General features: G+C 68.5%; 52 protein-coding genes and 2 tRNA genes (1 of these 54 running past the window's edge). 39 read left to right on the plus strand and 15 right to left on the minus strand.

All coding sequences use genetic code 11. From position 1 onward, the window contains the following. A partial coding sequence (locus tag H9634_RS01705) for a helicase-related protein (RefSeq protein WP_191725087.1) occupies window positions 1-2,087 on the minus strand: 2,087 nt, incomplete at its 3' end. Window positions 2,088-2,344: 257 nt separating this feature from the next. Here H9634_RS01705 and H9634_RS01710 point away from each other — a divergent pair. From H9634_RS01710 to H9634_RS01740, 7 genes are read left to right on the plus strand one after another with little or no spacing between them, the layout of a single operon-like run. Then, window positions 2,345-4,471 (plus strand): hydantoinase/oxoprolinase family protein, encoded by a 2,127-nt coding sequence (locus tag H9634_RS01710; RefSeq protein ID WP_191725088.1) that lies wholly within the window; start codon window positions 2,345-2,347, stop codon window positions 4,469-4,471. A gap of 30 nt (window positions 4,472-4,501) precedes the next feature. Beyond that, complete coding sequence (locus tag H9634_RS01715) at window positions 4,502-6,514, plus strand: hydantoinase B/oxoprolinase family protein (protein ID WP_225210454.1); 2,013 nt, start codon at window positions 4,502-4,504, stop codon at window positions 6,512-6,514. Window positions 6,515-6,516: 2 nt separating this feature from the next. Continuing rightward, the gene (locus tag H9634_RS01720) at window positions 6,517-7,473 is read left to right on the plus strand and encodes a carbamate kinase (RefSeq protein ID WP_191725089.1); all 957 of its coding nucleotides are present in this window, start codon (window positions 6,517-6,519) and stop codon (window positions 7,471-7,473) included. A 34-nt stretch (window positions 7,474-7,507) separates the two neighbouring features. Continuing rightward, window positions 7,508-8,173 (plus strand): nucleotidyltransferase family protein, encoded by a 666-nt coding sequence (locus H9634_RS01725; RefSeq protein ID WP_191725090.1) that lies wholly within the window; start codon window positions 7,508-7,510, stop codon window positions 8,171-8,173. Then, window positions 8,170-9,081: an AAA family ATPase gene (locus tag H9634_RS01730; RefSeq protein WP_191725091.1), complete on the plus strand. Its 912-nt coding sequence runs from the start codon at window positions 8,170-8,172 to the stop codon at window positions 9,079-9,081. The genes H9634_RS01725 and H9634_RS01730 overlap by 4 nt, the downstream gene beginning before the upstream one ends. Continuing rightward, window positions 9,078-10,139 carry a VWA domain-containing protein gene (locus H9634_RS01735; protein ID WP_191725092.1) on the plus strand — a complete coding sequence of 354 codons (1,062 nt, stop codon included), beginning with the start codon at window positions 9,078-9,080 and terminating at the stop codon, window positions 10,137-10,139. Before H9634_RS01730 ends, H9634_RS01735 begins: the two co-directional genes overlap by 4 nt. Before the next feature lie 5 nt (window positions 10,140-10,144). Continuing rightward, entirely contained in the window at window positions 10,145-11,320 is a 1,176-nt protein-coding gene (locus H9634_RS01740; protein WP_191725093.1) for an XdhC family protein, read from the plus strand. 38 nt (window positions 11,321-11,358) lie between these two features. Here the strand turns inward: H9634_RS01740 and H9634_RS01745 are convergent, their stop codons facing one another. Both H9634_RS01745 and H9634_RS01750 read right to left on the minus strand, forming a co-directional pair. Continuing rightward, window positions 11,359-14,379, minus strand: a complete 3,021-nt coding sequence (locus H9634_RS01745) for a bifunctional FdrA/YlbE family protein (protein ID WP_191725094.1) — start codon at window positions 14,377-14,379, stop codon at window positions 11,359-11,361. Then, entirely contained in the window at window positions 14,363-15,349 is a 987-nt protein-coding gene (locus tag H9634_RS01750; protein ID WP_318244967.1) for a DUF2877 domain-containing protein, read from the minus strand. The genes H9634_RS01745 and H9634_RS01750 overlap by 17 nt, the downstream gene beginning before the upstream one ends. Before the next feature lie 74 nt (window positions 15,350-15,423). On the opposite strand from H9634_RS01750, the gene H9634_RS01755 reads away from it, so the two are divergent. The 11 genes from H9634_RS01755 to H9634_RS01805 all read left to right on the plus strand — a co-directional run bounded on the left by H9634_RS01755 (window position 15,424) and on the right by H9634_RS01805 (window position 29,980). Continuing rightward, window positions 15,424-17,124: a PucR family transcriptional regulator gene (locus tag H9634_RS01755; RefSeq protein ID WP_191725095.1), complete on the plus strand. Its 1,701-nt coding sequence runs from the start codon at window positions 15,424-15,426 to the stop codon at window positions 17,122-17,124. 184 nt (window positions 17,125-17,308) lie between these two features. Further along, complete coding sequence (locus H9634_RS01760) at window positions 17,309-18,814, plus strand: uracil-xanthine permease family protein (RefSeq protein WP_191725096.1); 1,506 nt, start codon at window positions 17,309-17,311, stop codon at window positions 18,812-18,814. After that, on the plus strand, window positions 18,811-19,707 hold the full coding sequence (locus H9634_RS01765) for an FAD binding domain-containing protein (RefSeq protein WP_191725097.1): 897 nt from the start codon (window positions 18,811-18,813) through the stop codon (window positions 19,705-19,707). The genes H9634_RS01760 and H9634_RS01765 overlap by 4 nt, the downstream gene beginning before the upstream one ends. A gap of 104 nt (window positions 19,708-19,811) precedes the next feature. Continuing rightward, window positions 19,812-20,417, plus strand: coding sequence for a (2Fe-2S)-binding protein (locus H9634_RS01770; RefSeq protein WP_318244968.1), 606 nt, complete (start codon window positions 19,812-19,814; stop codon window positions 20,415-20,417). Continuing rightward, window positions 20,414-22,864, plus strand: a complete 2,451-nt coding sequence (gene cutA / locus H9634_RS01775; RefSeq protein ID WP_191725098.1) for an aerobic carbon-monoxide dehydrogenase large subunit — start codon at window positions 20,414-20,416, stop codon at window positions 22,862-22,864. Before H9634_RS01770 ends, cutA begins: the two co-directional genes overlap by 4 nt. Beyond that, window positions 22,861-23,565 (plus strand): SRPBCC family protein, encoded by a 705-nt coding sequence (locus H9634_RS01780; protein WP_191725099.1) that lies wholly within the window; start codon window positions 22,861-22,863, stop codon window positions 23,563-23,565. Before cutA ends, H9634_RS01780 begins: the two co-directional genes overlap by 4 nt. 140 nt (window positions 23,566-23,705) lie before the next feature. Further along, window positions 23,706-23,996: a hypothetical protein gene (locus tag H9634_RS01785; protein ID WP_191725100.1), complete on the plus strand. Its 291-nt coding sequence runs from the start codon at window positions 23,706-23,708 to the stop codon at window positions 23,994-23,996. 570 nt (window positions 23,997-24,566) lie between these two features. Further along, a complete protein-coding gene (locus H9634_RS01790) occupies window positions 24,567-25,373 on the plus strand; it encodes a fumarylacetoacetate hydrolase family protein (RefSeq protein WP_191725101.1) in 807 nt (268 codons plus the stop codon). Window positions 25,374-25,533: 160 nt separating this feature from the next. Continuing rightward, a complete protein-coding gene (gene gltX, locus H9634_RS01795; protein WP_225210503.1) occupies window positions 25,534-26,982 on the plus strand; it encodes a glutamate--tRNA ligase in 1,449 nt (482 codons plus the stop codon). 1 nt (window position 26,983) lies between these two features. Continuing rightward, complete coding sequence (locus H9634_RS01800; RefSeq protein WP_191725103.1) at window positions 26,984-28,288, plus strand: alpha/beta fold hydrolase; 1,305 nt, start codon at window positions 26,984-26,986, stop codon at window positions 28,286-28,288. Between the two features lie 177 nt (window positions 28,289-28,465). Further along, entirely contained in the window at window positions 28,466-29,980 is a 1,515-nt protein-coding gene (locus H9634_RS01805) for a GntP family permease (protein ID WP_191725104.1), read from the plus strand. A gap of 145 nt (window positions 29,981-30,125) precedes the next feature. Here H9634_RS01805 and H9634_RS01810 read toward each other — a convergent pair whose 3' ends face one another. Continuing rightward, a complete protein-coding gene (locus H9634_RS01810; protein ID WP_191725105.1) occupies window positions 30,126-30,860 on the minus strand; it encodes an SDR family oxidoreductase in 735 nt (244 codons plus the stop codon). A 100-nt stretch (window positions 30,861-30,960) separates the two neighbouring features. Between H9634_RS01810 and H9634_RS01815 the strand changes: the two genes are divergently transcribed. The 3 genes from H9634_RS01815 (at window position 30,961) to H9634_RS01825 (ending at window position 32,580) form a co-directional block, all read left to right on the plus strand. Then, window positions 30,961-31,032 (plus strand) — tRNA-Gln (locus H9634_RS01815). A 1-nt stretch (window position 31,033) separates the two neighbouring features. Then, window positions 31,034-31,106: transfer RNA gene (locus H9634_RS01820), tRNA-Glu, on the plus strand. A 97-nt stretch (window positions 31,107-31,203) separates the two neighbouring features. Then, entirely contained in the window at window positions 31,204-32,580 is a 1,377-nt protein-coding gene (locus H9634_RS01825) for an MFS transporter (RefSeq protein ID WP_191725106.1), read from the plus strand. On the opposite strand, the gene H9634_RS01830 is transcribed toward H9634_RS01825, so the two are convergent. The 3 genes from H9634_RS01830 to H9634_RS01840 all read right to left on the minus strand — a co-directional run bounded on the left by H9634_RS01830 (window position 32,567) and on the right by H9634_RS01840 (window position 35,012). Then, window positions 32,567-33,196: a DUF4282 domain-containing protein gene (locus H9634_RS01830; RefSeq protein ID WP_191725107.1), complete on the minus strand. Its 630-nt coding sequence runs from the start codon at window positions 33,194-33,196 to the stop codon at window positions 32,567-32,569. The two genes, H9634_RS01825 and H9634_RS01830, sit on opposite strands and share 14 nt — an antisense overlap. 118 nt (window positions 33,197-33,314) lie before the next feature. Further along, window positions 33,315-33,887 carry an RDD family protein gene (locus H9634_RS01835; protein ID WP_191725108.1) on the minus strand — a complete coding sequence of 191 codons (573 nt, stop codon included), beginning with the start codon at window positions 33,885-33,887 and terminating at the stop codon, window positions 33,315-33,317. A 405-nt stretch (window positions 33,888-34,292) separates the two neighbouring features. After that, entirely contained in the window at window positions 34,293-35,012 is a 720-nt protein-coding gene (locus H9634_RS01840) for an IclR family transcriptional regulator (protein WP_102161721.1), read from the minus strand. Between the two features lie 126 nt (window positions 35,013-35,138). Between H9634_RS01840 and leuC the strand changes: the two genes are divergently transcribed. From leuC to H9634_RS01875, 7 genes are all read left to right on the plus strand, one after another. Next, window positions 35,139-36,569 (plus strand): 3-isopropylmalate dehydratase large subunit, encoded by a 1,431-nt coding sequence (leuC, locus tag H9634_RS01845; RefSeq protein ID WP_175292908.1) that lies wholly within the window; start codon window positions 35,139-35,141, stop codon window positions 36,567-36,569. Between the two features lie 10 nt (window positions 36,570-36,579). Beyond that, window positions 36,580-37,179, plus strand: coding sequence for a 3-isopropylmalate dehydratase small subunit (gene leuD / locus H9634_RS01850; RefSeq protein ID WP_191725109.1), 600 nt, complete (start codon window positions 36,580-36,582; stop codon window positions 37,177-37,179). A gap of 173 nt (window positions 37,180-37,352) precedes the next feature. Then, window positions 37,353-38,672, plus strand: a complete 1,320-nt coding sequence (gene murA / locus H9634_RS01855; protein ID WP_175292906.1) for a UDP-N-acetylglucosamine 1-carboxyvinyltransferase — start codon at window positions 37,353-37,355, stop codon at window positions 38,670-38,672. Further along, window positions 38,669-39,520 carry a lysophospholipid acyltransferase family protein gene (locus H9634_RS01860; protein WP_191725110.1) on the plus strand — a complete coding sequence of 284 codons (852 nt, stop codon included), beginning with the start codon at window positions 38,669-38,671 and terminating at the stop codon, window positions 39,518-39,520. Before murA ends, H9634_RS01860 begins: the two co-directional genes overlap by 4 nt. After that, a complete protein-coding gene (locus H9634_RS01865; protein WP_191725111.1) occupies window positions 39,517-40,557 on the plus strand; it encodes an NAD(P)H-dependent glycerol-3-phosphate dehydrogenase in 1,041 nt (346 codons plus the stop codon). The genes H9634_RS01860 and H9634_RS01865 overlap by 4 nt, the downstream gene beginning before the upstream one ends. Before the next feature lie 47 nt (window positions 40,558-40,604). Beyond that, entirely contained in the window at window positions 40,605-41,144 is a 540-nt protein-coding gene (locus H9634_RS01870; protein ID WP_191725112.1) for a YbhB/YbcL family Raf kinase inhibitor-like protein, read from the plus strand. Between the two features lie 27 nt (window positions 41,145-41,171). Further along, window positions 41,172-42,326 (plus strand): D-alanine--D-alanine ligase family protein, encoded by a 1,155-nt coding sequence (locus H9634_RS01875; protein ID WP_191725113.1) that lies wholly within the window; start codon window positions 41,172-41,174, stop codon window positions 42,324-42,326. 6 nt (window positions 42,327-42,332) lie between these two features. Here the strand turns inward: H9634_RS01875 and H9634_RS01880 are convergent, their stop codons facing one another. After that, the gene (locus H9634_RS01880; protein WP_191725114.1) at window positions 42,333-42,881 is read right to left on the minus strand and encodes a DUF3515 domain-containing protein; all 549 of its coding nucleotides are present in this window, start codon (window positions 42,879-42,881) and stop codon (window positions 42,333-42,335) included. A 46-nt stretch (window positions 42,882-42,927) separates the two neighbouring features. Between H9634_RS01880 and thiL the strand changes: the two genes are divergently transcribed. Genes thiL through rsmD form a run of 4 tightly spaced genes read left to right on the plus strand, consistent with a single transcriptional unit; the run spans window position 42,928 to window position 48,435 of the window. After that, window positions 42,928-43,938 (plus strand): thiamine-phosphate kinase, encoded by a 1,011-nt coding sequence (gene thiL, locus H9634_RS01885; RefSeq protein WP_191725115.1) that lies wholly within the window; start codon window positions 42,928-42,930, stop codon window positions 43,936-43,938. A 39-nt stretch (window positions 43,939-43,977) separates the two neighbouring features. Beyond that, complete coding sequence (locus H9634_RS01890) at window positions 43,978-45,669, plus strand: DAK2 domain-containing protein (RefSeq protein ID WP_191725116.1); 1,692 nt, start codon at window positions 43,978-43,980, stop codon at window positions 45,667-45,669. Window positions 45,670-45,688: 19 nt separating this feature from the next. Beyond that, complete coding sequence (locus tag H9634_RS01895) at window positions 45,689-47,875, plus strand: ATP-dependent DNA helicase RecG (protein ID WP_191725117.1); 2,187 nt, start codon at window positions 45,689-45,691, stop codon at window positions 47,873-47,875. A 2-nt stretch (window positions 47,876-47,877) separates the two neighbouring features. Continuing rightward, window positions 47,878-48,435 (plus strand): 16S rRNA (guanine(966)-N(2))-methyltransferase RsmD, encoded by a 558-nt coding sequence (rsmD, locus tag H9634_RS01900; RefSeq protein WP_191725118.1) that lies wholly within the window; start codon window positions 47,878-47,880, stop codon window positions 48,433-48,435. Between the two features lie 26 nt (window positions 48,436-48,461). Here rsmD and H9634_RS01905 read toward each other — a convergent pair whose 3' ends face one another. From H9634_RS01905 to ehuB, 5 genes are all read right to left on the minus strand, one after another. Further along, complete coding sequence (locus H9634_RS01905; protein ID WP_225210455.1) at window positions 48,462-49,283, minus strand: amino acid ABC transporter ATP-binding protein; 822 nt, start codon at window positions 49,281-49,283, stop codon at window positions 48,462-48,464. Beyond that, a complete protein-coding gene (ehuD, locus tag H9634_RS01910; RefSeq protein WP_191725119.1) occupies window positions 49,270-49,926 on the minus strand; it encodes an ectoine/hydroxyectoine ABC transporter permease subunit EhuD in 657 nt (218 codons plus the stop codon). Before ehuD ends, H9634_RS01905 begins: the two co-directional genes overlap by 14 nt. Continuing rightward, window positions 49,926-50,411 (minus strand): amino acid ABC transporter permease, encoded by a 486-nt coding sequence (locus tag H9634_RS01915; RefSeq protein WP_318244969.1) that lies wholly within the window; start codon window positions 50,409-50,411, stop codon window positions 49,926-49,928. Before H9634_RS01915 ends, ehuD begins: the two co-directional genes overlap by 1 nt. Continuing rightward, window positions 50,408-50,656 carry an ABC transporter permease subunit gene (locus H9634_RS14400; protein ID WP_225210456.1) on the minus strand — a complete coding sequence of 83 codons (249 nt, stop codon included), beginning with the start codon at window positions 50,654-50,656 and terminating at the stop codon, window positions 50,408-50,410. The genes H9634_RS01915 and H9634_RS14400 overlap by 4 nt, the downstream gene beginning before the upstream one ends. A gap of 120 nt (window positions 50,657-50,776) precedes the next feature. Continuing rightward, entirely contained in the window at window positions 50,777-51,637 is an 861-nt protein-coding gene (ehuB, locus tag H9634_RS01920) for an ectoine/hydroxyectoine ABC transporter substrate-binding protein EhuB (protein WP_191725192.1), read from the minus strand. A gap of 245 nt (window positions 51,638-51,882) precedes the next feature. Here ehuB and coaD point away from each other — a divergent pair, with 245 nt between their 5' ends. The 6 genes from coaD (at window position 51,883) to mutM (ending at window position 55,213) form a co-directional block, all read left to right on the plus strand. Continuing rightward, window positions 51,883-52,380: a pantetheine-phosphate adenylyltransferase gene (coaD, locus tag H9634_RS01925; RefSeq protein ID WP_191725120.1), complete on the plus strand. Its 498-nt coding sequence runs from the start codon at window positions 51,883-51,885 to the stop codon at window positions 52,378-52,380. A 149-nt stretch (window positions 52,381-52,529) separates the two neighbouring features. Further along, window positions 52,530-53,051, plus strand: coding sequence for a YceD family protein (locus H9634_RS01930; RefSeq protein WP_191725121.1), 522 nt, complete (start codon window positions 52,530-52,532; stop codon window positions 53,049-53,051). Window positions 53,052-53,053: 2 nt separating this feature from the next. Beyond that, window positions 53,054-53,257, plus strand: a complete 204-nt coding sequence (rpmF, locus tag H9634_RS01935; protein WP_102162557.1) for a 50S ribosomal protein L32 — start codon at window positions 53,054-53,056, stop codon at window positions 53,255-53,257. Between the two features lie 30 nt (window positions 53,258-53,287). Then, window positions 53,288-53,998 (plus strand): ribonuclease III, encoded by a 711-nt coding sequence (gene rnc / locus H9634_RS01940; RefSeq protein WP_191725122.1) that lies wholly within the window; start codon window positions 53,288-53,290, stop codon window positions 53,996-53,998. A gap of 54 nt (window positions 53,999-54,052) precedes the next feature. After that, a complete protein-coding gene (locus H9634_RS01945; protein ID WP_191725123.1) occupies window positions 54,053-54,295 on the plus strand; it encodes a hypothetical protein in 243 nt (80 codons plus the stop codon). Between the two features lie 9 nt (window positions 54,296-54,304). After that, a complete protein-coding gene (mutM, locus tag H9634_RS01950) occupies window positions 54,305-55,213 on the plus strand; it encodes a bifunctional DNA-formamidopyrimidine glycosylase/DNA-(apurinic or apyrimidinic site) lyase (RefSeq protein WP_191725124.1) in 909 nt (302 codons plus the stop codon). Window positions 55,214-55,284: 71 nt separating this feature from the next. On the opposite strand, the gene H9634_RS01955 is transcribed toward mutM, so the two are convergent. Both H9634_RS01955 and H9634_RS01960 read right to left on the minus strand, forming a co-directional pair. After that, the gene (locus tag H9634_RS01955; RefSeq protein WP_170273404.1) at window positions 55,285-55,539 is read right to left on the minus strand and encodes a Txe/YoeB family addiction module toxin; all 255 of its coding nucleotides are present in this window, start codon (window positions 55,537-55,539) and stop codon (window positions 55,285-55,287) included. Beyond that, on the minus strand, window positions 55,540-55,809 hold the full coding sequence (locus H9634_RS01960) for a type II toxin-antitoxin system Phd/YefM family antitoxin (RefSeq protein ID WP_191725125.1): 270 nt from the start codon (window positions 55,807-55,809) through the stop codon (window positions 55,540-55,542). Between the two features lie 361 nt (window positions 55,810-56,170). Between H9634_RS01960 and smc the strand changes: the two genes are divergently transcribed. Beyond that, a protein-coding gene (gene smc / locus H9634_RS01965; RefSeq protein ID WP_191725126.1) for a chromosome segregation protein SMC crosses the window boundary here: on the plus strand, window positions 56,171-57,671 show its 5' portion. Its footprint extends 2,093 nt past the window's final position; only the first 1,501 of its 3,594 coding nucleotides appear in the window; it begins with the start codon at window positions 56,171-56,173; its stop codon lies beyond the right edge, outside the window.

Consider the following 57,671-nt stretch of genomic DNA (forward strand, 5'->3'; position numbering starts at 1 on the left):
AGCCCGGATTCGAGCGCGGTGAACCGGACATCGGGCCAGGGCGCGCCGAGTACGGCATGCAGCAGCCCGAGCCGGCCGCGCAGCTGCGCGAACCCGGGATTCTCACCGATCACCTCGCGAAGCCCGCGCTCGCGGATGAACGCGGCCACCGCCTCGGCGCCGGCTGCCGGGTCTGCCTTCACCGGAGTGGCCGACAGCTCGATCGCCCCGAGGCGCTCGATGCGGCGGGCTGAGAGCTTCCGGCCGTCGAAGCGTGTGACCGTCTGGGTGACGTAGAGGTCGGCGGCCAGCAGCTCGGCAGTCTCCCGGTCGAGCGGGGCGGCCGCCCGGATGAGGGCGCGCTGGCCGGCTAGGGACACCTCGGCGACGGCGAGCCATTCGTGGCCGCGGATCTGGGCATCGCGCGGCAGGGTCGCGCCGGTGCCGGAGGCGAGCAGGTATTCGTCCTCGCTGCCGGGCCGCAGCCGGGCGATCCGGTCCGGGTAGGCCAGCGCGATGACCGTGGCCACCGCCTCGTCAAGCGGCACCGGACCCGAGGCGGTGGTGCCGACGGCTGTGTCCTCGCCGGTGTCTTCTCCGGTGGTCTCGGCCAGGATCCGGGTGAGCCGGGCGGTCTCCCGGGTGTAGGTCCGCGGGGCCGCGCGGCGCAGCTGCCTCACGGCGGCAACCGCGTCAGCACCCGGGCAGCGCAGATCCGAGGCCAGGGCGGCGACCACCTCGGCGGCGGCCGCGGTGCCGATGAATGCTGCGCCGTCGAGCAGGCCGCGGGCCATGCGCGGGTCGGCGGGAATCCGGGCGAGCTGCCGGCCGCGGGCTGTCGCGGCTCCGGTGTCGTCGAGCGCGCCGAGCAGCCGCAGCGTCTCAGCAGCCTGGGCGGCCGGGCGATCCGGCAGCGGGTCGGGCAGTTTCAGGCCGCGACCGAACGGCGCGCCCCAGCAGGCCAGGTCGAGGACAGCGGAGGTGAGATCGGCGGTGCGGACCTCCGGCGGGGTGTGGGCTGGCAGCGCGGCACAGTCGGCTTCGCTCAGTGCGCGGACGGCCAGGCCGGGCCCGAGGCGGCCGGCGCGTCCGGCTCGCTGGGTGCAGGCGGCCTTCGAAGCGCGCACGGTGGCAAGGCCAGCGAACCCGCGGCCGGTGTCGAAGTGCGGCACCCGAGCCAGGCACGAGTCGACCACGATCCGCACACCGGGCACCGTCAGCGCTGACTCCGCGACCGAGGTGGAGACGACGACCCGGCGGGAGGTCTCCGTGTCCCTGCGCGGGGTGAGGATCGCGTCCTGCTCCGCAGCAGGGGTGGAGCCGGTGAGCACCCGGACATCGACGGGCACACGGCCGCGCAGCAGCGAAGCCAGGGCTTCGACGTCGCGGATGGCCGGCATGAATACGAGCGCATCGCCGGAGGCCTCGGTGCGGAGAGCGGACTCGACGAGGCCTGCCATGTGGGTGAGGAACTCGCGGGTGATTCCGCGGGCATCGATGGGCCGGCCGGGGCCGGACTGGCAGCGGATCTCAACCGGGTGCAGTGCCGAGGTGACGTCGAGGACCGGGCCGCCGATGAGCTCAGCCCACCGCTCGGCCTCCAAGGTCGCCGACATCGCCACCAGCGTCAGGTCCGCGCGCAGACCTGTGGCATCAACCGCGAGGGCGGCGGCGAGATCGGAGTCGAGGTGGCGTTCGTGGACCTCGTCGAGCACGATCGCGGTGACACCCTCAAGCCCGGGGTCGGTGAGCATCCGGCGCAGCAGCACGCCGGTGGTGACGAACTCGATGCGGGTGGACCGGGAGACCTGCGCATCCTCGCGGACCGTATAGCCGACCGCCTCGCCGAGGCGGGTGCCGCTCAGCCGCGCGAGCCGGCGGGCAGCCGCCCGGGCGGCCATCCGGCGCGGCTGGGTGACGATGATCCGCCCGGCCGGCAGCAGCTGGGACAGTGCCGGCGGCACGACAGTGGTCTTGCCGGTACCCGGCGGTGCGGTGATGACCGCACGCAGACCGGCAGTCGAACCGGCGTGACGTTCGCCCAGCTGAGGGATGAGCGCAGACGCCGGCAGGCCGGAGGCGATGGCGTCGAGGTCGAAGGAGTGCACGCCTTCAACCTAACGGATCGTCCGGTTGCAAAGCCGGGGAGGCCGGCAGTGAGACTGCGGAGGCCGGCAGTGGGGCTGTGGGGCAGCGGGTCCAGGAGACCGATGAAGCCGGGCATCCAGAATCCTGCCAATGACGCAGCTCACTTTTTGTCACTGTCTGCCGAGTGATTCGGGGTAGCCGCCGCGCATGCTTGTTCATAGCAGTGAAGTTCTGCCAGACGCGAAGGCGCGTCGGCACACGAAAAACAGGGGTGAGAATGACTCAAGGCAGCGCACGGATCCGCATCGGGATCGATACCGGCGGCACATTCACCGACGTCGTCGCGTTCAACGAGGACACCGGCACGCTGACGACGACGAAGACCCCGTCGACCCCAGCCAACCCCGCTGACGGGTTCATCAACGGCATCGAGAAGGTCCTCGCCGAACTCGGCGCCACCGGCAGCGACGTCGCCGCTGTCTCCCACGGCACGACGGTGGCGACGAACCAGCTGCTGGAGGGCAAGCTGGAGACGATGGGCTTCATCACCACCGAAGGCTATGAGTTCGTCCTGGAGATCGCCCGTCAGGCCGTGCCCGACGGCTACGGAAACTCCTACTTCTGGGTCAAGCCCGAACGCATCGTCACCGCCGACCGCGTCAAGACCGTCGGCGGCCGTCTCGACTTCGAAGGCACCGAGGTCCGCCCGTTCGACGAGGACGGCGCCAGGGCTGTCGCCGCTTGGTTCCGCGACGCCGGTATCAACGTCCTGGGCGTCAACTTCCTGCACGCCTACGCCAACCCGGCCCACGAGCAGCGGATGCGTGAGATCCTCACCGAAGTCCACCCCGAGGCGATCGTGTCGCTGAGCTCCGAGGTGCTGCGGGAGTACCGCGAATACGAGCGCTCGATGACCACCCTCGTCGATGCCTCTGTCAAGCCGAAGGTCTCCCGCTACGTCGCCAACATCCATGAGCGCCTCGATCAGTTCACCGGCGCCGAGCACGGCGACCGTGAGCCGATCCCGTTCTACATCATGAAGTCCAACGGCGGTGTGCTCTCCGCCGACGAGGTCGTCCACCAGCCGATCACCACCGTGCTCTCCGGGCCGGCCGCAGGCGCACTCGGCGCCGGTCTCATCGCCAGGGAAGCCGGCTTCTCCAAGGTGCTCACCTGCGACGGCGGCGGCACCTCAACCGACGTCACCGTCATCATCGACGGCGAACCAGCACTGACGACCGAGGGATCGGTGGGGGTCTACCCGTCGAAGATCCCGATGATCGACGTCGTGACCGTCGGCGCCGGCGGCGGCTCGATCGCCTGGACGACCGAAGAGGGCCAGCTCAAGGTCGGCCCCCAGTCAGCCGGCGCCGACCCGGGACCGATCTGCTACGGACAGGGCGGCACCGAGCCGACCATCACCGATGCCCACCTGCTGCTCGGACGCATCCCACCCCACCTCCTCGGCGGTGAGATCCCACTCGACGTCGACGCCGCCCGCACCGGCGTCGAAGATCTCGCCGGACGGCTCGGGCTCAGCGTCGAGAAGTGCGCGACCGGCATCCTGGAGATCTCCGCCTGGAACCAGGCGAACGCGCTGCGCCAGATCTCAGTCAAGCGCGGCCTCGACGTGCGCGACTTCATGCTCGCCTCCTTCGGCGGCTCCGGTTCGCTGCTGGCCTGCCGGCTCGTCGACATCCTCGACCTCGCAGGCGTCATCGTCCCGCTCAACCCCGGCAATGTCTCGGCGTTCGGGCTGCTGACCGTCGACGTCAAGAACGACTACGTCCAGACCCATGTCGCCAAGGACGAAGGACTCGACCTCGGCACCATCGACAGCGTCTTCACTGCTCTGCAGGAGCGTGCGGCAGCAGCCCTCGACGCCGAAGGGTTCGCCGCCGAGGACCACCGCTACGACCGTTCAGCAGACTTGCGCTACTTCGGGCAGGCCTTCGAAGTCCGCGTACCAGCACCGGCAGGGGAGATCACCCGCGCCTGGGCAGATGAGGTCACCGACGCCTTCCACGCTGAGCACCGCCGCCTCTACGGCTACGACTTCAAAGGCGATGGCGACCAGTTCGTCGAATGGGTCAACCTGCGTGTCTCCGGCATCGGCCCGATCCAGCGGCCAGAGCTCGCCAAGCTCGGCGCGGCCTCTGCCGCCCAGCCGCTGTCCGACCGGGCGCTGGCCAGCCAGCGTCAGGTGTGCTTCGACGCAGACGACGGCTACGTCACCGCCGACGTCTACTGGCGGCCCGAGCTGCTGGCCGGAGATGAGATCACCGGCCCGGCGATCATCGAGGAGTTCGGCTCGACAGTGCCCGTCCATCCCGGCTTCAGCGTCCGCGTCGACGACGCCGGCAACCTCGTCATCACCCGCAGCCCATCAGCCGAGCAGTCCTGAGCCCGCGCCGAAACCAGAAGGAGACACGACATGACGGCAACCCCCACTGATTCGGGCTCGATGCTCTCGACCACCCCGCTGACCGGTGAGCAGCTCGCAGCCTACATCGCCGCCGAACCGATCAACCCGGCCGGCCGGCCCCGGCCCTACGAGCACGGCGGACGGCTCACCCCTGAGGGAACCGAGGTCGATCCGATCATCGTCGAGATCGTCGAAGGCACCCTCGCCAGCGTCGAAATGGAAGTCGAGACCGCGATCTCGAGGACCTCGCGCTCGCCGATGATCCGCGACGCCCACGACTTCCGCGCCGGCATCCACGACCGGCAGCTGCGCAAGCTCACCGGCCGGTCCTACTCCGCACTCGTCCACCCGATCGTGCGCGACTTCCCGATCGAGACGATGGAGGAAGGCGACGTCTTCTTCCACAACGACGTCTACGAATCCGAAGGCGGCATCGGCCACCTGCCCGACCTGTGCGTCACTGTCCCGGTCTTCCACAACGGGGAGGTGGTGTGCTTCGTGCAGGCCTTCGGCCATCACGACGACATCGGCGGCGCCTGCCCCGGCTCGATGCCCTCGGGTGCGACGAGCGTGCACGAAGAGGGACTGGCCGTCCCGCCGATCAAGCTGTGGTCGCGCGGCGAACCCAACCGGGCCGCACTGCGCATCATGACCCGCAACTCGCGCATGCCCGACTCGCTGGCCGCCGACCTCGACGCCGAATGCTCCGCCTGCCTCATGGGTGCGCGCCGGCTCGCCGAGCTCTTCGCCCGCTACGGCCGCGACACCATCGAAGCGGCCTTCGACACCATCCTCGACAACACCACCGAGCTGTACCGCCGCGAGATCCTCTCGAAGATCCCCGACGGCCAGTACGTATGGGAGGACTACGCCGAACACGACGGCGTCGAGGACCCGAAGCTGCACACCCAGCGCATCACCCTGACGAAGACCGCCACCGGGGGACCGGGTGACGGGCCCAGGCTCATCATCGACTTCACCGGCACCGCCGCCCAGGCGAGAGGGCCGATCAACCACTGCGGCGACTACGTCGGCGGGAACTTCCTCAAGAAATGGCTCGCCCCGATCCTGCGCAACCTCGCCGACTCCCCGGAGCGGATGGGCGAACTCGACGTCAACGAGGGCATCGTCCCGCTCATCGAGATGCGGTTCCCCGAGAAGGGCACCCTGCTGACCCCGATCTACCCGGGCCCGACGAACGCCCGCACCTTCGTCATCCTGCGGCTGCTCGGCGTGCTCGCCGGGGTCGTCGCGAAGGCTGTCGACGGGAAGATGCCGGCAGATCAGGAGACGATCCGCTACACCGGCGTGTACGGCAAGGACCGCGACGGCAACGACTACCTCATGCGCGAGGTGCTCGGCGGCGGCTCGGGCGGCCGCTACTACGCCGACGGTGAGGACACCATCCACGTCGTGCCCGACTCCCGGAACCTGCCCACCGAATTCACCGAATCGCGGTTCCCGTTCCGCGTCGAGCGGCTCGGACTCGCCGTCGACTCCGGCGGCGCTGGACGCTACCGCGGCGGGCTGGGCTACGAGAAGCACATCCACATGCTCAAGGACGCGAACTTCATGTCGATCGCCGACCGGTCGATCCTCGCCTGCTGGGGCGTCAAGGGCGGCAAGGCCGGCCGGCCGTTCCAGGTCACCATCGACCCCGGCGGGCCGAACGAACGCGAGATCGACGCGCTCGCCGATGCCGAACCGGTTCGGGCAGGGGAGACGATCCGCATCTGCACCACCGGAGGCGGCGGCTGGGGCGACCCGCTCGACCGTCCCCTCGACGAGGTCGAACGCGACCTGCGTTGGGGCAAGATCAGCATCGACGGGGCCCGCAGCGACTACGGCGTCATCGCCAGCGTCGACGACGGTGAGGTCACTGTCGACACGGCGGCCTCGACGCAGCTGCGGCAGCAGCTGCGCGAGAAGCGCACCGGCGAGGAGCCGTTCTTCGACCGCGGACCCGGGTACGCGCGCCTGGCCGGCGACGGCAGCGACGCACCTGACGTCGACTGGCTCTGAGCATGCGCGTGCTCATCGCCCTCGGCGGCAATGCGATGACCGCCCCCGACGGCTCATCCTCACCCGATGACCAGCGGGCGGCGATCGCGCAGGCCTGCGGGCACATCGCCGAGCTGCTGGCTGACGGCCACGAGGTCATCATCACCCACGGCAACGGCCCGCAGGTCGGCAACATCCTGCGCAAGAACGAACTCGCCGCCGCAGAGCTGCCGCCGGTGTCGCTTGACTGGTGCGGCGCGCAGACCCAGGGCACGATCGGGTTCACGATCGTCAACCGGCTCGAACAGGAGCTCACCACCCGGGGCATGCACCGGCAGGTCGCCGCCGTCATCACCCGCACCCGGGTCGACGGCGACGACCCGGCGTTCACCGACCCGGTCAAACCGATCGGCACCTACCGCAACGCAGCACACGCCGCCCAGATGCGCGCCCACGGGCAGGTGTGGAAGGACTTCGGCGCCCGCGGCTGGCGGCGCGTCGTGCCCTCCCCGCGGCCGCTGGAGATCCTGGAGACCCCGACGATCGCCACGCTCGTCGACGCCGGCTGGGTGGTCGTCGCCGCCGGCGGAGGCGGCATCCCGGTGGTCGCCGACGGGCCGGGCTGGAACGGCGTCGAAGCCGTCATCGACAAGGACCTCTCCGCCGCCCGGCTGGCCGCCGACCTCGACGTCGACCGGCTCGTCATCGCCACCGACGTCGAACACGCGATCATCGGCTACGGCACCGCGGACGAACAGCCGATCGGTGAGATCACCGCCGAGCAGATGCAGCGGCTCGCCGATGCCGGGCACTTCGCGTCTGGATCGATGGGCCCGAAAGTCGAGGCAGTCGTCGACTTCGCCGCGTCGGGCCGCGGCGTCGGCATCATCACCGCGCTCGCCGCCGTGCCGGTGGCCATCGCCGGAAGAACCGGCACGCGCGTCACGCCCGCCGCCGCCTCGAGAACGGCCAGCTCCTAGACTGGAGACAGGCCGCCTGGCTCAAGGAGGAACCGTGAGGCACGCCCCCAACAGCGACATCGCCGGCATCGTGCTCGCCGCCGGTGCCGGGTCGCGCCTCGGCGCGCCCAAAGGCCTGCTGCGCACCGCCTCCGGGCAGCCGGTCGTGGCCAGGCTGTGCGACCAGCTGACAGCCGCCGGGCTGGCCGAGATCGTCGTCGTCACCGGTGCCGCCGCCGAGGCGGTCGCCGCCGGAGTGCCGGCAGGCGCCCGGGTCGCCCACGCCCCGGACTGGGAAGACGGCCTGTCGGCCTCGCTGCGAGCCGGCCTGCGCGCTGTCGCCGACGCACCTGCCGGCGAGCGGATCCGCGCCGTGGTCATCCTGCTCGCCGACGTCCCCGACATCACCGCAGCCGCCATCGAAGCCGTCATCGCCGCTGCCCGCGTGCAGACCATCGAGACGAGTCTCGTGCGGGCGATGTTCGGACAGCGTCCCGGCCACCCCGTCGTCATCGGATCACAGCACTGGCAGCAGGTCATCGACACGGCCACCGGGGACTCCGGCGCGAAGGCGGTCTTCGCCTCGGGCACGGTGTGCGCAGTCGACTGCAGCCACCTGTGCACCGGCGCCGACATCGACACTCCTGGGCAGCTGCAGGCCGCCGGCCTGCGGCTGCCGGAACTGCTGCCCGACGCACGCGCAGGGGAGGAGGGCCGATGAGTTCACTTGCAGACTCGCAGCAGCTGAGGGACGCGCTCATGGACCACGGCTACCGGGCCGATGACGCGCTGGCGACGACCGCGTGGCTGTCCGGCAGGCTCGACCGGCCGCTGCTGTGCGAGGGCCCACCCGGAGTCGGCAAGACGGCGCTGGCGCACGCGCTGGCCGCAGTCCACGGCGGGCAGCTGTTCCGGCTGCAGTGCTACGAGGGCATCGACGCCGCCCAGGCGCTCTACGACTGGGACTTCCGCTCCCAGATCCTCTACCTGCGCACCCTGGAGGCCGCCCACGCCGCCGAGGCAGCCGAAGCCGGGGAGCTCGAAGCCCAGCTGTACTCCGAGCGCTTCCTCCTCACCCGCCCGATCCTGGCCGCACTCACCGCCTCGGCCGAGGGGCAGCGAGCGGTGCTGCTCATCGACGAGATCGACCGGGCTGATGACGAGTTCGAAGCACTCCTGCTCGAGGTGCTCTCCGAATGGGCGCTGTCGATCCCCGAACTCGGCCGCATCGAGACCGCCCAGCCGCCGCTGGTCGTCATCACCTCCAACCGCACCCGCGAGATCCACGATGCGCTGCGCCGCCGCTGCCTCTACCACTGGTTCGACCTCCCCGACCGGGAGGCCGAACAGCAGATCCTCGCCCTCCATGTGCCCGAGGCGAACGAAGCGCTTGTGGCTGCGACCGGTGACTATGTGCGCGCGGTCAGGCAGATGGCCCTCAACCGGCCGCCGGGCACCGCCGAGGCGATCGACTGGCTGCGCTCGCTCGTCGCACTCCGCGCCGTCGACCTCGACAATGCGACCGCGCAGGCCACCCTCGGCGCACTCATCAAGGACGCCGAGGACGCCGAACAGGTCCGCGCCCACGGGCCGGTCATCGGCGGGGCACCACCGCGGAGGCCGTCATGACGATGACCGCAGTGCTCACCGACTTCGCCCGCAGCCTCGCCCGTCACGGATACCCCGCCGACCCCGGCCGGCTGCACACCGCCGTGGCCGGACTCGGCGCCCTCGGAACGATCGAACGGCAGCATGTCTACACCGTCACCCGCGCCGCCTGGTGCACCACCGCTGAGCAGTGGGCGGACTTCAGCATCCACTTCGAGCGGTTCTTCTCCCGCCACCCGGCTGCCGCGGCCCCGCCGGACACCGACGTCGAGATCGACGTGCCTGAGGCGCTGCCCGGTGACGACGATACCGAAACCGGCCATCCCGAACCACAGGCTGCCGCAGCCTCGAAGGCCGCAGTGCTGCGCGAGACCGACATCGCCGAACTGCTGGAATCTGATGCCGCCGACGCCCGCGCCCAGCTGGCCGGTCTGCGCCTGAGCCCACCGCAGCGGCGCCGGCCGCGCTACCGGCGCGGACGCGCCGACCGCCTGCATGTGCGGCAGGCGCTGCGCGAACTGCTCGCGACCGGAGAGATCACGAGCCTGCCGACGCAGGAGCGCCGCGAGGTGCCCCGCCCGATCGTCATCGTCCTCGACGTCTCGGCCAGCATGCAGCCCTTCCACACCACCCAGCTGGCCTTCGCAGCAGCCGCAGCGGAAGGCGGCCAGCACGTCAGCGTCTTCACCGCCGGGACCGCACTGACCGACGTCACCGCAGGCGTGCGCACCGCCCGGCCCGGCACGCGCAGCGGACAGATCCCCGACCTCGGCGGCGGCACCCGGCTCGGCGAGACCCTCCAGCAGCTGCTCGACCGGCACGCCGGCCGGCTGCGCGGAGCCACGCTCATCGTCATGTCCGACGGATGGGAAGACGGCGACACCGACGCTCTCACCACAGCCGCAGCCCGCGCCAGCCGCCTGTGCGCACGGTTCCTGTGGGTCAACCCGCGAGCCGGGCGCACCGGCTGGCAGCCCGACATCCGCGGCATCCGCGCGATCCGCCCGCACGTCGACGCGCTGCTGCCCGGCACCACCATCTCCGACTACTTCCGGCTCGCTGCCGTCGTCGCAGGGTGAACAGCATGCGCGACATCGCCTCCGAGATCCTCGACCTGCTCACCGGTGACGAGCCCATGGCCGTGTGCACGATCATCCGCACCTGGTCCTCAGCACCCCGCCCGGCCGGGACCGCGATGGCGGTCACCGCCTCGGGACGGGCCATCGGGTCGCTGTCCGGCGGCTGCGTCGAAGGGGCTGTGCACGCCGCCGCCCAGCTCACCATCGACGACGGCCAGCCGCGCCTGGGCCGCTACGGCGTCTCCGATGACGAGGCCTTCACCGTCGGCCTGGCCTGCGGCGGCCAGCTCGACGTGCTCATCCGGCGTGTCGATCCCACCGACACCGCCGACGCCGAGTCGCTGGCGGCAGTGTGCCGGCAGATCCTCGCCGACGAGCCGGCCGCCCTGCTCACCCGGATCCCGCTGGCCACTGACGAGCTCGGCGAGCCGACCGGGATGGAATACGTGCTCGCCCCGCCGGCCGGCCGCTGGCTGGCGATCACCGCACCCGAGGCGGCGGAACCGGCCGTGACAGGCTCGCTTGGCGACGGACAGCTCGACCGCTCCGTCGTCGACAGCGCCGTCGGGCTGCTGGCCGCCGGAACCACCCAGATCCGCGAGTACGGCGAGCACGGCGAACGCCTCGACAGCGACACCGCCGTACTCATCAGCGCCTTCTCCCGCAGACCCAGAATGCTCATCTTCGGGGCCATCGACTACGCCCGCGCACTCGCCGCGGCAGCGAAGCTCGTCGGCTACCACGTCACCGTCTGCGACGCCCGGCCCGTCTTCGCCACACCCGCCCGCTTCCCTGAAGCCGACGAGGTCGTCGTGTCCTGGCCGCACCGCTACCTGCAGGCTGAGATCGATGCCGGCCGGATCGAATCGAGCACCGCGATCGCCGTGCTCACCCACGACCTGAAGTTCGATTTGCCGCTGCTGCAGGTCGCACTCGGCTGCCCAGCCGACTATGTCGGGGCGATGGGCAGCAGACGCACGAACGACCGGCGAATCGCAGCGCTGCGTGAAACTGGGGTGTCCGAGGAGCTCATCGACCGGCTCTACGCCCCGATCGGCCTCGACCTCGGCGCCCGCACCCCGGAGACCACCGCGATCTCGATCCTGGCTGAGATCACCCGGGAGCGGTGGCAGGCCAGCGGCGCGCCGCTGCGCGACACCACCGGCCCGATCCACTCCTGACCGGCCAGCCGGCATCCTCTCGCCACCGGCCCGCCGGCTCAGCCCTTCGCCACCGGTGTTTCCGCCGCCTCGGCGAGTGCCTCCATCGCGGATGTGAACGCCTGCTCAGGCGGATGCACGAGACCGGCACCGACCTGGCCGACACCGGCGACCCTGCCGGCCATGCCGGTGTTGATCTGCGGCAGCACACCGGTCCGGGCGACGGCGGTCGCATCGATGCCGGTCGGCACGCCGCGGAACTCCAGAATCGGGATCTGGTGCGATGGGTGCTCACCGAGGGTGATCTCATACATCTTCTGCGTCGTCTCGATCGCAAACGCCACATCAGCGCCGACAAGCCGCACGATCGCCGGGGCAGCAGCCATCGCGAACCCGCCGATGCCGGCAGTCTCGGTGATCGCCGAGTCGCCGATGTCCGGGTTGGCGTCCTCGGGCCCGAAGGAGCCGAGGAACAGCCCTTCGGGCAGCTGCGCCGGTCCGGTGAACCAGGCATCGCCAGTGCCGGAGAGCTGGATGCCGAACTCGGTGCCGTTGCGGGCCATCGTGACGACGAGGGACGATCCGGGCACGTCCTTGGCTGCGGCGCAGGCGAGCTTGCAGGTGGGCATGACGATGTTGAGGGCGAAGTAGTCGTTGGCGCCGAGGAACCGGACGACCTCGGCGAGATCCTCCTGCGGGCGGTCCTGGGAGAAGAGATGGGGCATGATGTCGCGCAGGAACAGCAGCGTGCCGGTGCGGTTGCGGTTGTGGCCCTCATCGCCGGACTGCAGCATCTGCGAGACATACGCCTTCGCATCGAGCGGGCCGCTGCTGGCCAGCGCCTCGGCCAAGACGGGTCCGAGCACATCGCGCATCCAGCGCAGCCGCGTGAGCACCTCCTCGCCGTTGGCGCCGTAGCGCAGCACCTTGCCCAGCCCCTCATTGAGCGAACAGTAGGCGCGGTTGCCGTGCACCGGGTCGTGCAGCTCCATCATCCACATCGACGGGCTCACGACCCCGGCCATCGGCCCGACTGCCTCCCGGCTGTGACACGGCGCGAACGTGAACCGACCTGAGGCCAGTCCCTCTTCGGCCTCCTCGATCGTGTCGACCAGTCCTTCGAACACGACTGCCCCGGTCAGCGCTCCGCGCATCGGCCCGGAAGCGTCCTCCCAGGCCAGCGGGGGACCGGCATGGAGGAACTCGGTGTCAGCCAGGCCCAGGCATTCGCGGGCGGGGCGGACGGCGACGAGCTCGGCCCCGGCGGCGAGCATCCGCTCGATCGCCGTGCGGTTGGCGTCGGCGCGGCGCGGATCGGCCATGACCGTCTGCACTGCGGCAGCGCTGCCGAGCGGTGGGCGCCAGTCCACCTCGGTGACGGCGACCGCCTGCGCCTGCAGCTCCTGGGCGAACAGCGACAACCCAGCTGTCACGACGACCGGTTCAGCGGCCAGCAGCCCGCGCAGCGGCGCGCCGTCAGCAGCCGTGGTCGACGTGACGACTCGGCCGCCGGTTCGGCCGTCGGTCTGCGTGGCGGTCTGCCCGCCAGTCTGCCCGCCGGTCCCAGGTCCCTGCGCGGCATCCGGCTCTGCAGCGTGCCCGAGGTGGTGGAGGGCTCGGCGGGTCGCGGCAGCATTCGAGGCGAACACCTCGGCGCCGGCTGCGGTGAGCGCCTCGACACTGGCGGAGAGTCCCTGCGGATCCTCCTCGGTGCCGACGAGGGAGACGACGACCGGCAGCCGACGGCCGTACTCCTCCTGCGCGCGTGCGCGCACCCGTTCGATCGCCGCGGCCAGCGGCTCGACCGGCGTTGCATGCGCGCCGTAGCCGAGCACGAGGTCGAGCAGCACAACGCCGGCGCTGGCGCCGGTGCGCTCAAGGGCGTCGAGTCGCAGACTTGGGTCGATCATCGGATGGGCACGCCCTGTGGTCATCTCGTCATCACCGAAGTCGATGACGAACGACCCGCTCTCCGGCACGCTGCCGCCGCTGAGCTGCTCAGCCCCAGCCAGCGGGATGTTCGAGGGCACCGGCCCGAGCGCAGCGGAGGCGATGAGCATCGCCTCATCAGCCAGGGTGCCGCCGCAGAAGTATCCGCGCAGATCCCCGCCCCCGGCCTGCTGATCCGAGGTCTCCGGCAGCCACGACGGCCACTCAGGTGTCACCCCGCCGGCAGCGTGCAGCGCCGCTTCGACCGCGGCCGTCAGGTCCGGCCGGCCTGAGCCGAGCACCGCCCACGTCACCCCGACGCCGAGCTCACCGGCCAGCGCTGCGACCTCATCGACGACACCGGCATCGGCTGGCTTCGAGACGATGATGATGTGCTCGGTGGCCTCGTCAGCCGCCAGCGCCCGCAGCGCCTGCTTCGTCGACCGGCCGCCGACAGCCGCGCTCATATCCCGGCCGCCGGTGCCCAGCACATGACTGACCCCCTCGCCGGCGGCGCTGAGCAGCGTCATGACCTGCTGGGCACCGGTGCCGGAGGCTGCGACGATGCCGAACCGGCCCGGCGGCACCTGATTGGCGAAGCCGAGCGCAGCCTGGGAGACGACGGCTGTGCCGCAGTCGGGTCCCATGACGATGACATCGGCTGAGGCCGCTGCATCCTTGAGCAGCACTTCGGACTCGACAGGCACATTGTCGGAGAACAGCATGACCGAACACCCGGCGGCGATCGCATCGAGTGCCTCCGTCGTCGCGTGCTCACCGGGCACGGAGATGAGAGCGAGGTTCGCCTCGGTTCTCTTCGCCGCCGAGCCCACGGTCAGCGCTGGGCTCTCGCCACCGGCACTGAGCCCGCCGCCGGTGGAGCGCAGCGCAGCCAGCTGCACATCGAGTTCGGCCACCGCGGCCTCCAACACCTCTGCATCAGCACACCGCAGAGCGATGACGAGGTCGTTCGGGCTCACCGCCGGGTCGATGTCGAAGTCGAGGCTGCGCATGAGGTCGAGGTTGAGCTCCGTGCCCATCCCGATGAGCGCGTCGGCGACGCCGTCGAGGTCCTTCACGCGAGCAGAGGCCTGCATGAGGCTGACGGAGTCGAAGTAGACACCGGATCGGATGTCAACGTGAGACAGCACAGTCTTCTCCTTCTGTCGGGTCCGGCGATCCGCCGGCGGAGCGAGATGAGGGTCGGGAAAGCGCACGGCAGGTCGCCACGACACCGGCGCCGAGGTCGTAGCCGGACGTGTGCCCGATCGCACCGAGGTGCTCGGCGAAGGCGGGCAGGTCACCGGCCTGGGCGGCACCGAGTGCCCTCTTCACCGGTGTCGTGCACCAGCCGTCGAGGGATGCCTCCAGCAGTGAGGCGGAGATCGCCGTCGTGGAGGCCAGATGCGGTGTGAGCGCTGCCCGCAGCTGGGCGAGAGCGCCCCACGCCGACTGCCAGCGCAGAGCCAGCGCGATACCGGAGAGCACATCATCACCGGAGGGTGTGAGTCCGGGACCGCGGCCGATGAGCGCCGCGACCCGCTCAGCCAGAGCTTGGTCGACCCGGCCGTAGCGAGACGCAGCGCCCCGGCTGCCGTTCAGCGCGGTGGCGACGATGCCCTCAGCACTGGCTTCAGCATCGGCGATCCCCGGCTGCAGCACGGCACGCACGGCAGCCAGATCGGGTGCCCTCCCACGGTGTGCGACCAGGTGCTTGTCGGGTTGACCGCAGCCGATCCCCAGACAAGGCACCCCGCTGATGCGCTGCGGCCGCCACACGCGCCTGATGCACAGCTCGGCTGCCGGCAGCAGCAGCCGGTCAGGTTCGACCTCGACCCGATCGCCGGTCCTGACACCGGTGGTGAAGACATCGGCTGGAACATGCGTGCGGATGGCCGTCGGCAGATCGTAGGCGCCCATCCCGATGACCGGGATGACGAGCGTGTGCGGCCCGGAAGGCGCTGTGAGGTCGGCAGGCGCTGTAACGTCGGCGGGTGCTGTGAGGCCGACAGATGCCTTGGGGCCGGCGGGTGCTGTGAGGTACAGGCCAGCCGCATGGATGCCGGCGACCGTCCATGCACGCTCAGGGGCGGCCAGCGGCGGCGTCACAGGGGACTTCACCGCTGCACGACAACCGGGTCCGCGGATATGACGTGCATCTCACCAGCGTAGGGCTGACTGCTAGGGTGGGGGACATGGCAAATGCCGATAATCATGAATCTCTGGCTCGGCAGAATCTGCCAGTCAGCGGGGGTGACGTCACCGTCCGCGACGTCCTCGACCTGCCCTCCCTCACCGGTACCCGCGTGCTGGCCGGCGCCGACGGGCTCGAGCGCATCGTCTCGCGCGTCAACGTCATGGAAGTGCCCGACATCCTGCCGTGGGTGCGCGCCCAGGAGCTGGTCATCACCACCGGTTACCCGCTGCAGGATCAGCAGATCGACCTCTGCGATCTCGTGCGCCAGTTCGCCGACCGAGAGCTGGCAGGCGTGGGCGTCAAACCCGGCCGCTATCTCCATGAGATCCCCGGCGAGGTGCTCACCGCAGCGGACTCCGCAGGCCTGCCGATCCTGCTGCTGCCCCACGGGGTCGGCTTCGACGAGATCATCCACGAGGTGCTCGGCACGGTGCTCGCCCGCAGGGAACAGGACCTGCAGCAGGCCGAGCAGATCCTCCACGAACTCGTCACCATCGTCGTCACCGGCGGAGAGCTCGACGAGGTCTGCAGCCGCATCGCCAGTCACGTCGAAGGCACTGTCGCCGTCACGACGATGGACGGCCGGGTGATCGAGGTGGCCGGACAGCTGCCGCTGGCAGAGCTCCAGGAACTCGCCTGCTTCGATGTCGCCGGACGCTTCCATGTCGAGCAGACTCGGGTCGGTGAGGTGCAGAAGGCCAACGGGCTCTACAGTCTGGCGGTGCGGATCCGCGGCGGTGCCCGCGACCTCGGGCGCCTCGTCCTCTTCACCGACCATTCGATGAGCCACAGCCAGCAGCACGTCGTCGACCAGGCCTCAGCAGCCGCCGCCCTCGTGCTCACGAAGATGCACGCGATCTCGGCCGTTGAGAGCAAATACAAGGCTGACTTCGTCCACGATGTGCTGCGCGGCCGGATCGTGGCAGCCGACCGGATCCTGTCGCATGCGACCTCGCTGGGCTGGGACTTGGACCGTGAGCTCGTGGTCGTCGTCGCCGAATACGACGACACCGGCGAGCCCGTCGAGACGATGGAAAAGCAGTCCCTGCAGGAGCGCTTCGCCCGCGCCTGGACCTCGGCGGTCGCCCAGGACGACGCCGAGGCGGTGGTCGTCGGGGCAGGGGATGAGGTCACCGTCATCGCCGGTGTGGCGGCAGAGGAATCCGTCGAACGCACCATCGCCCGCGTCGAACGCTGGGTCGGCGACGTGCACGGCGTCGGCGGCGGCGGCCGGCTGACCTTCTCCACCGGCATCAGCCGCATAGCAGCGGACCTCCACGCCCTGCCGGCCGCCTACCAGGAGGCACGCAAGGCCGTGGAGGTCGGCCGCAGACTCTACGGCGAGCAGGCGATCAGCCACTTCGACGCCCTCGGCGTCTTCCGGCTGCTGTCCCTCATCGACGATGAGGAGGAAGTGCGGGCCTTCATCTCCGACACCCTCGGGGTGCTCGCCGACCGGAGCGCCTCCTCCGCCGACCTGCGCGAGACCCTGCGGGTGCTGCTGGACAAGAACCTCAACGTCGCCGAGACCGCCCGTGAGATGCACTTCCACTACAACTCGCTGCGCTACCGGATCAGCAAGCTCGAGCGCATCCTCGGGCCCTTCATGACCGATGCCCGGCGGCGGCTGGCCATCCATCTGGCCCTGCAAGCGATGTACCTCACGGACCTGACAGCCGGAAAGCGCACACGCCTCTGATCGACGATCCACCGGCGGATGATCGGCAATCCACCGACAGACCCTGATGAGGCGGGCAGAACTACGCAAAAGCGCGCAGAACTGTTTAGCAGAACTTGACGTGACACGTGCCTCATTGTGTCCCTACGGTTGACACATGCCGTTACGGCTATGACAGTACGAACGCCGACCGGTTGGGGGAGCAATGAGTTTCGGATGGACGCTGCACGGTGACGGGAAGAGTCCCGCACCGGGCAAGGCCGTAGCCCCTTATGAGCGCCTGACCTGGCCGCGCACGGTCGGACTCGGCATCCAGCACGTCGTGGCGATGTTCGGCGCGACGTTCGTCTTCCCGGTCATCATGGGCCTGAATCCCCAGCTGGCGGTCATGATGAGCGGTGTCGCCACGATCATCTTCCTGCTCATGGTCAACGGAAAGATCCCCAGCTATCTCGGCACCTCCGCTGCCTTCGTCGGCGGTGTCGCGGCTGTCACCGCCCAAGGCGGCACACCCCAGCAGGTGACCGGCGCGATCATGATCGCCGGTGTCGTCCTGGCTGCCTGCGGCATCTTCATCCATTTCATGGGCGCTGCCGCGCTGACGAAGATCATGCCGCCGGTGGTCACCGGCGCGGTCGTCATGCTCATCGGCTTCAACCTCGCCCCGGTCGTCGCGAATGTGTACTGGCCGCAGGACCAGTGGATCGCCTTCATCGTCATGTTCGTCATCATCGTCATGTCGGTGGCCCTGCGCGGATTCCTCGGCCGTATCGCCGTCTTCCTCGGCCTGGCCTTCGGCTATGCGCTGTCCTGGATCTTCGATCTCGTCTTCGGCCCGATCACGGCCTTCAACGCCGCCACCGGAGAAGTCGACACCCATATGCGCGTCGACTGGTCCGGCGTCGTCGACGCCCCGTGGTTCGGTCTGCCGCCGGCCACCGACAACGCCGCAGGGGTGGTCGGCATGCACCTGCCGGAGTTCAACGCCGCCTTCATCATCCTCATGCTCCCGGCCGTCATCGCGCTCATCGCCGAGAACGTCGGCCACGTCAAGGCCGTGGAGGAGATGACGAAGACCCCGCTGGACAAGTACATGGGCCGGGCGCTGACCGCCGACGGTGTCGCCACCGCGGTGGCCACCTCGGTCGGCGGCTCACCGACGACCACCTACGCTGAGAACATCGGCGTCATGGCCTCGACCCGCGTCTACTCGACAGCGGCCTACTACGTCGCCGCGCTCGTGGCGATCGTCTTCGGCCTGTCACCGAAGTTCGGCGCGGTCATCTCCGCAGCACCCGGCGGTGTGCTCGCCGGCATCACCGTCGTGCTCTACGGCATGATCGGCCTGCTCGGCGCCAAGATCTGGACGGAGAACAAGGTCGACTTCTCCAACCCGCTCAACATGGTCCCGGTGGCCGCCGGCATCATCATCGCCATCGGCGACATCGGACTGAAGGTGACCGAGACGTTCACCCTGGCCGGCATCGCATTGGGTACGATCGTCGTCCTGGTGATGTACCACTTCTGCCGGATCATCGCACCCGCAGAGCTGCGGGAGGCGGCCGACAGCGCAGGAGGCGCACTCATCACCGTCGGTGAACCCGGCTCGCACAGCCTCGAAGAGCTCGGCCTCGAAGACGACCACGGCCAGCGTCGCCGCGGCCGGAGAGCCGACCACGATCCACACAGACCGGAGGGCAGCAGGGAATGAAGCCAGCGGCTTTCGCCTACCACCGCGCAGCATCAGTCGACCACTGCCTCGAACTGCTGACCCAGCACGGGGCTGAGGCGAAGCTGCTGGCAGGCGGCCAGAGCCTCATCCCGGTGCTGAATATGCGCCTGGCCGCCCCCGCCCACCTCATCGACATCTCCCGGCTGAGCGAACTGGGCTCCATCGAGATCACCGATGCCTGCGTGCGCGTCGGCGCTGCCGTCACCCACGCAGAGCTCGAAGCCGATGACAGTGCCTATGCGGCGCTGCCGATCCTGCGTCAGGCGCTGGTCAACGTCGCGCACCCGGCGATCCGCAATCGCGGCACCACTGTCGGCTCGATCGCCCATGCCGACCCGAACGGAGAGATGCCGGCCGTCCTCGCCCTCACCGGCGGCACCGCCCACGCAGTCTCCTCATCCGGGTCCCGGCAGATCGACGCGGCTGAGCTCTGCATCGGCCCGCTGGAGACCTGCCTGGAAGCCGATGAGCTCATCACCCATGTCGACTTCAACCGGTTCCCGCCCGGCACCCGCACCGGGTTCACCGAACTCGCCCGCCGCTCAGGCGACTACGCGCTTTCCGGTGTGGCCATGGCGCTGACCGCCGAGGAGTCGACGATCACCGGGCTGCGCCTGTCCTTCGTCTCCGTCACCGACCTGCCCGAGGTCCTCGACATGAGCGCGCAGGTCACCGGGATGGAGCTGAAAGCCACCACCGACCTGTGCGCGGCCGTGACCGAGGCGGTCGAGACCGCCATCGACCCTGCCGGTGACATCCACGCCACCGCCGACTACCGCCGCCACATCACCAAGGTCATGGCCCGCAGACTGGCCGTCGAACTCAGCTGCCGGCCACCGCAGCCGCCGCCGGCAGACGAACCGGACAGGTGACAGCAGGTGCACCGGGCAGGTGACGGCAGGCGCACCGGGCAGATGAGAGCAGCGACCGTGACGACGAACATGACAGACATCGGCTGAGAGAAGGAGCAGGACACGTGAGCAGTCTGGCACACGCCGAGGGAACCGAGCCGGAACCGCACCGCACCGTGCGGCTGATGGTCAACGGCACTGTACACGAGATCTCCGTCGCCGACCGCCGGCTGCTCTCCGACGCCCTGCGCCACGACATCGGGCTGACCGGCACCCACGTCGGCTGCGAACACGGAGTGTGCGGCGCCTGCACCATCCAGGTCGACGGCAAGCCGATGCGCTCCTGCCTCATGCTTGTCGTCGCCGCCGAAGGCAGCGACATCCGCACCGTCGAAGGCATCGGCAATGACCCCGAGCATCCCTCCGATGTGCAGCAGGCGTTCATCGACTGCCACGGCCTGCAGTGCGGCTTCTGCACCCCCGGGTTCATCACCACCATCGACGCGTTCATCGACGAGAACCCCGACCCCACAGCCGAGGAGGCTCGCGAGGCGATCTCCGGGAACCTGTGCCGCTGCACCGGCTACCAGAACATCGTCGCCTCCGTGCTGCGGGCAGCCGAACTACGCAGGGCCGGATCCGCACCCGAGGCGGCCGCCGCCTCGGGCACGGGCGACGGGGCACCCGGCACGCACGGGGCACCCGGCACGGACGGGGGAGGACAGCGATGACGACACGGATGTTCGGGCAGAAGATCGCCCGCAAGGAGGACCCGCGGCTGGTGACCGGCAACGGCTCCTATGTCGATGACCTGTCCTCGCCCCACACGCTGGCCGCGGCGTTCGTGCGCAGCCCGCACGCCCATGCCACGATCCTCGACATCGACGTCTCCGGCGCGCTTGACGTCGACGGCGTCTACGCCGTGTGGACGCACGAGGATCTGCCCGGCGCGGCCGGTGAACGGCTGCCGATGCTGCTGCCGCACCCCTCGCTCATCGCGCCGAAGACCGGGTACGCGCTCGCCAAGGACGACGTCAACCACGTCGGAGAGCCGATCGCCATGGTCATCGCTGAGAATCGCTACATCGCCGAAGACGCCGCCAGTGCCGTGCACGTCGACTACGAGTACCTGCCGGCCGTCGTCGGGGTCGCGACCTCCCGGAGGGCCGAGCATGCCGTGCATGCCGATGTCGCCGACAACATCGCCGCCCACAGCATCGATGAGATCGGCGCGGTCGACGAGGCGATGGCCGGTGCCCCGCATGTGCTCGAGATCGACCTCGACATCGAGCGCAGCGCCTGCATGCCGATGGAGGGCAAGGGCGTGCTCGCCCGCTGGAACCGTCACGACGAGAGCATGATCGTGTACTCCTCGACGCAGACCTCGACCGGACTGCGGGCGGCACTGGCTGCGAAGCTGGAGATGCCGCTGACGAAGATGGAGGTCATCACTCCTGATGTGGGCGGAGGATTCGGCGTCAAGATCAACCACCCCTGGCCCGAGGAGGTCTGCGTGGCCGCCGCGGCCCGGGCACTGGACCGGGAGATCGCCTGGACCGAGGACCGCCGCGAGCACTTCATCTCCTCCGCCCATGAGCGCCAGCAGCTCCAGCAGGTGCGCATCGGCTTCGACGACGAGGGCAAGATCCACGCCCTCGACGTGAAGTTCTGGCACGACAACGGCGCCTATCTGCCCTACGGGGTGATCCCGCCGCTCAACACCGCCACCCACGTGCTCGGGCCGTACGTCATCCGCAACTACCGCTGCGAATGGTGGTCGCTGTACACCAACACCGTCATCGTCACCCCCTACCGCGGGGCTGGGCGCCCACAGGGCGTGTACATGATGGAACGGGCGATGGACGCGGTGGCCGATGCGCTCGGCCGCGACCGCACCGAGGTGCGCGAGACCAACTTCGTACGCGAGTTCCCGCACCCGATCGGCCTCGTCCTCCAGGACGGACGCGAGGGCATCTACGACTCCGGTGACTTCCCGGCCTCGATGGCCAAGCTCAAGGAGCTCATCGGCTGGGACGACTTCGCCGCCTACCGCGCGAAAGCCGCCGCCGAGGGCCGCAGGGTCGGCATCGGCGTGGCCTGCTATGTCGAAGGCACCGGCGCCGGACCCTATGAGGGCGGGCACATCGAAGTCGAGACCTCCGGGCGGGTCAACGTGTGGACCGGCCTGACGACCCAGGGGCAGGCGCACGCGACCGTATTCGCCCAGATCGTCGCCGATGAGCTCGGTGTGCCGATCGACCGGGTCAACGTCATCACCGGTGACACCCGCAAGACCCCCTACTCGGTGGGCACGTGGGGTTCGCGCGGGGCGGTCATGAGCGGCAACGCCGTGCACCTGACGGCCAAGAAGCTCAAGCAGAAGGCGCTGACGATCGCCGGGCGCTCACTCGAAGTCGATCCAGCCGACCTGGAGATCGTCGACGGGATCGTGCAGGTCAAAGGCGATCCCTCAGCCTCGATCCCGCTCGAGGTCATCTCAGTGATGTCCAACCCGCTGCGCTACGCCTTCGACGACGCCGCCAAGGCCGCCACCCAGTTCGGGATGCCCAGCGATGAGTCGAAGCCGCCGATGCTACCCGGTGAGTCACCGGGACTGGAGGAACGGGACTTCTTCTCCCCGCAGCGGACCACCTTCGCCTCCGGCATGCACGCCGCGATCGTCGAAACCGACCCGGAAACCGCCGACATCACGGTGTTGCGCTACTGTGTCGTCCACGACTGCGGCAAGATGATCAACCCGCTCGTCGTCGAAGGACAGGTGCTCGGCGGCGTCGCACAGGGCATCGCCGGGGCCCTGTACGAGAAGATGGCCTATGACGAGACCGGCCAGCTGCTCAACGCCTCCTTCATGGACTTCCTCATGCCGTTCGCCACCGAGATCCCGCACGTCGAAACCGACCACCTGGAGACCCCGAGCCCGCTCAACCCGCTCGGCATCAAGGGCGCCGGTGAGGCCGGAACGATCCCCGGCACCTCGGTCATCGCCTCGGCGATCGAAGACGCCGAGGGCTTCCCCATCACCCGCATGCCGATCTCCCCATCGGAGCTGTGGGAGCTGCGCGAAAAGCACGCCGGCGGCCACTGGCCCTCCCTGCAGCACCCGGCACGCGTGCCGGAGACCGACGACGCACAAGCAGAAGAAAAGGTGACCCGATGAAGATCTCCTCCACCGCGACGATGAACGCCGACCCGCAGACTGCCTGGGATGCCTTCCACAATGAGAAGATCCTCGCAGCCACCATCCCCGGCGTGCAGTCCTTCACCGACGCCGGCGACGGGAAGTACGCGGTCGTCGTCACGATGGGGGTCGCCGCGATCAAGGGCACCTACAACGGCACCGTCGTCTTCTCCGAAGAGCGTGAGCCCGAATCCTTCGTGCTCACCGTCAACGGGGCCGGGGGACCGGGCACCATCGGCGCCGAGGTCGCGGTGCAGCTCAGCGCCGCCGAAGGCGGGGGCAGCACCGTGAACTGGGAGGCCGATGCGATCCTCGGCGGGCCGATCGGCGGAGTCGGGCAGCGGATGCTCAGCGGAGTCGCCAAGCGGATCGCCACGAAGTTCTTCGCCGACATCGACAGGGCGATAGCCGACGGCGTGCCCGAAGCAGACGAGCAGGCGGCACCCGGTGCACAGGTCGGCGCCCCGGCAGCAGCCAACTCCCGCTCACTGTCGGACACAGGCCTTGTGGCAGCACCGGGGTCCGAGGGCTCGGCACTCAACGGCGCCGCCGGGTACGCCCCGGCGGCAGCCGGTGCGGGCAGCCAGGGGACCGGCGGCTTCCTCACCGGCATGGCCGCCGGTGCCGGCATCGCACTCCTCGGTGTTGTCGTCGGCGCGATCATCAACGGCCGGCGCTGATCATCGCGGGTGAGACGGCCCACAGCAGCGCCACGGGACGGAACCCAGGACGCATGGGGACATGTTAGACTTCTCACTCGAGGGCGCTAGCCCCTCAATCCCCAGGCTCGACTTGAGCCGTTCAATGAATGGAAGATAATATGAAATCCCTTTTCTTTGCGGCAGTCGGCACCGTAGCTCTTACCCTCTTCGCTGGTCCTGCAACGGCAGCGCAACCCCCGAATATGCAGGAGCGTGCGGTCATCTCAGAAGAGATCGGCCTTTCCGTCGACTGGGACGTATCTGCCGGCGCGGGTGCGTTCGAAGCGATCGTCACAGACGCTTCCACTGGGGAGGAGGTCGCGGATATTTCAAAGTTCGTCAATAGTGAAGACGTTATTGTGTCGACTGATGGAACGGTGACGGTTGATGCTCAGAATGCATCGACGTAGAACAATGCTCAGGCGGCTCAGTGTTCAAAGACGGTCACTATTCGAGGAAAATATGGCAATATCACTAACCGTGCTTGCCGAAGCGGTAACTCGGTTAAGGTCTCCGGTAGCGTGAAGGACACGAAGGCCGATAGCTACTGCGTGAAAGCTGGCGCCAAGTTCGCTAAAACTACCTGGACGACACCTCGGCGCGCATGCCCGAAGGGGAATGTCAAATCATTCGATTCAGGGTATAAGTCTGGCACTCGGGTGAGTATGTATGAAATCGGGCAGCGAGTGTAACGTCGGCTCAGATGACTGCTTTCGATAGTTGCTAGCTCGGCGTCGGCCGCAGTCCGTGTCTAGCTACCGGATTTGACTTGCTGCTATCGGTGGAGGGCCCGGGAATCTTGATTCCCAGGCCCTCTGCGATGTGCTGGCATTGAGTCTTGAAGCTATATCTAAGCTGAATCGTTCCGAGCTTCGGGTAGTGACCTTAGACAAGCGACACCCCGCCCAAGAGATCCTCCCTTACGTCAAATCCGGCGCGCTGTCACCAACCCCGTGGCTGAGTACACCTAGACTGTAGCCATGCGCATTGTCAGATTCGTCCACAACGATGAGCCCACCTACGGCGTCGTCGAAGGTGAGCTCGGCGAGATCGTCGACGGCCGCGCCGACACCTCGGGCCTGGAGATCGCCGTCCTCGACTCGGACCCCTTCTTCAGCCCCGCCCAATCGACCGGCGACCGCCTGACCTACGACGATGTCCGCTTGCTGGCACCGATCATCCCGCGCTCGAAGATCGTGTGCGTCGGCCGGAACTTCGCCGACCACGCCGCTGAACTCGGCAACGACGTGCCGGTCTCCCCGCTGACCTTCTTCAAGCCCAACACCGCCGTCATCGGCCCCGGCGACCCGATCCGCATCCCGGCGATCAGCGAACACGTCAGCTATGAAGCCGAACTCGGCGTCGTCATCGGCCGGGTCGCCAAACAGGTCAGCGCCGAACAGGCCTACGACACCGTGCTCGGCTACCTCGCCGGCAATGACGTCACCCTGCGCGACATCCAGGACACCGACAAGCAGTGGTCACGCGCCAAGGGATTCGACACCTCCTGCCCGCTCGGCCCGTGGATCGAAACCGACTTCGACCCCGAAGCCGTCGCCATTCGCTCGTGGGTCGACGGCGAGCAGCGCCAGGACGGCACGACCGAGGACTTCATCTTCGACATTCCGACCCTCATCGAGCACATCACCGAGACGATCACGCTGCTGCCCGGCGACGTTATCCTCACCGGCACCCCGGCAGGAGTCGGCAAGATCGAAGCCGGCCAGCACGTCTCGGTGGCCATCGAAGGCCTCGGCCTGCTCGAGAACCCCGTCATGGACGCCTGAGCCACACCCAGGCGACCACCGCCTCGGGTCCGGACACCACCGCCTCGGGACCGGTTCCACCCCCACCAGCCACCAGCACACGCATCGACGAAGAACGAAGGAAACTGTGAGCGTCAAAGTCCGCTTCTGCCCATCGCCCACCGGCACCCCGCACGTCGGGATGGTCCGCACCGCCCTGTTCAACTGGGCGTATGCCCGCCACACCGGCGGCACATTCGTCTTCCGCATCGAAGACACCGACGCCAGCCGCGACTCCGAGGAGTCCTACGGCCAGGTGCTCGAAGCGATGCGCTGGCTGGGGCTCGACTGGGATGAGGGCATCGACGTCGGCGGACCCGACGGCCCCTACCGGCAGTCCCAGCGCGGCGAGATCTACCAGGGCATCATCACCCGCCTCGTCGACGCCGGCCACCTGTACGAGTCCTTCTCCACCAATGAGGAGGTCGAAGCTCGCCACCGGGCCGCCGGCCGCGACCCGAAGCTCGGCTACGACGGCTACGATCGCGACCTGAGCGAAGAGCAGAAGGCCGCCTTCCGCGCCGAGGGCCGCGAACCGGTGCTGCGCGTCCGCATGCCCGATGAGGACATCACCTTCACCGACCTGGTGCGCGGCGAGATCACCTTCAAAGCCGGCTCCGTGCCTGACTTCGTCGTCGTGCGTGCTAATGGCCAACCGCTCTACACCTTCGTCAACCCGGTCGACGATGCGCTCATGGGCATCACCCATGTGCTGCGCGGCGAGGACCTGCTGTCCTCGACTCCGCGCCAGATCGTGCTATACGAAGCGCTCAAGGACATCGGCGTCGCTGAGCAGACGCCGGAGTTCGGCCACCTGCCCTACGTCATGGGGCAGGGGAACAAGAAGCTGTCGAAGCGCGACCCGGAGTCCAACCTGTTCCTCCACCGCGACAACGGCTTCATCCGCGAGGGCCTCATCAACTACCTCGGCCTGCTCGGCTGGTCGATCGGACCGGACCGCGACGTCTTCACCGTCGAGGAGCTCATCGACGCCTTCGACATCCACGACGTGCTGCCCAACCCGGCCCGCTTCGACGTCAAGAAGGCCACCGCCATCAACGGCGACCACATCCGCATGCTCGACGCCGCTGACTTCCGCTCCCGTCTTGTGCCCTACCTGCAGCGCGCCGGCATCGTCGGTGAGCAGCTCAGCGCCCGGGAGGACGAGATCCTCACCGCCGCCGCCCCGCTCGTGCAGACCCGCATGAACCTGCTCGGCGAGGCACCCGACCTGCTCGGCTTCCTCTTCACTGACGATGCCGACCTGGAGCTGACCGCTGAGGGACTCAAGACGCTCAAGGACACCGCTCCCGAGGTGCTCGCTGCCTCCCTGCGGGTGCTCGAACCGCTGGACGACTGGTCGACTGCGGCGATCCAGGACGCCCTGCAGAGCGCGCTGGTTGATGAGATGGGCATCAAGCCGCGGCTGGCCTTCGGGCCGCTGCGCGTGGCGGTGTCCGGTCGGCGGGTCTCCCCGCCGCTGTTCGAGTCAATGGAGATCCTGGGCAAGGACTCCTCGCTCACCCGCCTGCGGGCCCTGGCTGATCACCTCGCCGCTGACGCGGCCGGCGCTCAGGCACAGGACTCCTGAGATGACGGACTCCGCAGCTGTGGTTCCGGGTCTGCGCCTGCCTGGGCTCAGCGTCGAAGAGCTCACCCTCACCGTGCCCGTCGACCGCGGGTACGGCAAGCCGCTCGGCACCTCGGGAACGGGGCAGCAGCCGGCAACGCTGGAGGTCTTCGCCCGGATCCTGGGCAGGAAGGATTCGACCAAGCCGTACCTGCTGTACCTGCAGGGCGGTCCTGGGCACGAGGCGTTCCGCGCCACCCAGTCGAGTCCCGGCTGGATCGAACGGGCGCTCAAGGACTTCCGCATCGTCATGCTCGACCAGCGCGGCACCGGCCGTTCGACCCCGGTCGGCTGGGTCGACGGACGGATCACCGGGCTGCCGGCCGGTCTCGATGCAGCCGATCCCGAGGCGGTGGCCGGGTACCTGACGCACCTGCGCGCCGACTCGATCATCGCCGATGCCGAAGACGTGCGGCGGGCGCTCGGGGTCGAGCAGTGGAGTGTGCTCGGGCAGTCCTTCGGCGGGTTCTGCACGCTGCGGTATCTGAGCGAGCATCCGGAGGTCATCCGCGAGGCGCTGTTCACCGGGGGGCTGCCGGCCGTCGGCGGGCACCCGCGGGAGGTCTACGCCGCCACCTGGCAGCAGATGATCGCAAAGTCGCGGGCCTTCACTGCCCGGTATCCGCGCGCGGCTGTGAAGCTGCAGGAGCTGAGCTCCCGGGCTGCATCCGGTCTGGAGCTGCCCGATGGCACGTTCGCCACCGTCGATCACGTGCGGCTGCTCGGCCACTTCCTCGGTGCCTCGGGCGGGGCCGAGCGGCTGGCCTACCTGCTCGAAGGCGACATCGACACCGCCGCCTTCCGCTACGACTTCGCCGCGGCAATGCCGTTCTCCGGGCGCAATCCGCTGTATGCGGTGGTGCACGAGAGCTGCTGGGCTGACGGGGTCGTCACCGACTGGGCCGCTGAAGCGGCGATGCCGGAGGCGGTGCGCACCGACCCGACGCTGCTGGCCGGTGAGCACATGACTCCTGCCGTGTTCTCCACCGGCCCGCTTGCGGTGTGGAAGGACATCGCCGAACGGGTGGCCGCCTGCCGGTGGCCGAAGCTGTGGGATGCCGAGCAGCTGCGTCGAGCTGAGGTGCCGGCGGCTGCCGCGGTGTACTTCGAGGACGCCTATGTTCCCCAGCAGTACTCCCTGGCGACCGCCTCACTGCTGCCGCGGATGCGGCCATGGGTGACGAACGAGTATGAGCACAACGGGCTCTCGGCATCCTCAGGCGCGGTGCTCGACCGGCTTCTCAAGCTCACCCGCGACGAAATCTGAGACCCCGATGCCCTGTCCGGTATCCGGACGCGCAGGTGTGACATGGCTGACAGAGCATAGGTTTGTGCCGCACTTGTGATTCCGTGTTCACCTCGCTGGCACCACTGGGCGAGCAGGCCGAACCCGGCGGCACGTCGAATCTGATCGTGATCGAAGCTTCGGTCGAAAGGAACCTCAATGACGCTTGGTGTGCTCGGCATCATCCTGTCTCTCATCTTCCTCATCGTCGCCGCCTACCGCGGCATGTCGGTCATCATCGCCGCCCCGCTGGCCGCGCTCGTGGCTCTCATCTTCGCCGGCATGCCGCTGCTGCCCGGCTACACCGAGATCTTCATGACCGGGGCGGCGGGCTTCATCATCAACTACTTCCCGCTGTTCCTCGCCGGAGCCGTGTTCGGCCAGCTCATGCGGGTCTCCGGGTTCGCTGAGGGGATCGCCCACACGATCGTGCGGATCCTCGGGCCCAAGCGGGCGATCCTGGGCACGGTGCTCATCTGCTCGATTCTGGCCTACGGCGGCGTCAGCGTCTTCGTCGTCGTGTTCGTCATGTTCCCGCTGGCCCTCGAGCTCTTCCGGGCAGCCGACATCCCGCGCCGGCTCATCCCCGCGACCATCAGCCTCGGCGCCTTCACCTTCGTCATGACCGCGCTGCCGGGCTCACCGCAGATCCAGAACGTCATCCCCGGCAAGTTCCTCGGCACCAACACCTTCGCCGCACCGGTCATCGGCATCATCTCCGGTGCGCTCATGTTCACCCTCGGCATGCTCTACCTCGAATGGCGCAAGAAGAAGATGATCGCTGCAGGCGAGAACTTCGCCACCATCACCGATATGGAGCAGCGGCAGGCGAAGAAGGGCTCCACGCGCAGCGTCCGCGTCGATGCTGCCGGTGAGCAGTACGCCTCCGACGGGATCGTCGACCCGGACACCGCCACCGATGAGCGCAGCGGCTCGACCGCTCCCAGCCTGCGCACCGCCACCGGTGAGCCGACCGAGCACCAGATCCGCCTGCTGCCGTTCCTGCCGATCGTCGCGGTGTTCGTCGTCAACATCCTCGCCACCTATGTCGTGCTGCCGGCGATGGACTGGAGCATGCTCGGCGAGGAGCTCTACGGCGGCATCTCCCTGCAGGACCGGATCAGCACCTGGGCAGTGCTGCTCGCCCTGCTCGCAGCGATCCTCGTCGTCCTGCTGCTCAACATCGGCCGCCTCGGCGAACTGTTCCAGGCCTTCGCCCAGGGTGCCCGCGACTCGCTCATGCCGATCTTCAACACCGCTTCTGAGGTCGGCTACGGCACCGTCATCGGCAGCGTCGCCGCCTTCGCCGTCGTCCGCGAGGCCGTCACCGGGCTGTCGTCGAATGCGCTGCTCAACTCCGCTGTCGCTGTCTCCGCCCTGGCCGGCATCACCGGTTCAGCATCCGGCGGCATGACGATCGCGCTCAACACGCTCGGCGATGACCTCATCCTGCAGGCGGAGAACCAGGGCCTGGCAATGGAGACGATGCACCGCATCATCGCGATGGGCTCCGGCGGTCTCGACACGATGCCGCACAACGGGGCGATCATCTCGCTGCTCATCATCTGCAACCTCACCCACCGCGACTCCTACAAGGACATCTTCGTCATCACCCTGGCGATCACGTCAGCGGTGACGCTGCTGATGATCGCGATCCTGTCGATCTTCGCCTGATGTGAGAAACCTCATGCGGGGGCAGCTGCCGGTCTCCGGTGGCTGCCCGCGCAGTGATGTGTGCTCAGTGTGCTCAGTGCTCGGGGCTGTGGGTTCAGGACTGTGGGTTCAGTGTGCTCAGGACTGTGTGCTCAGGTCTGCCGGCTCACAGCGAGCGGACCATCCCGCCGTCGACGGCGATGACGCTGCCGGTGATGTAGCTGGCGACAGGGGAGAGCAGGAACGCTGCGACCTGCCCGAACTCATGCGGCTGCCCGAGCCGGCGCAGCGGCACATGCTCCAGCTGCTCAGCATCGGGTGCCTCACCCATCCGCGGGGTGAGGATCTGACCGGGGGCCACACCGAAGATCCGGATGCCGCGCGGGCCGATCTCATCGGCCATGTTCTTGATCGCCATCGCAATTCCGGGCCGCAGCGCATTCGAGATCGCGATCGAGGGGATCGGATTCCACACCGACGACGACAGCACCATCCCGACCGCACCCCCGGGCTCCAGACGCTCGCAGGCGAAGCGCGCCAAACGCAGGGAGCCGAGGAACACCGATTCGATCGCCTCGCGCCACTGCTCTTCGCTGGTGTCGAAGTAATGCCCGACAGCCGGCCCGCCGACGGAGATGAATACACCGGCAACCGGCGCCGCGCCGAACGCCTCGGCCGCGGCGGTGAAGAGCCGCGCACCAGCGTCAGCGGCCGCATTGTCGAGGGCCAGTCCGGCCGCTCGGTCACCGAGCCGGGAGAGCGCGGCGTCGATCTTCTCCTGGCTGCGCGAGGAGATCAGCACGTTCGCACCCTCGGCGACAAGCGCCTCGGCGGTGGCGAATCCGAGCCCTGATGAGCCGCCTGTGACGATGAATGTGCGGCCTGAGATCTGGAGGTCCATGAGCCTCATTGTGCCGCCCCTCACGCGATTTTGCACTCGGGGATCGGAGTGTGTAGAGTAATCTTTCGTTGCCAGGGAGGCGCAAGCCTCCGAAGTGCATTGGGGTATGGTGTAATTGGCAGCACGAGTGATTCTGGTTCACTTAGTCTAGGTTCGAGTCCTGGTACCCCAGCGCCCCCGTCGTCTAGTGGCCTAGGACGCCGCCCTCTCAAGGCGGAAACGGCGGTTCGAACCCGCTCGGGGGTACGGTTGAATCCCGGTGTCTGACATGATCAGGCGCCGGGATTCGTCATTTCCGACCGGCACCGCCCCCGGCTGTGCCCTGGCATGATCGACGGAGACCATGACTCGAGACGACAGCCCCCGCCCGCCGCGTGAGGCCCGTGCCGCGCTGACCGGCGGCGTGGTCGGCAACTATGTCGATCAGTTGCACATCTTCCTGCCTCTCACCGCTCTCGCCCCGGCCCTGCCGCATCTGGTCGGCCGCGAGGCGATCGCCGGGGCGGCCACCCTCACGATCGTCGCGACGCTGCTCGGCCGGCCCTTCGGCGCGGTCGTCTTCGGAAGGCTGGCCGACCGGTTCGGCCGCACCGCCATCACCCAGGTCGCGATCGCCGGCACCGCGATCTGCACCCTGGCCATCGCTTGCCTGCCGACCCACGAGACGATCGGCATCGCTGCGATCGGCCTCGTCCTGCTGCTGCGCTTCCTCGGCGGCATGTTCCTCGCCGGCGAGTACACCTCGGCGATCCCGCTGGCAATGGAATGGTCGAAACCGCGCCGCCGCGGCCTGTTCTCCGGGCTCATCATGGCGATGGCCCCGTGGGCGCAGGCCTCGATCGCACTGGCCACTCTCGGTCTGCTCGCCGTTCTCGGCCCCGAGGCCTATGCCGTGTTCGGCTGGCGGCTGGCCTTCGCCGCCGGCGGCATCGCCTCCCTGCTCGTGCTCGCCTACTACCATCGCAATGTCGCCGATGCGAAGGCCTCCAGGCTGCTGCCGGCCGATGCTGCCGCGCCCGAGGCGGGGAGGAGTGAGGCGGCCGGCTCCAGTGGCCGTCCGGCTGAGCTGGGTTCGCTGCGGGCGGTCGTCCTCGGCCGCTGGGCACGGCCGTTCTGGGCGGTGTTCCTGCTCATGACCGGGCTGTGGCTGATGACGAATATGGTCGTCATCCGGATGGCCGCCTACCTCGGTGAGGGCGGCAGTGCCGCCCACTTGACGGCGGAGACCGTGCCGGTCGTCATGGCCGCAGCCGCGATCGCTCAGGCGCTGGTGATGTCGGTGACCGGGCACATCTCCACCCTCGTCGGCAGGCGCCGGTTCTTCGTGCTCGCCGGCATCATCGCCGCAGTCGGCGGGCCGGTCCTCTACGTGCTCATCACGCAGGCCTCGACGATCGTCGCCACCGCCGCACTCGTGTGCCTCATCCAGGCGCTCACCGTCACCGCCTACGGGCCGATCGGTGCGCACCTCTCAGAGATCTTCCCGGCCGAGGTCCGCTCGACCGGCTACGGCACCGCATACAGCGCCTCGATCGTGCTCCCGGCGCTCTTCCCATTCTGGCTGCCGGCACTCGCCGGACTGCTCGGCGGGCAGACTGCTGCCGTAGTCACGGTGCTCGTGCTCGGCGGGATCTTCGTCTCCTTCGGCGGTGTCCTGAGCACCCGCTCTCGGACCGCCGAGGCTCAGCTCAGCGCTGGGGCTCCGCTCAGCGCTGACTGAGCGAGAGTGTGTCTTCGGCGATCTTCCGGGTGTTCTCGGAGGTCTTGATCGAGGCGACGATGAACTCCAGGATCATGCGCCCGTAGACGAGCTGCATGAGGGCCGGAATCCAGCCGAAGAGGATCGCGAGGATGAGCGGCAGCGGGTTGAACGACGACTCGCCGAAGAGACTCACGCCCATGGCGATACCGAAGAAGATGCCGATGACGATGATGGCGATCCACGTGAACGCGCACGCGAGGATATGCAGCACGTAGATGATCCCCGCCCAAGTGATGCTGACGAAGTGATCGAACTTCACGTCGAACAGGGCTTTGAAGAAGCCGCTGGTCGACCGCCCGCTGACGGAACTTCCGCTTTCTGGTGCGCCGCCCCAGGCGGGGCCGGACTGCGCGCCGGTCGGCTGACCGCCAGTCGGCTGCGCGCCGGTCGGCTGGGCGCTGTAGGGCTGGGCGTAAGGGTTGGCAGCACCCGGCTGAGACTGGCCGGCTGCGGGGGCATGCGGAGCCTGATATCCGGTCGGCTGCCGCGGATCCTGGGACTGCTGCGGGCCCTGGGGCTGCTGGTGGTCCTGGGGCTGCTGTGGGTCCTGCGGGTGGGACGGAGGCTGGGTCATGGTGTTCCTCTCAGTGGTTGATGCTGCTGACAGTGCTGACAGTCGGGAGAGCGCGGCGGTGATCTGGAAGCCTGCACCGTCGGTCTGCCATCGGGCAACTGCCGGTGCCAGGCTCAGCTCAGCGGTCGGCTGTGCTGATGACGACGGTCGATGCCGCCTTATCGTGTAGGCCCTGACGGCGTTTCGTGTCGATGAACAGCGTCAGGTAGCACAGCAGCGTGCCGAACCCGCCGACGAACGGGACGTAGGCGCAGAGTCCCGGGATGAGCCAGCGCAGGAAGCTGCGGCCGAATCCCGGCCGAGTGCCCTCGGCTGCCCTGACGACGCGGATGCGCATGAGCATCTTTCCCACTGTCGCACCCCAGATCGCGACCATGATGAGCTCATAGGTCCACAGCAGGGTGATGACAAGGAGGAAGGCCAGCAGGTAGCCGCCGAGCCGCCCGGCATGGGCCATGAGCATGCCCTCAACAGCCTCGCTGCTGTTGGCACGACCGATGGCGGCGCCGATGAGCGAGAAGGCGAGGAGGACGACGCCCGTCAGCGCATTGACGAAGGCAAGGTCGATGATGCGGGCGACCCAGCGCCTGACGGGGTTGGCGAGCACGGCAGTGCGGGCATCGGAGAATGCGATGACCTTGGGACCGGGTGGGCAGGCGGGCTGGGGTGAGGTGTGGGTCTGGGGCTGCATGCTGGTGGCCGTGGGTTCCAGCCATGCCCCGCGGTGGGACGCCGTGCCGGTGACTGCGGCACCGGTCTGGGCAGCATCGGACGCTGCCCGGCCGCCTGCTGTCAGATCTGCCGCAACTGGAGCGTGCGGCGGCGGGGGAGGGGCCGTGCGGCTGCCGGCGCTCACAGTGGGAGGTGAGGCGGGCGGCGGTGGTGGCTGGGCGGGAGGTTCAGGTGACGTCATCGGCATCTTCTCTCCTCAACTGTGCTCTATCGAGACGTGTGGAACCGCGTTCGCGGTTTCTGCCAGCTTAGCGGCTCCGGCACGGAACAGGGCGGGCCGAGCAGAGCTTTCGGCAGACGCACGCGCGGCACCGGACACGATGTCCGGTGCCGCGCTGTGAAGAAGGATGTGCAGGAGAGAGGATCAGGCGCGGTTGAGCGCCTCCGTCAGAGCCTTGGCAGCCTCGAGGATCGACTGTGCGTGCAGTCGGCCGGGCTGGCGGGTCAGCCGCTCGACCGGCCCGGAGATCGACACCGCAGCCACCACCCGGTTGCTCGGACCGCGCACGGGGGCGGACACGGAGGCGACTCCGCGCTCGCGTTCGGCGATCGACTGCGCCCAGCCGCGCCGGCGCACACCGGAGAGCATCGTGGCGGTGAAGCGGGCACCGCGCAGCCCCGAATGCAGGCGGTCGGGCTCCTCCCAGGCGAGCAGCACCTGTGCAGCCGAACCGGCGCGCATGCTCAGAGTGGCTCCGACCGGCACGGAGTCGCGCAGGCCCACCGGGCGCTCGGCCGCCGCCACGCACAGTCGCAGATCACCCTGGCGGCGGAACAGCTGGGAGCTCTCACCGGTTCGGTCGCGCAGCTGATTGAGCACCGGCCCAGCGGCGGCCAGCAGCCGGTCCTCGCCGGCAGCCGAGGACAGCTCGGCCAGGCGGGGGCCCAGCACGAACCGGCCCTGCAGATCGCGGCCGACGAAGCGGTGATACTCCAGGGCCACGGCCAGACGGTGCGCCGTCGGGCGGGCGAGGCCGGTGAGCGTGACGAGCTCGGCAAGGGAAGCAGGACCGGCTTCAAGTGCAGAAAGAACGAGGGAGGCCTTGTCAATGACCCCCACGCCGCTACCAGTTTGAGTGCTCATGTTCAACATTCTGCAATCTCAAAAATCGAGATGCAAGTTCACCATGCAGAATAGGGCATTAGCGTCGGTGGCCAACCCGCACCCGTGACCTGTCTCAGGCGCGAACCGCATATATAGGAGGATCCTGTGGGCAAGACACTGGCCGAGAAGGTCTGGGCCGATCATGTCGTCGCACGCGGCGACGACGGCGCTCCCGACCTGCTCTATATCGACCTCCACCTCGTGCACGAGGTGACGAGCCCCCAGGCATTCGAAGGACTCCGCCTCGCCGGCCGGCCGGTGCGCCGCCCGGACCTGACGATCGCCACCGAAGACCACAACACCCCGACACTCGAGATCTTCAAGCCGATCGCCGATCCGACCTCCCGCAAGCAGATCGAGACCCTGCGGGCCAACGCCGAGGAGTTCGGCATCCGGCTGCACTCCCTCGGCGATGCGGACCAGGGCATCGTCCACGTCGTCGGCCCGCAGCTCGGACTCACCCAGCCGGGCATGACGGTCGTGTGCGGTGACTCCCACACCTCGACCCACGGCGCATTCGGCGCACTCGCCTTCGGCATCGGCACCTCGGAAGTCGAGCACGTGCTCGCCACCCAGACGCTGAGCCTCAAGCCGTTCAAGACGATGTCGATCACCATCGACGGCGAGCTGCCCGAAGGCTCGACGGCCAAGGACATCATCCTGGCGATCATCGCCAAGATCGGCACCGGCGGGGGACAGGGCTACGTCCTCGAATACCGCGGCGAGGCGATCCGCAGGCTGTCGATGGAAGCCCGCATGACGATCTGCAACATGTCGATCGAAGCCGGTGCCCGCGCCGGCATGATCGCCCCGGACGAGACGACCTTCGACTACATCCACGGCCGCCCGCACGCCCCCGAGGGCGCAGACTGGGATGCTGCCGTGGAGTACTGGAAGACCCTGCGCACCGATGACGACGCAGTCTTCGACGCCGAGGTGGTGCTCCAGGCCGCAGACATCGAACCGTACGTCACGTGGGGCACCAACCCCGGGCAGGGTCTGCCGCTGAGCGCCAGCGTCCCGGATCCGGCCCAGATCGTCGACGAGAACGACCGGGCGGCCGCCGAAAGCGCATTGGCCTATATGGATCTGACCCCGGGCATGCCGCTGCGCGACATCGCCATCGACACCGTCTTCCTCGGCTCATGCACCAACGGCCGGATCGAGGACCTGCGGGCAGCTGCCGACGTCATCCGGGGCCGGACGAAGCACCCGGACGTGAAGTTCATGGTCGTGCCCGGCTCGGCGAAGGTCCGCCTGCAGGCCGAGGCCGAGGGCCTCGATCAGGTGTTCACCGACTTCGGCGCCGAATGGCGCTTCGCCGGCTGCTCGATGTGCCTGGGCATGAACCCCGACCAGCTCGCCGAGGGAGAGCGCTGCGCCTCGACGTCGAACCGCAACTTCGAAGGCCGGCAGGGCAAGGGCGGGCGCACCCACCTCGTCAGCCCGCTCGTCGCCGCGGCCACCGCGGTGCGCGGCACCCTGTCGTCACCTGCTGACCTGACCGCCGACGACCGCACCGCGGTCAGCGCCTGAGGGAGGAACCATGGAGAAGTTCACCACGCACACCGGCACCGGCGTGCCGCTGCGCCGCTCGAACGTCGACACCGACCAGATCATCCCGGCCGTCTACCTCAAGCGCATCACCCGCACCGGCTTCGACGACGCGCTCTTCGCCCGCTGGCGCAAAGACCCCGACTTCGTGCTGAGCCAGGAGGCCTACGCAGGCGGCTCCGTGCTCGTCGCCGGCCCCGACTTCGGCACCGGCTCCTCACGCGAGCACGCCGTATGGGCACTCAAGGACTACGGCTTCAAAGCTGTGCTCTCCAGCCGCTTCGGCGACATCTTCCGCGGCAACGCCGGCAAGGAGGGCCTCGTAGCCGCCAAGCTGGAGCAGTCCGACATCGAGCTGATCTGGAAGATCCTCGACAACCAGCCCGGCACGGAGATCACCGTCGACCTCGAAATCCGCACCGTGACCTGCGATTCGCTCACCGTGCCCTTCGAGATCGACGACTACACCCGCTGGCGGATCCTGGAAGGCCTCGACGACATCAGCCTCACCCTCGCACGCGCCGATGACATCGAGTCCTACGAGTCCTCACGCCCGAGCTTCAAGCCGCAGACGCTGCCGGCGAAGGTCTGAGACAGCGCACTGCGACTGAGTGCACACTGCCTTCCTGACAGTGTGGTGACAGGCTGACCGGCTGACGATTCGCTAGGCTGGTCACGCACGCCAAGCCGCCGAGCCACCGCCTCGGCGCCGGCTCCCACGCCGAACCCTGCGTGCGGAAAGCCGGAACACGGCGAAGGAGGACAATGCTCGAGGTCGACGGCGGCACACCGCTGAGCGGCACCGTCCGCGTCCGAGGTGCGAAGAACCTCGTGTCGAAGGCGATGGTCGCATCACTGCTGGGATCCAGCCCGTCTGTGCTGCGCGGGGTCCCGCGCATCCGCGATGTCGAGGTCGTCACCGGCCTGCTCGAAGTCCACGGCGTGCGCGTCGAATCCCAGCCCGACGGCGACTCGCCCGACGGCCAGCTCGTCATGGACCCCTCGAATGTCGAACAGGGCTCCATCGTCGACATCGACGCCCATGCCGGCGCCTCGCGCATCCCGATCCTCTTCTGCGGACCGCTGCTGCACCGCCTCGGCAAGGCCTTCATCCCCGACCTCGGCGGCTGCCGCATCGGCGACCGGCCGATCGACTTCCACCTCGACGTGCTGCGCCAGTTCGGGGCGAGCGTCGACAAGACCCCCGGCGGCATCCAGCTCGAAGCCCGCCAGCGGCTGCAGGGCACCCAGGTCGAACTGCCCTACCCCTCGGTCGGGGCGACCGAGCAGGTGCTGCTCACCGCCGTCACCGCCGAAGGCGTCACCGAGCTGAAGAACGCCGCGATCGAACCCGAGATCATGGACCTCGTCGCGATCCTGCAGAAGATGGGCGCGATCATCTCCGTCGACACCGACCGCTGCTTCCGCATCCTCGGCGTCGACGAGCTCACCGGCTACACCCACCGGGCGCTGCCCGACCGCATCGAGGCCGCCTCGTGGGCGTCTGCCGCGCTGGCCACCGGCGGCGAGGTGTTCGTCGCAGGGGCCCACCAGCCGGACATGATCACCTTCCTCAACGTCTTCCGTCAGATCGGCGGCACCTTCGATGTCACCGAGACCGGCATCCGGTTCTCCCATCCGGGAGGCGAACTGTCCTCCCTGCCGCTGGAGACCGACGTGCACCCGGGCTTCATGACCGACTGGCAGCAGCCGCTCGTCGTCGCCCTGACCCAGGCCACCGGACTGTCGATCATCCACGAGACCGTGTATGAGAACCGCTTCGGCTTCACCGACGCGATCAACCGGATGGGCGGGACGATCCAGCTCTACCGCGAATGCCTCGGCGGCACCCCGTGCCGATTCGGGCGCAAGAACTTCAAGCACTCGGCCGTCATCTCCGGTCCCACGAAGCTGCGCGGCGCCGACATCGAGGTCCCCGACCTGCGCGGCGGCTTCTCCCACCTCATCGCCGCCCTCGCCGCTGAGGGCACCTCCCGGGTCTCGGGCATCGGCATCATCAACCGCGGCTACGAGGACTTCCTCGACAAGCTCGCAGCCCTCGGCGCGAAGGTGCAGATGGCATGACGCACAACGACAGCCGCGCCCACCCTGACGACGTGCCGGCCGAAGCCCTGCACGCCACCCACGACGGCACCGTCGACGTCACCGGCACCCCACCGAAGTACCACGTCGACTTCGATGCCAAGAGCCTGAAGAAGCAGAAGTTCACCGCCAGCTTCGTCGCCCCGACCGCCGGCGTGCTCTTCCGCCTCTTCGGCCGCTACCAGGTGCTCGGCGACGAACACATCCCGCCCTCGGGCCAGCCGGCGATCTTCGTCGCCTACCACGCCAGCTACCTCGACCCGATCCTCATCGGGCTGACCCTGTGGTACCGCGGCCGGCTGCCGCACTACCTGGCCAAGTCCCCGCTGTTCACCGGCGTGCTCGGCGCCGGACTCAAGGCGATCGGCCAGATCCCGGTGCTGCGCGACTCCGTGCACGCCGGCGGCAGCCTCGTCTACGCCAGAGCCGCCCTCGAAGGCGGACAGTCGATCGTCATCTACCCGCAGGGCACCCTGACGAAGGACCCCGACCTGTGGCCGCAGGCCTCCAAGTCAGGTGCCGCCCGCCTGGCCCTGTCGACCGGCGCCCCGCTCATCCCGGTCGCCCACTGGGGTCTGGACAGGTCGATGCCGGTCGGGGCGAAGATCCCCAAACCGCGCCCGCAGGACACGCTGCGCATCGCCTTCGGCCCGGCGATCGACTACAGCGACCTCGACGGGCTGACCACCGCCAATGTCCGCACCCTGACCAACCGCGTCACCAGCCACATCGCAGCCGAACTCGCAGTGCTGCGCGGCGAGGAGATGCCCGAGCGCTTCCGCGCCGACTACCGGCCGGCCGCCGGGCGCACAGAAGGAGACACCGCATGACGATCGCCGTACTCGGAGCCGGATCCTGGGGGACGACGTTCGCCAAGGTGATCGCCGACGCCGGTCACGAGGTGCTGCTGTGGGCCCGCCGCGCGGAAGCCGCAGACGAGATCAACACCTCCCACACCAACAGCCGCTACCTGCCCGACATCGAGCTGCCGGATGCGATCCGCGCCAGCGACGACATCGCCGACGTGCTCGCCGCCGCCGAGGTGGTGGTGCTGGCGGTGCCCGCGCAGTCCCTGCGCGAGAACCTCACCGCGTGGGCGCCGCTGCTGCGCGAGGACGCCGTGCTCGTCAGCCTCATGAAGGGCATCGAGGTCACCACCGGCAAGCGGATGAGCGAGGTCATCGCCGAGGTCACCGGTGCCGGCCCGGAGCGCATCGCGATCGTCTCCGGGCCCAACCTGGCCCGCGAGATCGCCGTCGGCCAGCCGACCGCCACCGTCATCGCCTGTGCCGATGAGGCCGTCGCCGACCGCATCGCCGAACTCACCGCCAACGCCTACTTCCGCCCCTACACCAACGACGACGTCGTCGGCGTCGAACTCGGCGGGGCGATCAAGAACGTCATCGCCCTGGCCGTCGGCATCACCGACGGGCAGGGGATGGGAGACAACTCGAAGGCCTCGATCATCACCCGCGGCCTGGCCGAGACCACGCGCCTGGCACTGGCGATGGGCGCAGACGCCCACACCCTGGCCGGTCTCGCCGGCCTCGGCGACCTGGTCGCCACCTGCGCCTCACCGCTGTCGCGCAACCGGTCCTTCGGCCGGCTGCTCGGCGAGGGGCTGAGCCTGGAGGAGGCGACCACCCGCACCGCCCAGACCGCCGAAGGCGTCAAGAGCGCTGCCGCGGTGCTCGAACTCGGCCGCTCCCACGGCGTCGAACTGCCGATCACCCAGGGGGTGACCGCCGTGCTCACCGGCCGGCTGCATGTTGACGAACTGGGCGGTTTGCTGTTGTCTCGAAAGCGTAAGACCGAAAGCCCGATGAAGTACGACCAGACCCCGGGCCAGAGCCCGGCCGGCAGCTGAGAGCCCTCAGCCGCCACCCGTCACCCGTCACCGGCTCAGGAGGAAACATGATCGAGCACCAGAACTCACCCTTCGCCAAGCTCAACGAGGTCCCGCGCTTCGAGGTCACCAGCACCGACATCACCGAAGGAGCCGAACTCGACGCCGCCCAGCGCTCCGGCGCGATGGGCATCGACGGCGGCAAGGACATCTCCCCGCAGCTGTCCTGGTCCGGCTTCCCGGAGGAGACGAAAGCCTTCGCCGTCACCTGCTTCGATCCCGACGCCCCGACCGGCTCCGGATTCTGGCACTGGGTGCTCACCGACCTGCCGGCCGATGTCACCGAGCTGCCGGCCAACGCCGGTGACCCGGATGCCGGGCTGCTGCCCGCCGGGGCTGTGATGATGCGCAACGACGCCGGTGAGCCCCGCTTCGTCGGCGCCGCCCCGCCGGAGGGCCACGGTCCGCACCGCTACTTCTTCATCGTCCACGCCCTGTCCGAACCGCTCGAACTCGACGCCTCGGCCAGCCCGGCCTTCGTCGGCTTCAACATGTTCTTCAAGTCGATCGGCCGCGGCTGGATCGAGACCACCTTCGAAGTCAAGTGACCAACCCCGCTAGGAACAGCTGATCCCATGACACCAGACTCCTCGTCCTCCACCGCCGGCGACACCCGGCCCGTCGTCGCCGTCCTGTTCGGCGGCCGCTCCTCAGAGCACGCCGTGTCGTGCGTCTCGGCAGCCAATGTGCTCGCCGCGATCGACCGGAGCGCCTACCGGGTCATCCCGATCGGCATCACCCGGCAGGGCACGTGGCGGATCGTCGAGGACTGGGAGAAGTTCACCTTCGATCCCGAGGCGATGCCCGAGGTGACCGACGACGGCACCTCGGTCATCCCCTCGATCTCCGAGCATCGCGAACCGCTGCTGCACCGGGGAGCCGACGGCACGCTGAGCGAGCTCGTCGTCGTCGACGTGTACTTCCCGGTGCTGCACGGCCGCTACGGCGAAGACGGCACGATCCAGGGGATCTTCGAACTGTCGAACACCCCGTTCGTCGGCGCCGGAGTGCTCGCCTCGGCGGTGAGCATGGACAAGCACTTCATGAAGGCCGTCATGGCCAACTCCGGGATCCCGGCCTGCCCGTTCGTCCTCGTCACCGAGGTGAAGTACGAACACGCCCCGGAGGTCATGACCGCACGGGTCGAGCAGCTGGGCTTCCCCGCCTTCGTCAAGCCCTGCCGCGCCGGCTCCTCGATCGGCGTGTCGAAGATCAACGACACCTCCGAACTCGACGCCGCGCTGAGAGCTGCGTTCGAACACGACAACAAGGTCATCGTCGAACCGCTCGTCGACGGACGTGAGATCGAATGCTCCGTCCTCGGCTCCGTCTACGACCGCCGGGCGCGGACCTCGGTGCCCTCGGAGATCGTCGTCGGCGGCGACCACGAGTTCTACGACTTCGAGGCCAAGTACCTCGACCTCGATTCCGTCGAGCTCATCTGCCCCGCCGATGTCGATGCCGAGACCACCGCGAAGATCCAGGACCTCGCCGCCCGCACCTTCAAGGCCTTCGAATGCACCGGCCTGGCCCGCGTTGACACGTTCGTCACCGCTGACGGCGAGGTGCTCATCAACGAGCTCAACACGCTGCCCGGCTTCACACCGAGCTCGGCCTACCCGCAGATGTGGGCCGCCTCCGGGCTGGAGTACAGCGAGCTGATCTCCGAGCTCATCAGCATCGCGATGAGCGATCACGCCCGTCAGGCGGCCAACCAGCCGACGAGCTGAGCGGCCTTACGGCGCTGCCGTCTCCTTATCAGCCGTCTCTCCATCTGCCGGCTGCTCGTCGGCACCGGGCGTCTCGACGGGCAGACCGTCCTCATCGAGGTCCTCGGCCGCCACACAGGACCGCGTCTGCTCGATCGTCGACACCGACGGGGAGATCTCCGACAGCACCGTCGCACCGGCGATCCTGTCCGAGGCGACGAGCACCTCGACGGCGGGCTCACGGCCATAGGAGACAAACCGCCACGATGTGCCGGTCTCCTCAGTCGAGATCCAGTCGACGCCGTTGACGCTGACACACCGGTCAGTCGAGGGCCCCGGTGGTTCGACGCCGCAGCGCAGCACCGCCACCGATGGGTCGCCCCACGCATCGGTGCCCTGCGAGGTCGTCGTGCGCGAGGCATGCCCGTCGATCTCATCGGGCATCCGCAGCATGACCGCCGCGCACTCCGGATTGTGGGCGTCAGCAGCGGGTTCGACGGACACAGCGGCAGCGCAGCCGCTGAGACCCAGGCCGACAACGGCGCAGGCGGCAGCGGCAGAGGGGAGGCGGTTCATGCCCTCCAGGTTAGTCGGTGTCCGTCCGGCTTGGCATACTGACCCCATGACATCACCTGCCCCCGGCACACCGCCGGCCCCACCTGGTGCCACGCTCGGCGACGTCGGTGAGGACGGCGTGCTCGCCGCGCTGCTCGCCGCCCTCCCTGCTGCCGGGCCCGAGGTGCGGGTCGGGCCCGGAGACGACGCTGCGGTCTCGACGCTGAACGGGGACCTCGTCTCGACGACCGACATGCTCGTCGAAGGAGAGGACTTCCTGCCCGCCTGGACGGACCCCCACCGGCTCGGCATCAAGGCCGCCGCCCAGAACCTCGCCGACGTCCACGCGATGGGCGCTGCCCCGCACGGCATGCTGCTGACGATCGGGGCACCGGCGGACACGCAGCTGTCGTTCGTGCGAGAGCTCATGACCGGGTTCGTAGAGGAGACCGCCCGCGGGGGAGCGCAGGTGCTCGGCGGGGACCTGTCCGGCGGGCCGGTCGTCATCATCTCCGTCACCGCCCTCGGCACGCTGGCCGCCCACCCGCCGGTGCTGCGCAGCGGCGCACAGCCCGGCGATGCGATCGTGCTCGCCGGCACCGTCGGCCAGGCCGCCGCCGGCCTCGACCTGCTGCTGGCCGATCCGGACCTGGCCGACACCTCTGACCCGGCGCTGCGCGAGCCCATCGACGTTCAGCGCAGCCCGCGCCCGGACTACGCCGCTGCCGCCCGGATCGCCGGGCGGGCACACGCGATGATCGACGTCTCCGACGGACTGGCAGGCGACCTCGGCCGGATCGCAGCCGCCTCCGGCATCACCGCCGACCTCGACCCCAGCGCGCTCGACGCCCTCGCCGCACCGCTGCAGGCAGCCGCCGACCACCTCGGGACCGGCGCCAGCCCGCGGGACTGGGTGCTGCACGGAGGAGAGGACCACGGGTTCCTCGCCACCGTGCCCGCCGACCAGGTTCCGGTAGGCTGGATGCGCATCGGAACATGCCGCGCAGCCAGCGACGGCGGCGGCGTGACGCTGGCCGGGCAGCCGGTGACCGGAGGATCGTTCCGGCACTTCGGCTGAACGCCGGCATCCGGGCACCATGATCGGGGAGGGGAGAGAGTGGACGAGCGCGACGCGCTGAACATCAACGGCCGGCTGGCCGCCCGCTGGGCCCGGCGGACCGTCGAGCGGCTGCGCCGCGAACGCAACGACATCAACGCCATCAACGTCTTCCCTGTCGCCGACGGCGACACCGGCTCGAACCTCTACCACACCGTCCGCTCGGCCTACCGCGCCGTCGAGAACCTGCGCGGAGCCGTCACCCTCAGCGACGTCATCGGCGCGATGGCCACCGGCGCGCTGCGCGGAGCGCGCGGCAACTCCGGGCTCATCCTGTCGGTTGCCCTGCGCGGGGTCGCCGATGCCCTCGACGGGGTCACCGACCTCGACGCCCCGACCTTCGCCGGCGCACTCGAACTCGCCGCCGCCCGCGCCCGCACCGCCGTCGCCGCCCCCGTCGACGGCACCATGCTCACCGTGCTCGAGGCGATGGCCGCCGAAGCCCGCAGCCAGGCCGATGCCGGTTCCGACCTCATCGGGCTCATCGCCGCCGTGCGCGAAACCTCCCAGCAGGCGCTGCTGGAGACCACCGGACAGCTGCCGGCGCTGACCGAAGCCAACGTCGTCGACGCCGGCTCCTCGGGCATCGTCGAGCTCTTCGACCTGCTCTACCTCACCGTCACCGGTGAGGACCCCGCCGACCACCCCGCCCTGCACGCAGCCCACCTGACCGCCACCACCGGCGGATCCACCGCCTCGGGAACGGACGCCGGGACTGAGGCGAGCACTGCTGTTCAGGAGTGCCGCGAACCGAGTGCCCCGGCGCTGCTGCACACCGGCGAGCAGGGCTTCGAACTCGTCTTCTACGTCGCCGAGCGCCGCGACCGCACCCGGCGGGTGAAGAAGACCCTCACCGCCGCCGGCGGCGACTCGATCGTCGTGTCCTGGCCGATGATCCACGTGCACGTGCCGAGCGAGGACGCGGCCCTGGAGACCCTGCGCGCGTGTGCCGAGCTCGGGGTCGAACGGCTGCGCGTCGAAGACCTCTCCGTCACCGGCGGCCGCAGCCTGGCCACGACCGTCATCGCCGCAGGCTCAGGGGTCGGGATGCTGTTCGCCTGCGCGCTGCAGGACGCCCACGCCGTCAACGCCGACGGGGCAGCAGTCGCCGAGCAGATTGACGAGCTCATCGACGACGCCGGCGCGCCTGTCATCGTCGTCCCCGACTCCGCGCACCTGCTCGGCGAGCTGCGCCGCCGCTACGGCCACGGCAGCGAGACCGCCGGCAGTCTCGACAGCGCCGCCGGCGAGGCCCGCCAGCCGGTCTCGATCGTGCGCTCCCGCTCAGCTGCCGCAGTGCTCTCGGCACTGGCCGTCTACGACAGCGCAGCCCCGGCCGCGGAGGCGTTCGAGGACATGGCCGAATCAGCTTCCGCCACCCGGGTCGGGGGAGTGGTGCGGGCCGAGCGCAGCTCAGCCGGCCCGCTCATCTACGACCGCAACGACCTGCTCACCATCATCGACGGGCGGATCCGCAGCGTTGAGCAGAACCCCGCCGCCGCCGTCATCGCCTGTGCCGACTGGCTCCTCAGCGCCGGCGGTGAGGTCATGACGATCGTCACCGGCGCACAGCTGCCGACCAGCGCCGTCGATGCGCTGCTGCGCCACGTCGAGACCCGCCACCCGCTCGTCACCGTCGACATCGTCCACTCCGAGCACCCCGAGGGCTGCGCGGTGCTCGGCGTCGAATAGATCGCGGAGTGCCGAGAAGATGACCCGCGAACCGATCGACGTCAGCACCCTGCTCGACGACGAGCGCCTGTGCGCCGACCTGCGCACCGTCGGCATCACCACAGTCGACGAGGCGCTGCGCTACTTCCCGCGCCGCTACCTGCAGGCAGGGACCCTGAGCAACCTGGCCATGGTGATGGAGGAAGGCGCCGACGTCGCCTTCATGGCCCGCGTCGAATCCGTCACCACCCGGCAGATGCGCCAGCGCCGCGGCAGCATCACCACCGCCCGGGTCTCCGACGGGTCCTTCATCGTCGAAGTGCCGTTCTTCAACCAGCACTGGATCGCCGACAAGATGCTGCCCGGATCTGAGATCGCCATCAGCGGCAAGGTCGCCAAGCAGAACCCCAGATACGGCTCGGCAGCCCACTTCCAGATCAAGAACCCCGTATGGCTCAACCAGATCGCCGGCGACGAGCTGACCTTCGAGACCCGCAGCCACCCGATCCCGATCTACCGGGCCAGCAGCCGGATCGCCACCCACCGCATCGCCGCCGCCATCCGCACGATCCTCGACACCGCACCCGATGAGGTCTTCGCCGACCCGCTGCCCATCCAGGTGCTCAGCGACCGGCAGCTGCCGGACCTGCGCAGCGCCTATGCGCACATGCACCGGCCCGACACGATGGAGCAGGTCGAAGCCGCGCAGCAGCGCTGGAAGTTCGAAGAGGCCTTCGCCCTGCAGGCCCACCTGCTGGCGCAGAAGAGCCTGTGGAACCGGGAGGTCTCCCGCGAGCTCACCGGCCGGGACGACGGGGCGCTTGCCTATTTCGACGAGCACCTGGCCTTCCCGCTCACCGGCGCCCAGCAGCGGGCAGGCGCGCAGATCACCGCCGACCTGGCCCGGCCGCACCCGATGAACCGGCTGCTGCACGGCGATGTCGGCTCCGGCAAGACGCTCGTCGCCCTGCGCGCGATGCTCCAGGCCGTCGACTCCGGCTGCCAGGCCGCGATGCTCGCCCCCACCGAAGTGCTGGCCGCCCAGCACTACCGCTCGCTCATGGCGATGCTCGGCCCCCAGGCCGAGGACCCCTCGCTGTTCTCCCACGGCCGGCTCTCACACGAGCACACCCGGGTGCGGGTGGCGCTGCTGACCGGCTCGCTGTCGACGAAGGAGCGCAAGGAGCTGCTGCTGGCTCTCGTCGCCGGGCAGATCGACATCATCGTCGGCACCCACGCACTCGTCTCCGAGACGACGCTCTTCAACGCCCTCGGCCTCGTCGTCATCGACGAACAGCATCGCTTCGGCGTCGCCCAGCGGGAGGCGCTGCGCCGCAAATCCTCCGACTATGCCCCGCACGCCCTCGTCATGACCGCCACCCCGATCCCGCGCACCATGGCGCTGACCGTCTTCGGCGACCTGGAGACCTCGGTGCTCGACGAGCTGCCGCACGGGCCCAAGAACATCGCCACCCACGCGTTCTCCCTCAGCGAGCACCCCACCTGGCTTGACCGGGTGCTCACCATCGTCGCCGAGGCGGCCGCGAGCGGGCAGCAGACGTTCATCGTCGCCTCGAAGATCGACTTCGACCCCGGCCAGGGTGACCCGCTGACCGCACCGATCGGCGTCGACGAGCTCCAGCGCCGCCTCCAGGCCCACCCAGCCGTCGCCCATCTCGACATGGCGGCAGTGCATGGCCGGATGAGCATGGAGGACAAAGAGGACGTCATGCGCGCCTTCGCCGCCGGCAAGCTCGATGTGCTCATCGCCACCACCGTCATCGAAGTCGGCATCGACGTCCCCCGCGCCCGCATCATGGTGATCTTCGATGCCGAGAACTTCGGCGTCGCCCAGCTGCACCAGCTGCGCGGACGCATCGGCCGCGACGGGCAGCCCTCGACCTGCTTCCTGCTCACCCACCAGCCCTCTGGCAGCGAGGCGATGGAACGACTGCAGACCGTCGCCGAGACCCTCGACGGCTTCGCCCTGGCCGAGTTCGACATGGAGAAGCGCCGCGAAGGCGATGTCCTCGGTCGCACCCAGTGGGGGCGGACCTCACTGAAGCACCTGTCGGTCGCCCGCGACGCACGCGTCATCGAAGACGCCCGGAAGGCCGCAGCAGACGTCGTCGACGCTGACCCGCTGTTCGAGGCCTACCCGCACCTGCGCGACTTCATCGACACGATCATCGGCCCCGAACGCAGCTTCGGCAGCACGGCGGACTGAGCATGCGCATCATCGCAGGCCGCTGCAAGGGCCACCGCCTCAAAACCCCGCCCGGCGAGGGCACCCGCCCGACCTCTGACCGGGTGCGCGAATCCCTGTTCTCCTCACTCACCACCCTCGACGTGCTCACCGGCGCCCACGTCCTCGACGTCTGCGCAGGCTCCGGCGGCCTCGGCTTCGAAGCCCTCTCCCGCGGAGCAGCCCACGTCACCTTCATCGAACGCGCCGCCTCCGTGTGCCGCGTCATCACCGCCAACGCCCGCTCCCTGCGCGTCACAGGCGAGGTCGAGATCATCCAGGCTCCGGCCGCCTCGGGCGCTGGACGGCTGCCGGACGGCAGCATCGACCTCATCTTCGCCGACCCGCCGTACCCCATGCCCGAAGCGGAGGTGACCGCGATCCTGGACGCGTGCGTCCCGCTGCTGCGCGGCCCGGCAGCGCTCATCGTGCTCGAGCGCTCCGGCCGGTCACCGGAGCCGACGCTGCCGGAGCAGCTGGAGGTGTTCCGGCACAGGAAGGCCGGTGAGACCGCGCTGTGGTTCCTGCAGCTGCGGGAGTGACGAACGTGCGGGGCTGACGCCTGGGGTCAGTGCTCGAGCACTGCGGAGAGGAACTTCGCGGTGCGCTCGTGCTGCGGGCGGGTGAAGATCTCATCCGGCGGGCCGTCTTCGATGATCTGGCCGTCGGAGAACATCATCACTCGCTGAGAGACGTCGCGGGCGAACTGCATCTCGTGGGTGACGATGAGCATCGTGATGTCGGTGGTCTCGGCGATCTCACGCAGCACCCCGAGCACATCGTCGACCAGCTCCGGGTCGAGCGCCGAGGTGACCTCGTCCAGCAGCAGCACCTCGGGATCCATCGCCAGCGCACGGGCGATCGCCACGCGCTGCTGCTGCCCGCCCGAGAGCTTCGTGGGATGCTCATTCTCCTTGTCGGCCAGGCCGACCCGCTTGAGCAGCGCCCGCGCCTTCTCCAGCGCATCAGCCTTCGACATGCCGAGCACGTGGATCGGGGCCTCGATGATGTTCTCGGCGACCGTCATATTGGGAAACAGGTTGAAGTGCTGGAACACCATGCCGATGCGCTTGGTGTTGCTGCGGACCTGCTTCTTCGGCAGCGCCACCCGCTTGTCGCCGCGCTTCTCATGCGTCAGCGGCCTGCCGTGGACACAGATGTAGCCATCGGTCAGGCTCTCCAGGGTCATGATGAGCCGGAGGATCGTCGTCTTGCCCGAACCGCTGGGCCCGATGAGCGTGACGCGCTCGCCTGGGGCGACGGAGAAGTTGAGGTCCTGGAGGACGACGTTGTCGCCGAAGCGCTTTTCGACATCGATGAACTCGATGGCCGGCTGGGCTGCTGCAGCGCCGTCCGCGCGGGACTGTGGGGTCTCGTCAGTACCGGGCAAGGGACTTCTCCAATCGTCGGATGAGCAGGGAGGTCGGATAGCTGGCGGCCAGGAAGATGAGGCCGGCGAGCGTGAATGCCTCGGTGTAGGCGAAATGACGGCCGCCGTACTGCTGGGCGGAGGTCACCAGCTCGACGACCCCGATGGCGAATAGGAACGGGGTGTCCTTGAACATCGCCACCGCGTAGTTGCCCAGCGAGGGGACGGTCGCCCGCAGCGCCTGGGGGAGGACGATCGAGCGGAACGCACGGGCCGGCGGCAGCGACAGCGCGCTGATCGCCTCCCACTGGCCCTTCGGCACCGAGTCGATGCCGGCCCGGTAGCTTTCGGACATGTACGTCGAATAGTGCACGCCGATGATGATGAGCCCGAGCGTCAGCGACGGGATCCCGGCGAGCACCGGATGCTTGGCGAACAGGAAGTAGATGAACAGCAGCTGCACCACCAGCGGCGTGTTGCGCACGAACGCGACGGCGAGCTTGAGCAGCCAGTTGATCCACCGAGGGAGGATGCGCAGCAGAATCGCGATGACGAGTCCGAGCACGATCGCGATGAGCGTACCGCCGACGGTGGCGATGAGGGTATTGCCGAAGCCCTTGAGCAGCAGCGGCAGCGCATCGAATGCGCGCGACCAATCCCACATCAGCCCAGCACCTCCTTCTTCGGTCGGTGCTGCCGGAAGAACACGCTGCGCAGCCGTCCGGACTTCTCGCGCCGGCCCAGCGCGACCGCGGCCCGGTGCTCGAGGGCATCCATGCCGACCTGGAGCAGCCAGGCGAGCACGAAGTACAGCAGCAGACCGACGGTGTAGGCGAAGAAGGTGTCGCCGGTGGCCTGCCGCAGCTGGTCGATGCGGTCGGTGAGGTCCTGAAGGGTGATGAAGGAGACGACTGCGGTGCCCTTGAGCAGCTGGATGAGCAGCGTCGCCAGCGACGGGATCATGAGCAGCCAGGCCTGCGGGAAGATGATGCGCCGCATCATCCGCACCGGCGACAGGCTCAGCGCCGTCGCCGCCTCCCACTGGCCGCGGTCGACATGTGCGATCGACGAGCGCACCACCTCGGCTGAGTATGCCCCGTAGTTCAGTGCCAGGGCGAAGATGCCGCAGCTGAGCGGATCGAGATTCACCCCAGCAGCGGCAGCACGTAGAAGAGCCAGAACAGCTGCACGAGCAGGGACGTGCCGCGGAAGAACTCGACGACGATGCGCGCCGGGATGCCGAGCCAGCGGTACGGGCTGGCCATCGCAAGGCCGAGCACCAGGGCGATGAGCAGCGCACCGGCTGCGCCGCCGGCGGTGAGGAGGAGGGTGATCTTCAGGCCGTCCCACAGCTGGGGCACATAGCTGAAGAGCGTCGAGAGGTTGTCTGTCATGAGTGCGTGTCTGTCATGTGCGTGCCTGGATTCCGGGGCGAGGGTGCAGAGGACGTGCCGTCACCGGCAGGCGGCCCGCTTTCGAGGTGCGGGCCGCTCAGCCGGTGACAGCCGACGTGATCAGCTGGGCAGGTCACCCGAGCACAGCTGCTCAGTGGTGATGGACCCGTCAGGGCGCTCCTCGGCGGTGAAGCCGAACTCGCCGACGATGTCGAGGTAGCGCTGTTCGTCTCCGACGATCTCGTCGAGCTTCTCGTTGTAGGCCTTGAGCAGCTCTTCGTCGTCGGTGCGGAAGACGGTGCCGCCGGCACCGATCTGCGGCACGCCGTCGATCTCCTGCACGAACGACTCGGTCACCTCGACACCGGCATCCGGGTTGTTGTCGGCCATCCAGTTGAGAGAGATGCCGGTGAGCGCGAAGACATCGGCTCGGCCGGAGGTCACCATGTCCATGCCGTCCTGCGGGGCGCCGACCTCAGTCGAGCCCTCGATGCCGAGATCTGCCGCGTAGTCCGATTCGATAGCGCCGGTCATCGTGGCCAGCGTGACATCCGGATTGGCTGCGACGTCATCGAGCGTCTTGAGGTTGTGCGGGTTGCCCTCTTCGACCATCAGCGCGGTGGTGTACATGAATTCCGGATTGGAGAACGACGCCTGTTCGCAGCGGTCGGGCAGGATCGACATGCCTGCGGAGACGACGTCGAAGCGGTCGGCGTTGAGGCCCGGGATGAGGCCGCCGAACTCGGTGAGCACGCCGTCGACCTCCTCGATGCCGAGCTCCTTGAAGATCTCACGGTGCAGCGCGACGGTGGCGCCGGTCAGTTCGCCGTCGGCTTCGAAACTGTAGGGGGCCTCACCGGCGAAGCCGACGGTGATCTTCTTATCCTCCTGGGCCTTCTCCAGCGTGCTGCCCGCATCTGAACCGCCTCCGCCGCAGGCGGCGACGAGTCCAAGTGATGCGATGGCGGCAAGGGCTGCCAGGGGGGCGGGCGATTCTGTGGTTGCGCATAGATACTCCGTTTCGTGCGTACAGCAGGTGACGACCAGGCAAGAAGTGTCGACCGAGCCGGTATGACCCACGTCACTGTTCAACAACAGTACCGAGCCGCGGCTCTGCGCCTATCGCATTCCCGGGAGCGTTAAGACATCGTTACATGTCCTGGCCGCCGCCGAGGTGTCCTGCGCTAGTCTGAGAGCGTCACCAGCCCCTGATGGAACGGATGCGTATGAAGGTCGTCTGCCCCGGCTCCTATGACCCGGTCACCGTCGGACACATCGACATCGCCGCCCGGGCCGCCGCACTGTTCGACGAGGTTGTCATCGCGGTGGTGCACAACCCGGCCAAGACCGGCCATTATCCGGTCGCCCAGCGCATCGAGCTCATCGAAGCTGCGCTGGCGGCCGAGCCGCGCACGGCGGAGGCCGCGAACATCGTCATCGACGATGTGCCCGGCGGACTGCTCGTCGACTACTGCGCGCAGATCGGCGCCGCTGCCGTCGTCAAGGGTCTGCGCTCTGGCACCGACTTCGCCTATGAGCTGCCGATGGCGCTGATGAACCGGCATCTGACCGAGCTGGAGACGATCTTCCTGCCCGGCGATCCGCGCTTCGAGCACGTCTCCTCCTCGCTCATCCGCGAAGTCCACGCCCTCGGAGGGGACGTCTCCGGGCTCGTGCCCGCCGCGGTGCTCGCTGCGATGGATGCCAAGTGTCAGGCCGAATGACGGCCGGTCGCCGGTTGTCGGCAGGCGCCCGGTGAGGTGCACATCACCTCAAGTGGCAATCACTGGGCGAAGCCATTAGACTGTTTCCTTGCGTGTGATCCGTTGCGTGCCGACATCACGGACAGCGTCCAAACCGGAGGTGAAGACACATGAGCAGTCGATCTGACCTCATCGTCGACCTTCGCTCGCTCGGCCTGGCAGACAGGCCCGGCGAATGGACCCGGCTGGAACGTGACGTCCCGGCTCCGGCGGATCTGCGGATCGAGATGATCGGAGTGCCAACCGGTTCGCCGCTTCACCTGGACCTGCAGCTCGACTCCGTGGTGGAGGGGATCTTCGTCTCCGGCACCGTCACGGCCACGGCCCAGGGACAGGACGCCCGCACGCTGGAGGATCTGGAGGTTCCGCTGAACGTGGAGCTGTCCGAACTCTTCGCGTACGAGGTCGAAGAAGGCGACGAGGAGACATATCCGGTTGATCGCGATCGGATCGACCTCGAACCGGCGATCCGAGACGCACTCGTCATGGCTTTGCCGTTCCGTCCTCTCAAGGATGGGGAGGATGCGGACGAGTTCCGGTACACCGTCGGCGAAGACATCGTCGAAGAGGCACCGGAAGATGACCCGCGCTGGTCAGAACTGAAACGACTGTTAGAAGAGAAAGAGAGCTAGACGTGGCTGTTCCCAAGCGAAAGATGTCGCGCAGCAATACCCGCCACCGTCGTTCGCAGTGGAAGGCCAAGGTTCCGACCCTGGTCAAGACTGTGGAGAACGGTCGCGTTGTGTACTCGCGCCCGCACCAGGCCAAGGTGGTTGAAGACTCCGCCGGCACCCCGCTGTTCCTTGAATACAAGGGACGCAAGGTCGCCGACATCTGATTCGGTTCTGCACCGGAATCGCATCAGACAGTGGAATCAGCACCTGATCTGAACACACTCAACGAGCGTCTCGGGGTCGACATCGACCCCGAGACGCTTCGTCTTGCCCTCACGCACCGCAGCTACGCGTTCGAGAACGGCGGCATCCCCACCAATGAGCGCCTCGAGTTCCTCGGCGACGCCGTCCTGCAGCTCGTCGCCACCGAGTCGCTGTTCCTCGACAACCCCGAGCTGCCCGAGGGCCGGCTGGCGAAGATGCGCGCCGCCGTCGTCAACACCCGTGCGCTGGCACAGATCGCCCGGCGTCTGAAGATCGGCGAGTTCGTGCTGCTGGGCAAGGGCGAGGAGATGACCGGCGGGCGGACGAAGGACTCAATCCTCGCCGACACCGTCGAATCCCTCATCGGCGCCTGCTTCATCAGCCGCGGCCGCGCAGAGGCCTTCGCACTCGTCCACCGGCTCATCGACGACATGCTCATCGACGCCGTCCGCCTCGGCGCAGGCATGGACTACAAGACGACCCTGCAGGAAGCCGCCGCCGACCTCGACCTCGGCGCCGTCGTCTACGACGTCACCGGCCGCGGACCCGACCACGCACGCGTCTTCACCGCCGTCGCCCTGCTCGGCGGGACGGCATGGGGCACCGGCGAAGGCACCTCGAAGAAGGCCGCAGAAGCCGTCGCCGCCGAGACCGCCGTCACCGCGATCCGCGCCGCCCACCCGGACTACAGCCGGCACTGAGTCCCCCGCGCCCCGGATCGATCGGCGCCGGTGCGGCAGGGGTACAATTCGTGTATGAACTCCCTTCTTCTGGCCGCTGACAATCCCCTCATGCCAACCGCATACGACGTCGTCTGGTCGACGATCTTCATCGCCGGCGTCATCATGGCGATCATCGGATTCATCTTCCTCTTCAAGCTCGATCAGCCCAAGCACATGCGGCTGCTTCTGGGGATCCTGCTGCTCTTCATGCCGCCGGTCGGGCTCATCGTCGTCATGTACATGTACTACAGCGGCCGCAAGACAGCGGCTGCCTGAGCGAGGTCCGTGCCCGAGCTTCCCGAAGTCGAATCCGTCCGCCGAGGCCTGGCCGACTGGCTGCCCGGCGCCCGCGTCGACGCAGTTCGCCTGCACGATCCGCGGATCCTCGGCACCACCTCCCAGCGCACCATCGCCCCAGCCGCCGCCGAGGCGTTCGCCACCGGCATCACCGGCGCCGGTTTCGACGTGCCGGCTCGCCGGGGGAAGTTCCTGTGGGTGCCGCTGGCCGGCACCGGAGATACGCCGGAGCGCGCACTGTCGGTCCATCTGGGGATGAGCGGACAGTTCCGCATCCACGAGCCCGGCGACCCGGTCCACCGGCACACGCGTGCAGACTTCACCTGCTTCTCACCTGATGGCCGGGAGTTCTCGCTCCGGTTCGTCGACCAGCGGATCTTCGGCCACCTCGGCATCGATGAGCTCACCGTGCCAGGCCGGTGGAACAGCAGCCTGCCGGTGCCCGCACAGATGACGCACATCGCCCCAGACCCGCTGGAGGAGAGCACTGATCTCGATGCGATCGCGCGGCTGGTCAAGACGAAGCGCTCAGCGATCAAATCGGTGCTGCTCGACCAGAGCGTGCTCAGCGGCATCGGCAACATCTACGCCGACGAGGCGCTCCACCGCGCTGGTGTTCATCCGCTCGCCCAGGCGTGTCGGCTGCGGATCTCCCGGGTGCGGACCGTGCTGGAGTCCGCGCGCGAGGTGATGCTCGAAGCACTCGAGCAGGGCGGGACGAGCTTCGATGCCCTCTACGTCAACGTCAACGGTGAATCCGGCTACTTCGACCGGTCACTCGGCGTCTATGGCCGCACCGGGCAGCCGTGTCTGCGCTGCGGCGCCCTCATCACCCGCCTCGTCGTCGGCGGCCGTGGCACGCACATCTGCCTGCAGTGCCAGAAACCGCAGCGCTGAGCCCGAACGTGAGGCGGGCTCTGGCGCGAGCGAGCCGCCCATGCTGAAGTCGAACTCACGAGTGATCGAACTCAGTAGTGGTAGCGAGCCTGCAAGATCACTACGTCGTCACCGTCGACAAGATACACAAGCCTGTGCTCCTCAGTGATCCGACGCGACCAGGCCCCCTGAGCGCCGTACTTGAGCTGCTCCGGCTTGCCGATCCCGGCGAAGGGTTCGCGCAGGCAGGCATCGATGAGCGTATTGATGCGTTTGAGGACCTTCCGGTCGGCAGTCTGCCAGTACGTGTAGTCCTCCCAGGCGGACCTGTCCCAGACCAGGCGCACTCAGATGTACCGGTCGGCATCGTCGGTGCGGTCGAGTTCATGCACCTCGGTCGTGCCCGAGGTGGCGCGCTCGTAGGAATCGAGCAGCCGACGGGCGTTTGCGGGCGAGCGGAACAGGTAGGCGGTCTCCTGCCATGCCGCGTACTCGTCGGCCGGCATGAGGACGGCGTTGCCCTTCCGAGAGACAATCTCCACGGCCTCCCGGTCATCGTTGACGCGCTGGATGAGTGGAAACAGGGTCTTGCGGGCTTCGCTGGCGCTGATGGACATGGGTTGCTCCCTTCGCCACATGTATCGTACTAGTTTATGGTACCAGTTAGATCGGTTTCGCGGAACGGCAGGCTTCGGGTTCGCGGCGTTCGTCACTCTCCCACGCCGAAACTCACCGAAGTAATCAGGCTGACTCGGCTCACATGATCTCGCGCTGCCCCAGGTCCCGTGCTGAGACTGAGATTACCTCCCCGAAGTGGACGCGATCACCGCCTCGGGAGCGGTGCGCAGAACCTCCGTGTGCGGTTCTTTGAAGCTGTTGCGGCTGGTCAGGCCCGGCGCGTCGTCCCAGACGGTAGACTTTCGCACAATGTCACCGCTGGCATGACACCGGACCCGACCGCGGAGAGGAGCCCAGGCGATGTACCTGAAGTCGCTGACGCTGCGCGGTTTCAAGTCCTTCGCCTCAGCCACCACGCTCGCATTCGAACCCGGCATCACCTGTGTCGTCGGACCCAATGGCTCGGGCAAGTCCAATGTCGTCGACGCGCTGGCCTGGGTGATGGGGGAGCAGGGGGCGAAGAACCTGCGCGGCGGGAAGATGGACGACGTCATCTTCGCCGGCACCTCCTCCCGGCAGGCCCTCGGGCGCGCCGAAGTGTCGCTGACGATCGACAACACCGACGGTGCGATTCCGATCGAGTACACCGAGGTGACGATCTCCCGGACGCTGTTCCGCACCGGCGGCAGCGAGTACGCCGTCAACGGCGCACCGGCCCGGCTGCTCGACATCCAGGAGCTGCTCAACGACTCCGGTCTGGGCAAGGAGATGCATGTCATCGTCGGGCAGGGCCGGCTCGACCAGATCCTGCACGCCGACCCACTCGAGCGCCGCGGCTTCATCGAAGAGGCCGCCGGGGTGCTCAAGCATCGCCGCCGCAAGGACAAGGCGCTGCGCAAGCTCACCGGCCTGCAGACCAACCTCGACCGGGTCGCTGACCTGCGCGCCGAACTCGCCCGGCAGCTCGGCCCGCTCGGCCGGCAGGCCAAAGCAGCCAAACGCGCCGCCGTCGTGCAGGCGACCCTGCGCGACACCGCCGCCCGGCTGCTCGCCGACGACATCGTCCAAGTCCAGGCCCGGCTGGAGACCATCACCGGGCCCGAAGACTCCCAGCAGCGCCGCGAACAGCTGCAGGCCGCGCTCACCGACATCGACGAGCGGATCCGCGCGGTCGAAACACAGCTGCGCGACCACGACTCCGGCGCCGAGGCGATCCGCACCCGGCTGCGCACCGCCGGCAACCGCGCCACCCGCGCTACCGCGCTGGCCCAGCGGGCAGGCGACCGGATCGGGTTCCTCGAACAGGCCCCGGTCGAACGCAGCGGCGGCGACAGCCCCGATGCCATCCGCGCCAGGGCTGCGAAGTTCGAAGAGGAACTCGAAACCGTGGCAGCCGATCACGAGCAGAAAGCCGGCGAACTCGCCGCGCTCACCACCCGGCGCGATGAAGCGGCTGGGAAGCTTGAGGAAGCCGAGCAGCAGCTCACCGCTCAGCGCCAGCGCATCGCCCAGCGGCTGCGGGAGCGCTCCAGCGTCGAATCCGCCCGCGATGTCGCGCGCAAGACCCTCGCCGACACCCAGCGCCAGCTCACAGGCGTCGACGAACAGGAATCGTCCCTCACCAGCAGGCTCAACGAGGCGAAGACGGCACTGGCCTCAGCCCAGCAGCAGGCACAGGACACCGAATCTGGGGAGACCGCGCTCGACGAAGCCCACGAAGCGGCACTTGAGAAGCTCAACGCTCTGCAGGAGACGAAGTCGCAGGACGAAGCTGAACGCGACGAGATCCGCACCGAACTCGGCCAGGCCAAGGCCCGGGTCGAGGCGCTGCAGATGAGCACCCGGCTGGCCGCCGAGACCG

Origin of the sequence: Brevibacterium gallinarum, from assembly GCF_014836885.1 — a bacterium.
Taxonomy (GTDB): domain Bacteria; phylum Actinomycetota; class Actinomycetes; order Actinomycetales; family Brevibacteriaceae; genus Brevibacterium; species Brevibacterium gallinarum.

Bases quoted from the DNA above. Each gene is read 5' to 3' on its own strand.
- H9634_RS01720 (WP_191725089.1), top strand. From the start codon at position 6,517: ATGCGCGTGCTCATCGCCCTCGGCGGCAATGCGATGACCGCCCCCGAC.
- H9634_RS01740 (WP_191725093.1), top strand. From the start codon at position 10,145: ATGCGCGACATCGCCTCCGAGATCCTCGACCTGCTCACCGGTGACGAG.
- gltX (WP_225210503.1), top strand. From the start codon at position 25,534: ATGGTCCGCACCGCCCTGTTCAACTGGGCGTATGCCCGCCACACCGGC.
- murA (WP_175292906.1), top strand. From the start codon at position 37,353: ATGCTCGAGGTCGACGGCGGCACACCGCTGAGCGGCACCGTCCGCGTC.
- H9634_RS01715 (WP_225210454.1), top strand. From the start codon at position 4,502: ATGACGGCAACCCCCACTGATTCGGGCTCGATGCTCTCGACCACCCCG.
- H9634_RS01870 (WP_191725112.1), top strand. From the start codon at position 40,605: ATGATCGAGCACCAGAACTCACCCTTCGCCAAGCTCAACGAGGTCCCG.
- H9634_RS01710 (WP_191725088.1), top strand. From the start codon at position 2,345: ATGACTCAAGGCAGCGCACGGATCCGCATCGGGATCGATACCGGCGGC.
- coaD (WP_191725120.1), top strand. From the start codon at position 51,883: ATGAAGGTCGTCTGCCCCGGCTCCTATGACCCGGTCACCGTCGGACAC.
- H9634_RS01810 (WP_191725105.1), bottom strand. From the start codon at position 30,860: ATGGACCTCCAGATCTCAGGCCGCACATTCATCGTCACAGGCGGCTCA.
- H9634_RS01895 (WP_191725117.1), top strand. From the start codon at position 45,689: ATGACCCGCGAACCGATCGACGTCAGCACCCTGCTCGACGACGAGCGC.
- H9634_RS01755 (WP_191725095.1), top strand. From the start codon at position 15,424: ATGGCAAATGCCGATAATCATGAATCTCTGGCTCGGCAGAATCTGCCA.
- H9634_RS01860 (WP_191725110.1), top strand. From the start codon at position 38,669: ATGACGCACAACGACAGCCGCGCCCACCCTGACGACGTGCCGGCCGAA.
- H9634_RS01825 (WP_191725106.1), top strand. From the start codon at position 31,204: ATGACTCGAGACGACAGCCCCCGCCCGCCGCGTGAGGCCCGTGCCGCG.
- H9634_RS01880 (WP_191725114.1), bottom strand. From the start codon at position 42,881: ATGAACCGCCTCCCCTCTGCCGCTGCCGCCTGCGCCGTTGTCGGCCTG.
- H9634_RS01765 (WP_191725097.1), top strand. From the start codon at position 18,811: ATGAAGCCAGCGGCTTTCGCCTACCACCGCGCAGCATCAGTCGACCAC.
- H9634_RS01735 (WP_191725092.1), top strand. From the start codon at position 9,078: ATGACGATGACCGCAGTGCTCACCGACTTCGCCCGCAGCCTCGCCCGT.
- cutA (WP_191725098.1), top strand. From the start codon at position 20,414: ATGACGACACGGATGTTCGGGCAGAAGATCGCCCGCAAGGAGGACCCG.
- H9634_RS01780 (WP_191725099.1), top strand. From the start codon at position 22,861: ATGAAGATCTCCTCCACCGCGACGATGAACGCCGACCCGCAGACTGCC.
- H9634_RS01960 (WP_191725125.1), bottom strand. From the start codon at position 55,809: ATGTCCATCAGCGCCAGCGAAGCCCGCAAGACCCTGTTTCCACTCATC.
- H9634_RS01785 (WP_191725100.1), top strand. From the start codon at position 23,706: ATGAAATCCCTTTTCTTTGCGGCAGTCGGCACCGTAGCTCTTACCCTC.
- H9634_RS01800 (WP_191725103.1), top strand. From the start codon at position 26,984: ATGACGGACTCCGCAGCTGTGGTTCCGGGTCTGCGCCTGCCTGGGCTC.
- H9634_RS14400 (WP_225210456.1), bottom strand. From the start codon at position 50,656: ATGACAGACAACCTCTCGACGCTCTTCAGCTATGTGCCCCAGCTGTGG.
- H9634_RS01790 (WP_191725101.1), top strand. From the start codon at position 24,567: ATGCGCATTGTCAGATTCGTCCACAACGATGAGCCCACCTACGGCGTC.
- H9634_RS01875 (WP_191725113.1), top strand. From the start codon at position 41,172: ATGACACCAGACTCCTCGTCCTCCACCGCCGGCGACACCCGGCCCGTC.
- H9634_RS01930 (WP_191725121.1), top strand. From the start codon at position 52,530: ATGAGCAGTCGATCTGACCTCATCGTCGACCTTCGCTCGCTCGGCCTG.
- H9634_RS01840 (WP_102161721.1), bottom strand. From the start codon at position 35,012: ATGAGCACTCAAACTGGTAGCGGCGTGGGGGTCATTGACAAGGCCTCC.
- H9634_RS01760 (WP_191725096.1), top strand. From the start codon at position 17,309: ATGAGTTTCGGATGGACGCTGCACGGTGACGGGAAGAGTCCCGCACCG.
- leuD (WP_191725109.1), top strand. From the start codon at position 36,580: ATGGAGAAGTTCACCACGCACACCGGCACCGGCGTGCCGCTGCGCCGC.
- thiL (WP_191725115.1), top strand. From the start codon at position 42,928: ATGACATCACCTGCCCCCGGCACACCGCCGGCCCCACCTGGTGCCACG.
- H9634_RS01835 (WP_191725108.1), bottom strand. From the start codon at position 33,887: ATGCAGCCCCAGACCCACACCTCACCCCAGCCCGCCTGCCCACCCGGT.
- H9634_RS01830 (WP_191725107.1), bottom strand. From the start codon at position 33,196: ATGACCCAGCCTCCGTCCCACCCGCAGGACCCACAGCAGCCCCAGGAC.
- H9634_RS01805 (WP_191725104.1), top strand. From the start codon at position 28,466: ATGACGCTTGGTGTGCTCGGCATCATCCTGTCTCTCATCTTCCTCATC.
- H9634_RS01865 (WP_191725111.1), top strand. From the start codon at position 39,517: ATGACGATCGCCGTACTCGGAGCCGGATCCTGGGGGACGACGTTCGCC.
- H9634_RS01730 (WP_191725091.1), top strand. From the start codon at position 8,170: ATGAGTTCACTTGCAGACTCGCAGCAGCTGAGGGACGCGCTCATGGAC.
- ehuD (WP_191725119.1), bottom strand. From the start codon at position 49,926: ATGTGGGATTGGTCGCGCGCATTCGATGCGCTGCCGCTGCTGCTCAAG.
- H9634_RS01945 (WP_191725123.1), top strand. From the start codon at position 54,053: ATGAACTCCCTTCTTCTGGCCGCTGACAATCCCCTCATGCCAACCGCA.
- rsmD (WP_191725118.1), top strand. From the start codon at position 47,878: ATGCGCATCATCGCAGGCCGCTGCAAGGGCCACCGCCTCAAAACCCCG.